General features: G+C 65.6%; 43 protein-coding genes (2 of these 43 cut by a window edge). 13 read left to right on the top strand and 30 right to left on the bottom strand.

Going from position 1 to position 57671, the window contains the following annotated elements:
* The 3 genes in view from EH199_RS09095 to EH199_RS09085 are tightly spaced (at most 9 nt apart) and all read right to left on the bottom strand, a layout consistent with a single transcriptional unit that may run on beyond the window.
* Nucleotides 1-67 carry the beginning of an EthD domain-containing protein gene (locus EH199_RS09095; protein ID WP_124808933.1) on the bottom strand. 305 nt of this gene lie to the left of the window's left edge, so only the first 67 of its 372 coding nucleotides appear in the window; it begins with the start codon at nt 65-67; the stop codon falls past the left edge of the window.
* Between the two features lie 9 nt (nt 68-76).
* Nucleotides 77-1324, bottom strand: coding sequence for a cytochrome P450 (locus tag EH199_RS09090; RefSeq protein ID WP_124808932.1), 1248 nt, complete (start codon nt 1322-1324; stop codon nt 77-79).
* A gap of 5 nt (nt 1325-1329) precedes the next feature.
* Complete coding sequence (locus EH199_RS09085; RefSeq protein ID WP_124808931.1) at nt 1330-3651, bottom strand: TonB-dependent receptor; 2322 nt, start codon at nt 3649-3651, stop codon at nt 1330-1332.
* A 188-nt stretch (nt 3652-3839) separates the two neighbouring features.
* Between EH199_RS09085 and EH199_RS09080 the strand changes: the two genes are divergently transcribed.
* Nucleotides 3840-5993, top strand: a complete 2154-nt coding sequence (locus tag EH199_RS09080; protein WP_124808930.1) for a molybdopterin-dependent oxidoreductase — start codon at nt 3840-3842, stop codon at nt 5991-5993.
* Here EH199_RS09080 and EH199_RS09075 read toward each other — a convergent pair whose 3' ends face one another.
* On the bottom strand, nt 5994-6539 hold the full coding sequence (locus EH199_RS09075; protein WP_190287194.1) for a TetR/AcrR family transcriptional regulator: 546 nt from the start codon (nt 6537-6539) through the stop codon (nt 5994-5996). It abuts the gene before it with no gap.
* 138 nt (nt 6540-6677) lie between these two features.
* On the opposite strand from EH199_RS09075, the gene EH199_RS09070 reads away from it, so the two are divergent.
* Nucleotides 6678-8420: an amidohydrolase family protein gene (locus EH199_RS09070; protein WP_124808928.1), complete on the top strand. Its 1743-nt coding sequence runs from the start codon at nt 6678-6680 to the stop codon at nt 8418-8420.
* A gap of 4 nt (nt 8421-8424) precedes the next feature.
* Complete coding sequence (locus tag EH199_RS09065) at nt 8425-9210, top strand: SDR family NAD(P)-dependent oxidoreductase (protein ID WP_124808927.1); 786 nt, start codon at nt 8425-8427, stop codon at nt 9208-9210.
* On the opposite strand, the gene EH199_RS09060 is transcribed toward EH199_RS09065, so the two are convergent.
* The 6 genes from EH199_RS09060 to EH199_RS09035 form a co-directional block, all read right to left on the bottom strand.
* Nucleotides 9207-9827, bottom strand: coding sequence for a TetR family transcriptional regulator (locus tag EH199_RS09060; RefSeq protein WP_124808926.1), 621 nt, complete (start codon nt 9825-9827; stop codon nt 9207-9209). The genes EH199_RS09065 and EH199_RS09060 overlap by 4 nt on opposite strands.
* Before the next feature lie 10 nt (nt 9828-9837).
* Nucleotides 9838-11010, bottom strand: coding sequence for a CaiB/BaiF CoA-transferase family protein (locus EH199_RS09055; protein ID WP_223806576.1), 1173 nt, complete (start codon nt 11008-11010; stop codon nt 9838-9840).
* Nucleotides 11010-13364: an enoyl-CoA hydratase-related protein gene (locus tag EH199_RS09050; RefSeq protein ID WP_124808925.1), complete on the bottom strand. Its 2355-nt coding sequence runs from the start codon at nt 13362-13364 to the stop codon at nt 11010-11012. Before EH199_RS09050 ends, EH199_RS09055 begins: the two co-directional genes overlap by 1 nt.
* Before the next feature lie 147 nt (nt 13365-13511).
* A complete protein-coding gene (locus EH199_RS09045; protein WP_223806575.1) occupies nt 13512-14168 on the bottom strand; it encodes an energy transducer TonB in 657 nt (218 codons plus the stop codon).
* 41 nt (nt 14169-14209) lie between these two features.
* Complete coding sequence (locus tag EH199_RS09040) at nt 14210-16357, bottom strand: TonB-dependent siderophore receptor (protein ID WP_124808923.1); 2148 nt, start codon at nt 16355-16357, stop codon at nt 14210-14212.
* Nucleotides 16358-16494: 137 nt separating this feature from the next.
* Complete coding sequence (locus EH199_RS09035; protein WP_124808922.1) at nt 16495-16899, bottom strand: hypothetical protein; 405 nt, start codon at nt 16897-16899, stop codon at nt 16495-16497.
* A gap of 247 nt (nt 16900-17146) precedes the next feature.
* Between EH199_RS09035 and EH199_RS09030 the strand changes: the two genes are divergently transcribed.
* Genes EH199_RS09030 through phnX form a run of 3 tightly spaced genes read left to right on the top strand, consistent with a single transcriptional unit; the run spans nt 17147 to nt 20287 of the window.
* Nucleotides 17147-18391 (top strand): DUF5690 family protein, encoded by a 1245-nt coding sequence (locus EH199_RS09030; protein ID WP_124808921.1) that lies wholly within the window; start codon nt 17147-17149, stop codon nt 18389-18391.
* On the top strand, nt 18384-19502 hold the full coding sequence (locus EH199_RS09025) for a TIGR03364 family FAD-dependent oxidoreductase (RefSeq protein WP_223806568.1): 1119 nt from the start codon (nt 18384-18386) through the stop codon (nt 19500-19502). Before EH199_RS09030 ends, EH199_RS09025 begins: the two co-directional genes overlap by 8 nt.
* Nucleotides 19499-20287: a phosphonoacetaldehyde hydrolase gene (gene phnX / locus EH199_RS09020; protein ID WP_223806567.1), complete on the top strand. Its 789-nt coding sequence runs from the start codon at nt 19499-19501 to the stop codon at nt 20285-20287. The genes EH199_RS09025 and phnX overlap by 4 nt, the downstream gene beginning before the upstream one ends.
* A 9-nt stretch (nt 20288-20296) precedes the next feature.
* Here phnX and EH199_RS09015 read toward each other — a convergent pair whose 3' ends face one another.
* From EH199_RS09015 to EH199_RS09005, 3 genes are all read right to left on the bottom strand, one after another.
* Entirely contained in the window at nt 20297-21058 is a 762-nt protein-coding gene (locus EH199_RS09015; RefSeq protein WP_199558037.1) for a UTRA domain-containing protein, read from the bottom strand.
* A gap of 77 nt (nt 21059-21135) precedes the next feature.
* Nucleotides 21136-22161 carry an aromatic ring-hydroxylating dioxygenase subunit alpha gene (locus EH199_RS09010; protein WP_124808919.1) on the bottom strand — a complete coding sequence of 342 codons (1026 nt, stop codon included), beginning with the start codon at nt 22159-22161 and terminating at the stop codon, nt 21136-21138.
* A gap of 121 nt (nt 22162-22282) precedes the next feature.
* Nucleotides 22283-24841: a TonB-dependent receptor gene (locus tag EH199_RS09005; protein WP_124808918.1), complete on the bottom strand. Its 2559-nt coding sequence runs from the start codon at nt 24839-24841 to the stop codon at nt 22283-22285.
* On the opposite strand from EH199_RS09005, the gene EH199_RS09000 reads away from it, so the two are divergent.
* Nucleotides 24807-25970 carry an AraC family transcriptional regulator gene (locus EH199_RS09000; protein WP_190287193.1) on the top strand — a complete coding sequence of 388 codons (1164 nt, stop codon included), beginning with the start codon at nt 24807-24809 and terminating at the stop codon, nt 25968-25970. The genes EH199_RS09005 and EH199_RS09000 overlap by 35 nt on opposite strands.
* Nucleotides 25971-26142: 172 nt before the next feature.
* Here EH199_RS09000 and EH199_RS08995 read toward each other — a convergent pair whose 3' ends face one another.
* The 11 genes from EH199_RS08995 to EH199_RS08945 are packed head-to-tail and all read right to left on the bottom strand — an operon-like array spanning nt 26143 to nt 40866.
* Nucleotides 26143-27303, bottom strand: a complete 1161-nt coding sequence (locus tag EH199_RS08995; protein ID WP_124808916.1) for a CaiB/BaiF CoA-transferase family protein — start codon at nt 27301-27303, stop codon at nt 26143-26145.
* The gene (locus EH199_RS08990; protein ID WP_223806566.1) at nt 27300-28229 is read right to left on the bottom strand and encodes a hypothetical protein; all 930 of its coding nucleotides are present in this window, start codon (nt 28227-28229) and stop codon (nt 27300-27302) included. Before EH199_RS08990 ends, EH199_RS08995 begins: the two co-directional genes overlap by 4 nt.
* Nucleotides 28226-29257: a TRAP transporter substrate-binding protein DctP gene (gene dctP, locus EH199_RS08985; protein ID WP_223806565.1), complete on the bottom strand. Its 1032-nt coding sequence runs from the start codon at nt 29255-29257 to the stop codon at nt 28226-28228. The genes EH199_RS08990 and dctP overlap by 4 nt, the downstream gene beginning before the upstream one ends.
* The gene (locus EH199_RS08980; protein WP_124808915.1) at nt 29254-30540 is read right to left on the bottom strand and encodes a 2-hydroxyacyl-CoA dehydratase subunit D; all 1287 of its coding nucleotides are present in this window, start codon (nt 30538-30540) and stop codon (nt 29254-29256) included. Before EH199_RS08980 ends, dctP begins: the two co-directional genes overlap by 4 nt.
* Nucleotides 30537-32621, bottom strand: coding sequence for a CoA transferase (locus tag EH199_RS08975; RefSeq protein ID WP_124808914.1), 2085 nt, complete (start codon nt 32619-32621; stop codon nt 30537-30539). Before EH199_RS08975 ends, EH199_RS08980 begins: the two co-directional genes overlap by 4 nt.
* A complete protein-coding gene (locus EH199_RS08970) occupies nt 32618-33505 on the bottom strand; it encodes a hypothetical protein (protein WP_223806564.1) in 888 nt (295 codons plus the stop codon). The genes EH199_RS08975 and EH199_RS08970 overlap by 4 nt, the downstream gene beginning before the upstream one ends.
* 2 nt (nt 33506-33507) lie before the next feature.
* Complete coding sequence (locus EH199_RS08965; protein WP_124808912.1) at nt 33508-34815, bottom strand: TRAP transporter large permease; 1308 nt, start codon at nt 34813-34815, stop codon at nt 33508-33510.
* Entirely contained in the window at nt 34815-35264 is a 450-nt protein-coding gene (locus tag EH199_RS08960) for a TRAP transporter small permease (RefSeq protein ID WP_124808911.1), read from the bottom strand. Before EH199_RS08960 ends, EH199_RS08965 begins: the two co-directional genes overlap by 1 nt.
* Nucleotides 35261-36376, bottom strand: coding sequence for a CapA family protein (locus EH199_RS08955; RefSeq protein ID WP_223806563.1), 1116 nt, complete (start codon nt 36374-36376; stop codon nt 35261-35263). The genes EH199_RS08960 and EH199_RS08955 overlap by 4 nt, the downstream gene beginning before the upstream one ends.
* 26 nt (nt 36377-36402) lie before the next feature.
* Nucleotides 36403-39087, bottom strand: coding sequence for a TonB-dependent receptor domain-containing protein (locus EH199_RS08950; protein ID WP_124808909.1), 2685 nt, complete (start codon nt 39085-39087; stop codon nt 36403-36405).
* 54 nt (nt 39088-39141) lie between these two features.
* A complete protein-coding gene (locus tag EH199_RS08945; RefSeq protein WP_124808908.1) occupies nt 39142-40866 on the bottom strand; it encodes a CocE/NonD family hydrolase in 1725 nt (574 codons plus the stop codon).
* Here EH199_RS08945 and EH199_RS08940 point away from each other — a divergent pair.
* The gene (locus EH199_RS08940; protein ID WP_223806562.1) at nt 40808-41644 is read left to right on the top strand and encodes a GntR family transcriptional regulator; all 837 of its coding nucleotides are present in this window, start codon (nt 40808-40810) and stop codon (nt 41642-41644) included. The two genes, EH199_RS08945 and EH199_RS08940, sit on opposite strands and share 59 nt — an antisense overlap.
* 32 nt (nt 41645-41676) lie before the next feature.
* Here the strand turns inward: EH199_RS08940 and EH199_RS08935 are convergent, their stop codons facing one another.
* Together EH199_RS08935 and EH199_RS08930 are read right to left on the bottom strand one after the other, a co-directional pair.
* Entirely contained in the window at nt 41677-42678 is a 1002-nt protein-coding gene (locus EH199_RS08935; protein ID WP_124808907.1) for a LacI family DNA-binding transcriptional regulator, read from the bottom strand.
* A 41-nt stretch (nt 42679-42719) separates the two neighbouring features.
* Nucleotides 42720-43901: a cytochrome P450 gene (locus EH199_RS08930; RefSeq protein ID WP_190287192.1), complete on the bottom strand. Its 1182-nt coding sequence runs from the start codon at nt 43899-43901 to the stop codon at nt 42720-42722.
* 91 nt (nt 43902-43992) lie between these two features.
* Here EH199_RS08930 and EH199_RS08925 point away from each other — a divergent pair, with 91 nt between their 5' ends.
* The 5 genes from EH199_RS08925 to EH199_RS08905 all read left to right on the top strand — a co-directional run bounded on the left by EH199_RS08925 (nt 43993) and on the right by EH199_RS08905 (nt 51160).
* Nucleotides 43993-45315, top strand: a complete 1323-nt coding sequence (locus EH199_RS08925) for an MFS transporter (protein WP_223806561.1) — start codon at nt 43993-43995, stop codon at nt 45313-45315.
* The gene (locus tag EH199_RS08920; RefSeq protein WP_223806560.1) at nt 45312-46547 is read left to right on the top strand and encodes an MFS transporter; all 1236 of its coding nucleotides are present in this window, start codon (nt 45312-45314) and stop codon (nt 46545-46547) included. The genes EH199_RS08925 and EH199_RS08920 overlap by 4 nt, the downstream gene beginning before the upstream one ends.
* A gap of 102 nt (nt 46548-46649) precedes the next feature.
* On the top strand, nt 46650-48845 hold the full coding sequence (locus EH199_RS08915; protein ID WP_124808905.1) for a TonB-dependent receptor: 2196 nt from the start codon (nt 46650-46652) through the stop codon (nt 48843-48845).
* Nucleotides 48846-48863: 18 nt separating this feature from the next.
* Nucleotides 48864-50378, top strand: a complete 1515-nt coding sequence (locus EH199_RS08910) for a hypothetical protein (RefSeq protein WP_124808904.1) — start codon at nt 48864-48866, stop codon at nt 50376-50378.
* Entirely contained in the window at nt 50378-51160 is a 783-nt protein-coding gene (locus EH199_RS08905) for a hypothetical protein (protein ID WP_124808903.1), read from the top strand. Before EH199_RS08910 ends, EH199_RS08905 begins: the two co-directional genes overlap by 1 nt.
* A 59-nt stretch (nt 51161-51219) precedes the next feature.
* On the opposite strand, the gene EH199_RS08900 is transcribed toward EH199_RS08905, so the two are convergent.
* The 4 genes from EH199_RS08900 to EH199_RS08885 all read right to left on the bottom strand — a co-directional run.
* Nucleotides 51220-52605, bottom strand: coding sequence for an MmgE/PrpD family protein (locus tag EH199_RS08900; protein ID WP_223806559.1), 1386 nt, complete (start codon nt 52603-52605; stop codon nt 51220-51222).
* Entirely contained in the window at nt 52602-53621 is a 1020-nt protein-coding gene (locus tag EH199_RS08895) for a hypothetical protein (protein WP_124808902.1), read from the bottom strand. Before EH199_RS08895 ends, EH199_RS08900 begins: the two co-directional genes overlap by 4 nt.
* A complete protein-coding gene (locus EH199_RS08890; RefSeq protein WP_124808901.1) occupies nt 53618-54739 on the bottom strand; it encodes a CapA family protein in 1122 nt (373 codons plus the stop codon). Before EH199_RS08890 ends, EH199_RS08895 begins: the two co-directional genes overlap by 4 nt.
* 234 nt (nt 54740-54973) lie before the next feature.
* A protein-coding gene (locus tag EH199_RS08885) for a TonB-dependent receptor (protein ID WP_124808900.1) crosses the window boundary here: on the bottom strand, nt 54974-57671 show its 3' portion. It continues 110 nt past the right edge of the window; the window shows 2698 of its 2808 coding nt (coding positions 111-2808); the start codon falls outside the window, past its right edge; it ends in the stop codon at nt 54974-54976.

Here is a 57671-nt window from a genome sequence, read left to right as displayed (position 1 = left end):
AGTAGGTCTGGAATTCTTCGAGACTGAGCGACGGCAGCCGATGAAGGCAGAACAGCATCCGGATCATGGAACGACCTTATCGCGCCTTGTAGGCGATTGGCAGACGCTTCAGCCCGCTGACGAAATTGGAAGCGACCCAGGCCGGATCACCAGCGAGTTCGATCGCATCGACGCGCGCCAGCAATTCCTCGAAGAAGATGCGGATTTCCATCTTGGCAAGATGCTGGCCGAGGCAGAGGTGCGGACCATAGCCGAACCCGAGGTGACGATTCGGCGGGCGCGAGAGGTCGAAACGGAACGGGTCGGGAAAGGCTTCGGCATCGCGATTGGCCGAGGGATAGCACATCATCAGATGCTCGCCCGCCCTGATCGTCTTTCCGCGCAGCTCATAATCCTCGACCGCGGTGCGGAAGAAGTGCTTCACCGGTGTTACCCAGCGCACCATCTCATCGACCCCGCCCGCGGCAAGGATCGCGGGATCGGCGCGCAGCCGCTCCATCTCCGGCGGGTTCTGCAGCAGCGCGAGCAGCCCGCCCGCGATCGTCGAACTGGTCGTATCGTGCCCGGCGGTTGCGATGATGATGTAGTAGGACATCAGTTCGAGCGTGCCGATTGGCTGCCCGTCGACCGTCGCGGTCGCAAGCAGCGTAGCGATATCGTCGGACGGATCGCGGCGCCGCGCCTCGGTCAGCTCGGCGAAATAGTCGCTGAAACCCTTGATCGTCGCCGCCAGATCGGGCTTGGGGCCTTTGCGGATGTCAGGATCGTCGGGGCCGAAGATATCGCGCGTCAGGACGAGCATCCGCGCCTCGTCCTCGGCCGGCACGCCCAGGATTCGCATGATGACACGGAGCGGATACCAGACCGCGACATCGTCGACGAATTCGCAGGTTCCGCCACGCTCCAGCATCTGGCCGACGAACTGCCGCGCCAGGGCACGCAGATCCTCTTCGAGCGCCTTCAGCCGCGCCGGCATGAACCACGCCTGCGTCAGCTTGCGGTGCACCATGTGATCGCGGCCGTCCATATGGACGATGTCGCGCAGCATCAGCGCGCTGCCGCCGGTCAGCTTGCGCACCTGTTGCTCGACCGAGACCGGCCGCAACATCATCCGCGGTGCGTTCAGGAATTGCGCGGCGTTCCGCTCCACGTCCTGAATATCCGCGAACCGGGTGACGCTCCAGAACGGTCGATAGTCCGAAGGCTCGGTCCAGTGGACCGGGTCCTCGTCTCGCAGCCGGGCGAAGAGACGGTCATAGGCATCGGGATCGGCATAGGTCGCGGGTGCGACGATCGCGTCGTCGTCGATAGGCGGCGCGATCATCACCATCAGAAATTGAACCCCACGCGCACGCCATAGGTCGCGGGCGGCGCGGCGCGCGCGTTGCGGACGATCCCGCTGATCGGCAGGCCGCTGTCGAAGTATTTCTCGTTGGTGATGTTCGCGGCGTACAGGGAAACCAGCCAGCGGTCATCGGGCGCTGTATAGGTCAGGCTGGCGTCGACGAGTTGCATGCTGCGCGCCGTCGCCCCGCCCGTGCCCGTCAGATTCTCGGCGTCGAAATAGTACCCGGCGTTGTGCGATGCATCGACCGACAGCTTCAGTTCGCCATCACCGATCGGATATTTGACGTCCGCGCCCAGCGAGACGACGAACTTCGGCGCCCCCGCCAGCCGGTTGCCCTTGATGAACAGCACCCCGGCCCCGCCCGCCGACTCCACGTCGCGATCATAGCTGGTGTCGAGGACCAGGCCGTTCGAGCGCAGGGTGAACATCGGCGAGACCCGCCACAGCAGATCATATTGCGCGCCGGTGATCTTGGCCCCGGTTCCGTTGACCAGGATGTTCGATCCGCTCGCGGAGTCCGTATAGGCAATGTGGATATTGCCATAGTTGTAGTGGAACGCGCCGATGTTGAGGCGCGCATCGGGCGACAAGCGGATCTTTGCCCCGCCTTCGAACGAGGTGATCGTCTCGGGCTTCACACCGGGGCTGAGCAGATTGGTGTTCGAGAGGGTCGCGCCCTTGAACCCGGTGGAGACGCCCGCATAGAGCAGAATGCTGCCGGTGTCGTACTGGATGCGGCCGGTATAGGTGAACTTCGATCCTTTCAGCTCCTGTCGGCCCTGGTTGGGGATACCGAAGACGTTTCTGGGATCGGCAAGCGACAGAAAATCGGTGTTGGTATATTTTTCGTCCGTGTAGCGCCCGCCCGCCGTTATGCTCAGCTTGTCGGTTATCGGCACGGTGATCTGGCCGTAGCCGGCAATGGACCTGTTCTGCCAGCGATTGTCGGCGGTCAGCGCCGATAGCGGCGGCAGGTCGCCGGTGAGCAACACATCGCCGGCAGCGTCGAGGTAGAGCATGCCGGCGATCCACTGAACGGGCGAATTCACCGAAGCGACCTGCAGTTCCTGTTGCCAGGTGCGCGACGGAAAATCCCCGGTGAAGCCGACGGAGCCGCCTTGAAAGCCCGCCGGATAGCTCTTCGGGTCCGCGAACAGAATCTCGGTCGCCGATAACGACTTCGCCGTCTGGTATGCCGTCAACGAGCTTATTTCGACCGACCCGAGATCGAGCGTGGCTTTCGCCGAATAGGTTTCGGCATTGAGCTGAACGAAGGAGCCCGCCGGCCCCGGCCGCAATATGCCGCGGGTCGATCCGTTGGCCTCGTTTTCGTAAGTCGCGCCATGTTCACCGCTGAAGCGCAAATTCGCCGCCGCGGCGAACGCGTCGGCGGGCGAAACGCCGAAGCTCTGCAGAAAGCCGGCATAGTAAAGCTGCGATCCGTTGAGGCCCGTACCCAGCACGTTGAGGTCGAGCCCGACCGCCTGATAGCCCTGACCCGACCGATCGTCGGATTCGAAATGTTGCGCGCGGAGCACGAGGTTGAACTGCTCCGATGGCTTGAAGACAAGAACCGCGCCAATCGACTTGGAATCGCGATCGTAAAAGTCGGCGTTGCTCGTCCCGGCGCCCGAAGCGTTGAGATTCTTGATGTACCCGTCGCGCTTGCGGATCGACCCGTTGACGGAGAAGGCGAACATCTCGCCAAGCCCGCCCGAAACGATCCCCGACGCCTCGCGATTGTTGTAATTGCCGTACCCCGCGCGGAAGCGGCCCGAAATGGGGTCGCCCGGCCGTGGCGTCTTGGTCGTCACGACGATCGCGCCGCCGGTCGCATTGCGGCCATAGAGCGCACCCTGCGGCCCTTCGAGCACCTGGACCTGCTCGACATTGTCGAGGTCGAAAGCGGCGCTTGTCAGGGTCGCGATATAGACCCCGTCGACATAGGTTGCGACGCTGGCCGCCTGCCCCGCTCCGGTGACGGTGGAGCCGACGCCGCGGATGAACGGCGTGACGTTGCTCGCCTGATTCTGGACCGTCAGCGACGGCGTCAGCTTGGGCAGGTCCTGCAGGGTGGAAACGTTGCGCGCCTCGAGCACTTCGGGCTCGACCGCGGTCACCACGACCGGAACCTTCTGGAGACTTTCGGACCGGCGTTGCGCGGTTACGACGATATCGGCCAGTCCTCCGCTGCCGGCGGTCACACCGTCTTCCGCGGCCGACGCGCCGGCTTCCTCCGCCCAAGCCGGCGAAAGGTTCATCGTGGCGATGGCGACACTGGCCATCAGAACAGCCTTACGCATCTTCGTCTCCCTCCAGATCGTGAAGCTTTTCGCTTCATCTTTCCGCTTGCCAGTCCGAGCCGCTGTAGCTCATACCCCGACACGACAAAAATAGATATTCGTCGTATTTTATTCTGTCAACATGCATCTTAAATGCTCATTTAAACGGGCGATTTCGCAGGTTTCCGGCGAATTGGAGGGAGAGGGAATTGGCAAGCAACGCCCCGATTCGGACCCAGACGACAAGCTTCTGCCGGCTCTGCGAGGCCTTCTGCGGGACGGTGGTGACGGTCGAGGACGGCCGCCCGGTCAAGCTGACACCCGATCGCGACAATCCGCACACGCAGGGGCATATCTGCGTAAAAGGCGCAGCGATCATCGACATAGCCAACGATCCCGACCGCGTGCTGCGGCCGCTGAAACGTGTCGGCGGCCCCGGCGAATTTGCCGAGATTTCGTGGGATCAGGCGCTCGACGATATTGCGACGCGGCTGAAGGCGATCATCGCCACGCACGGGCCTCAGGCGGTCGCGACCTATTTCGGCAATCCCGGCGCCTTTTCGACCGACACGTTCATGTCGAGCCAATGGTTCCTTGCAAGGATCGGCAGCAGCAAGTTCTACGCGGCAGGGTCACAGGACAGCACTTCGCGCCACCTCGCGAGCTGGATTCTCTATGGCGTCGCCTTTCGCAACGCGATCCCGGACCTGCCGAATTGCGATTTCCTGATCATAACGGGCGCCAACCCTCTGGTATCGCACGGCGGCCTGCTCACCGCGCCGCGGATGCGCCACGATCTGGACGCCATTGCCGAGCGCGGCCGGGTGATCGTGATCGATCCGCGCCGGACCGAAACCGCGAAGCGGTACGAGCATATCGCGATCCAGCCCGATGCCGACGCATGGCTTCACGCAGCGATGCTCAAGGTCATGATCGGCGCAGGCGCGGTCGACGACGCCTTCCTTGCCGCGCGTTGCACCGGCTGGGACGATCTGCGCACGGCCGTCACCCAGGTCGATCTCGACGAGGCCGCGACCGCCACCGGCATCCGGCGCGACACCATCGAACGCCTTGCGCTCGATTTTGCAGCCGCGCCGCGCGCCGCGATGTACGGCCGGGTCGGCCTGTGCCGCGGCCGTTTCTCGACGATCGCCAACCTGCTGCTCGATGCGATCAACATCGCGGGCGGCAAGTTCGGCAAGCCGGGCGGGTCAACCTTCGGCGCCTTTCCGCTTGCCGAGGGCGCCGAACCGCTTTCGGGCTATGGCGAGCACCGCACGCGGATCGGCAACCTGCCGGTCGTTGCGGGGCTGATGCCCGCCGCCGCGCTGCCCGACGACATATTGCAACCGGGCGAGGGCCAGGTTCGCGCCATGATGGTCATCGCCGGCAACCCGGTGCTGTCCGCGCCGGGGGGCGAACGGCTCGAACGGGCACTCGAATCGCTCGATCTCCTGTTCTCGGTCGATCTCTATGTGACCGAGACGAACCGTTTCGCGCACTATATCCTGCCCGCGGCCACCTTCCTCGAAAAGGACGACATCCCGCTGATCGGGCTGTCGCACATGGTGCGGCCCTATCTCCAGTACGCCCGCGCGGCCGTGCCGCCGATGGGCGAGGCGCGCGAGGAACTGGCGATTTTCAGCGATCTCGCCGCGCGCATGGGGCTCGGTTCGATCGCGCCGACCCCGGGCCTGCGCTGGCTGGAGCGGCAGGGCATGGCGATCACCCCGCTGACGCTGGTTGAGCTTGCGCTCCGGCATGGCCCACTCGGCAAACGGCGCGGGAACGAAGCGCTCGGTTTCGCAAAGCTTGCGGATATGCCGCACGGAACGATGCTCGACCTGCCCCTCACCTATGGCGGCTGGGCCGACCATGTCGCTACCGACGATCGCAAGATCCGTCTCTGGCATCCGATCGTCGCCGACGAATTCGCGCGCTTCGCCGCTCAGCAGGCCGCGACAACCGACGGCGGAGAGCTGAAGCTTTTCAGCCAGCGCAAGCTCAAGTCGATGAACAGCTGGATGCACAATCCCGAAAAGCTGGCGCGTTCGCAGGGGCCGGCGCTGCTCGTCCACCCTGCCGACGCCGCCCGATACGGCCTCAGCGATGGTGGCCGGGCCAGTGTGGCGAACGCACATGGCGCCGTCGAAGTCGCGGTTGAAGTGACCGAAGACGTGATCGAGGGCGCGGTCTGCTATCCGCATGGATGGGGGCACAATGGCGGCTGGCGCCATGCCAACACCCTGCCCGGCGCGAACATCAGCCTGTTGCTCGGGCTCGGGCCGGAGGCGGTCGAGCGCGTTTCGGGAACGACGTTTATCGACGGCATTCCGGTGACGGTCACGCCGATCGCGGCCTGATCAGCGCGCCATCACCGCCGGCGCCAGAAAGTCGCGGACCAGCGCGTCCATGCTGGCGCGATCGTCGAGATCCTCGGCGGGGCGCTGAAGCAGCGCGCGATAGACGAAGCTCAGCCACCATTCGATCCGCTGGACCGAAATATCGGTGCGTCCCCGTCCCGTCGCCGCGATCCGTTCGATCACCGGCGCCCAATAGTCGTGCATCATCCGCTCGATGACCTGCGAGTGCTCGGCAAGCTCGTTGACATAGCCCATAGAGCCTTCCTCGAAGAGGCCTTCGAAGATCGGCATGGCGCGTGCCGCATCGACGAGCGCCAGCACCGCAGCCGACAGCAGCGCCTCCCCTTCCAGATCGTCCGGAATGTTGTTCTTCGCGCGCTCGTTCACCAGCGCACCTTCGCGCAGCAGCACCGCCGTCGCGAGTTGCTGCTTGTTCGGGAAGTAATTGTAGATCGTCTGGCGCGTGATCCCCGAACCCTTGGCCACGGCTTCCATCCGCAACCGCTTGTACCCGACCTTCGCGATCACCTGATTCGCGGCGTCCAATATGCGGGCCTGCGTCCGGCGCGCGACGTCAGTTTCAAGTTCCGTATCCATCATCCAACCCGCAGAAACTCTCAAAATTTGACGAAATTTATTTTTTGTCGCATTCATCCCGCATAACGACATACCGGGAGAATTGTCATGTACGGATTCGACCTCGTCATCAAGAACGGGACGATCATCGACGGCACGCGCTTTCCGCGCTTCAGGTCCGACATCGGAATCAAGGACGGGAAAATCGCGCGGATCGGGTACATTGCGAATCCCGGCAGCGCGCGCGTCGTCGACGCCAACGGGCTGATCGTCGCCCCCGGCCATATCGACACCCACACCCATTATGACGCGCAGATCTTCTGGGACCCGGCCTGCTCGAACGCCGGGGAGAACGGCATCACCACCGTCGTTACCGGCAATTGCGGCTTCGGCTTCGCCCCCGTCCACACGAAGGATCGCGAACGCGCGATGCTCATGATGGAAACCACCGAGCAGGTTCCCGCGATCCAGATGCAAACCGCCCTCCCCTGGTCATGGGAAACCTTCCCGGAACTCGTCGAGGCGATGCGGCGGACACCCAAGGCGGTGAACCTCACCATGTTCCTGCCGCTCAACGCGGTGATGTTCTATGTGATGGGCGAGGACGCGAAGCACCGCCGCCCGACCGCGCCCGAAATCGAAGCGATCAAGGAACTGGTTCACGAGGCGATGGATGCCGGCGCGTGCGGCCTGTCGCTAAGCTTCATGGGGCACGAGAACAACCATGTCGACATCGACGGATCAGCGATGCCGACCGACATCATGCATCCGGACGATGCCGTCGCCATGGCGAGCGCGCTGCGGGACCGGCAGGAAGGGATCATCCAGCTCATCGCGCAGATCGGCCCGGTCGGCGACCGAAGCATCAGCGAAAAGCTGGCGCGCGAGACTGGCCGGCCGATCCTGCACAACGTGTTCTCGGTCAGCGAATATACTCCAGACCTCCACCGCCAGAGCATGGCGTGGCTGGACGCGATGAACGAAGAGGAAGGCGTCGAGATGTACGCCACCACCGTCATCTGCCGCGCCTGGAACGAGACCGAACTCTTCAACTCACCCGGCTGCTCGCTCGACGCACTCGACGTCTATCGCGAGCTGACCTTCTGCAAGGATCCCGCCGATAAGCGCGCGAAACTGCTCGATCCCGAATTCCGCCGCCGCTTCAACGAAAGCTATGACCCGGTCATGTTCGAGGCGACCGCGGGCGGGCTGGCCGACTATACCGTGATCGGAATGGGCGATGGCTCGAACGACGCGAAGGGCTATCTCGGCAAGACATTGGGCGAGATAGCCGCCGCCGAAGGCAAGACCGAAGTCGATGCCTTTATCGACACCGCGCTGGAAAGCGATCTCCGGATAGAACTCAAGACGCCCGGCATCGCGATCGACCCCGCGAAAGTCGCCGATCTGTTGTCGAACAGCCGCGTTCTCGCTGGCGCGTCGGACGGCGGGGCGCATACCAAGAACTTCAGCGGAGGCCAGTGGACCACCGACCTGATCCTGTGGCTCGTGCGCGACAATGATTTCCTCTCGCTCGAGGACATGCACTACCGCCTTTCCTATCAGCCCGCACGCGCGATGGGCATCAAGGATCGCGGCGCGCTGCTGGAAGGCATGGCCGCGGACATTCTCGTCTATGATCTTGCCGAGCTCTATTTCGACCAGGACCGGTTCGACGTCGTTCATGACCAACCCGGCGGCGACTGGCGGCGCAAGGCGCGCGCCGGCGGGTATCGCCAGATCTTCGTGAACGGCGTGCAGACGTTCGAGCGCGACCAACTGCTCGGTACAACCCCCGGCGTCTATCTTGGCGACGGCACCGCTCGGCCGCAGATCGCCCGCGCCGCCTGATCGCATGCTGCGGGACAGGGTCATTCTCGTCGTCGGCGGATCGACGGGCATCGGACGCGCGACCGCCATCGCCTGCGGGCAGGCCGGCGCGATCGTCGTCGTCGGCGCCCGCGACCAGGCAAAGGCGGAAGAAGTTGCCGCCGAAGCGACCCGCGCCGGGGCGTCCCGGACGCTGGCGCTGCCGGTCGATGTGCGCAGCTCCGACGAAGTCGATGCCTTCGTTTCCAAGGCCACTCACACCTTCGGCCGCATCGACGGCGCGGTGAACAACGCTGGCACCGAAGGACGCATGGCGCCGATGCATGAGCTCACCGATGCCGACTATGCCGAGATCATGGACGTCAACGCGCGCGGCGTCTTCTTCGCGATGCGCGCCGAGATCGCCGCCATGGGCACGGCCGGCGGCGCGATCGTGAATGTCGGGTCGGTCGGCTCGTTCACCGGACTCGTCGGACAGTCGGTCTATGCCGCATCCAAGCATGCCGTCTGGGCGCTCACCCGTTCAGCGGCGGTCGAAAACGCCGGACGCGGGATCCGCATCAACATGATCGCCCCTGCTGGCACCGAAACCCCGATGCTTCACCGCGTGCTACAGGGCAATACTGAGGCGATGCGCGGCGCGGCAAGGATGCATCCGATCGGCCGGTTCGGCACGCCCGAAGAGAGCGCCGCGGCAATCGTCTGGCTGCTCTCCGACGCCTCTTCCTTCGTCTGCGGCCAGTCGATCGGGGTGGACGGCGGCTATTCGGCCACGCTCGGCTTCAACCCGCAGGCCGCGCTCACCGGTTAACGCGCGAGCAGCCCGCCAACGATCAGTTCGCTTACCGTTGCAGCGTAGCGTGCGACAAGGTCATGATCGAGCGAACCATCGCCCAGGATCGTGTGCCGCGACTGCACCGACGAAAAGAGATGCGCGCAGGCGCCGTCGATTGCGAAGCTCACTAGGTTGGCGTCGACCGCGCGAAACGCGCCGCACGCGATTCCTTCGGCGATGATCGCCCGCCGTGCCTCGATCACCGGCCGCACAAAGGTCGCGCCGACTTTCGCCGAGGCCTCGGGCGATGCTTCGCGCAGCAGTTTCTGGAGCAGGCGATTGAGATAAGGCCGTTCGAAGTAAGCCTCGATCAATCCCTTGATATGGATTTCCATCTTTGCCGCCGGGGAAATATCAGCGGCGAGCAGGCGTTCGAGATGCGCCGAGGCGCGCCGTGCATCGCCCTCGATGATCGCGATCATCAGCCCTTCGCGGTTGCCGAAATAATAGCTGACGAGCGCGACGTTGGTGCCGGCGCGCTCCGAAATGTCGGCGATCGACACTTCGAGCAGCCCGCGCTCGATCATCAGGCCGCGCGCCGCATCGACGATACGCTGCGCCGTTGCCGGCTGGTCGGTCACGTCCTCGGCCATGCTGCCCCTGTCATTCCTTCTTCAGCCCCGCGCGGATCCGGTCGGACTGTTCACCCAGCCGCGGGGCATGACGCTTGGCCGATTCGAGCGGCTTTGCAAAGCGGACGGGATGCTCCATCGCGAAATAGCCCCCTTCGCTCGGATGCTCCTGACGCGAGAAAAAGCCTGTCGCCGCCAGATGGGGATCGTCCATGATATCGGCGATATCGCGCACCGGCTGCGCCGGAATTTGCGCCGCATGGCATTTCGCGACCAGCTCGGCCGTGGAGAAAGCCGGGGTCAACCGGGCCATCTCGCGGTAAAGCAGCGGCAGATTGACCGTCCGCGCCTTGCGGGTCGCGAACCGCTCGTCCTTCAGAAACTCGGAATTTCCGAGCACCGCGAATACGCGCGGCCACGCTTCGTCGGTATAGGGCACGATGCTGACAAAGCCGTCGCGCGTCGGGAAGGGTTGCCGGTCGGGATCGATCTGGCGGAAATAGCCCACGGGCGCGTTCGGGGGATCGAAGGTCAGCCCGGCCATATGTTCGAGCAGCATGAAATGGCTGAACGCTTCGAACATCGCGATCTCCACCTTCTGCCCCTCACCCGTCCGGAGTTTGTGGACCACAGCCGCGAGCACCGCATAGGCGGCATGGAGGCCCGCGACCTTGTCGGCAATCAGCGACGGCAGATAGCGCGCCCGCGGATCGCCATCGACGCGCGGCAGCAAGGTTGCCGTCCCGGTCGCGGCCTGGATCACGTCGTCATAGGCCTGCAGGTCGGCATAGGGGCCGTCCTGTCCGAACCCGACGCAATGCGCATAGATGATGTTGGGATTGATCCCCCGCACCGCGTCATAATCGAGCCCCAGCCGCTCGACCGCCTTGCCGCGCACGTTGAGCACGAACACGTCGGCCTCTTCGAGCAGCGCCTTCATGCAGGCCAGATCGTCGGGCGCCTTGAGATCGAGCGCAACCGACTGCTTGCCGCGGTTGATGGCCATGAAGCCGGGGCTCATGCCCGGCGTCGCCGCGGCCTTGCCCGACCAGCGGAATGCATCCCCCGCGCCCGGCGCCTCGACCTTGATTACCTCGGCGCCAAGTTCGGCAAGGATATGCGTGCAATAGGGGCCGAAGACGACGCTGGTCAGATCGACCACCCTGATCCCTTCCAGCATGGGCTTGCCGTCCATTGCCATCATCACGATCCGCTCCATTCGGGCTTGCGCTTGGCGGCAAAGGCGCTGACGCCCTCGCGGAAATCGCGCGTGCGCATCAGGCGCCCGAAGATGCGGTTGTTGGCCGCCAGCGCCTCTTCGAGCGATTCCAGATTTTCGAGTGCGTTGAGCGCCTCCTTCGAGGCGCGGATTGCCGAAGGCGAATTTTCGAGCAGCCGTTCGGCAAGCGCCCGCGCGGCGTCCGTCGCATCGCCTTCGACGGCATCGTTGATGACGCCAAGCTCCCGCGCCTCGGCAGCGCCGAAATGCCGCCCCGTGAGAATGAGTTCCATCGCTGCCTTGCGCCCGATCTGGCGCGTCAGCCGCTGGACGCCGCCCGCCGCCGCATAGAGGCCGACCTTCACTTCCGGCAGCGCGAAGCGCGCGCTTGCCGTTGCAACGGAAAGGTCGCACGCGAGGACGATCTCAAGCCCTCCGCCCATTGCCACCCCATTGACCGCCGCGATCACCGGCTTGGTCCGGTCGAAGCGCGAGCAGAGTCCGGCGAAACCCGACGGCGGGATCGACATGTCCCCGCCCTTCGCCGTGACTTTCAAGTCATTGCCGCTGCAAAAGGCCCGGTCGCCCGCCCCCGTGACGATCGCCACCCACAGGTCAGGATCGCGCTCGAAATCATCCCAGATTTCGTGCAGCTCGAAATGTGCCGCGCTGAAAAGCGCATTCATGGCCTCCGGCCGGTTGAGCGTGACCTCCAGGACATGCCCACGGCGCTCGACCAGCACATGCGCGAACCGCCGTGCCGGCAGGCCCGCTGCCCGGCCCGATGCCGATGGGGGCTCACCAAGCCTGCTTGCGGGTTCGACGAAGTTCACCCCCTTCTCATGCACGATGTGAACGGACCGGCCGATCGCATCCTGTTCGGCAAGGCTCGCCAGTGTCGCGCGATGCCCCGTGCGAACCCGCGCCAGCACCCGCCCCGTTTCGTTCGAGGCGATGACATAGCCGCGCGAAGGCTGCCCCTTCTTCCAGGTCACCGTATAGCTGTCGATCACCGCATCGGTCGTTTCGGCAAGCAACGTCGGCGCGGGCGCATTGTCGATGGCGCGCTGCCCGCCATCGTCGCGCCGCGGTTGCCAGCCTTCGACCGGCTCGGTCGAATAGACGCCGGCCGCTTCCTTCGAGAGGAAGCCGCCATTGGCGAGAACCAGACCGAATTGCCCGGGCGACGCGCGCAGCTGCTCGGCCATCGTCGCGATGGCGTGCATCGAATAATTGTTCCCCGCTCCGCCGAAGAACGGCAGCCCGCCGGTGACGGTGCAGGGGGTGTGCCGCCAATCCACCCCCAGCACCTCCGCCGCGAGCAGCACCGCGCAGGGGAAGCAGCTGTAGAGATCGAGCTGTTCGATGCCGCGCGCCGTCTTGCCCGCCATCGCGAGCGCGCCCCGCAGCGCCGCCTCGATGGCGCGCGAACGCGACAGATCGGGCCGCTCCAGGACCGGCCGGTCCTTCACCGCGGCATAGCCATGCAGATAGACCCATTTGGCCGGATCGATTCCGGCCTCCTGCGCAGCGCCAACCGAGGTGAGAATAACCGCAGCTCCCTGGTTCACCGCATCCTGCGCGACGTGCCATTTGAGATAGGGCTCGGCGATCGGATAATTGCCGTCCCCCGGCGTTGCGAGGAAATCGCGCGAACGGCTCTGCGGGAATTGCGAATAGGGATTCATTGCCGCGACGTCCGAAAAGCCTTCCCACAGCTCGGACATGAGCGCGACATAGCCGGGCCGATCCAATCCCAGCCGGGCGCGCAGCGCCTGCTCGAACGCCGGATAGGTCTGCGTCGGCATGCCCAGCCCGTTGACGCGCTCGTAGTCGGTCAGGAGCGACGGTCCCAGTCCACGGTCCTCCCACGGACCATCGACGCTGTACGACCAGTCGAGCGTCAGCCGCGCCTTCAGCGCCTGCTTCATCGTCGCAATCGCCTCGGACCCGGCGAGCAGGATCGCTTTGGCATCGCCCGCGAAGATCGCTTCCGCCGCTTCGTTCACCAACGCCTGTGGCTGGTCGCCGCCCACGACCGAATAGATGCAGCGCGCGCCACCTATCCCGAGTCCGGCCGCCAGCGTGACCGGCGGATTGGCGCAGCGGCCGAACGGATGGCGCACGCCCTCGATCGAGTCATGATTGGCGCGTACCACGACCACGCCATCGATCATCTGGCGCAGCGCTTCGCCCGCGCCGCTGTCGGCAAGCGCGCGCTCGGCCGCGGCGAGTTGAAGCCCCAGCGGACTCGGCGCGTCGTCGATGTCCTGACCGTCCCAATGGCGAACGATCTGGCCGACGCCGACCAATATGGGGGTTTGCGGATCGATGGCCATGGAGCGCCTCTCCTCGGTGCATTTTAAATGCTTGTTTAATCAAGCGCCTAAATGCTCATTTAATCCGAGTCAATTAGATCGACGGAGCAGATCGTGATTTTCGACGCCAGCCATCTGGCGAGGCTATGCGGCGCGCGCGGCACCAGCCTAATGGAACGCGACAGGCACCTCGAATGCCAATTGCGCCGCTGCCAGGCCGGCGGGCGGTGCGGGCATCGGACTCGCCTGCCGCACCATCCGCAAGGCGATCCGGTCGAGATTGGGATCGCCGCTGGACCCGGCAATGTCGCTCGCCACCAGGGTGCCGCCGCGATCGATCCGGAAGGCGATTAGGACCGTGCCCCGCAACGCGGAACCGCGTGGTCTGCCCGCCCGGATGTGGAGCGATAGCAGAGTGCGGTAAGCGGCCAGCATATCGGCCGGCTCGGCGATGGGCGGCGGAGGCGGTTCGGGCGGGGCCACAACCGCATTCACGGCGTGCGGCACAGGCAAGGGCGCCAAGGCGCCGCCTTCGGGCGACGCCGGCGGAGCGGAAACCGGCACGACCGGTGCGCGTGCGCCAGGAATGGCAACGATCTGCCGCTCCGGCGACCGTCGGGGTGCGTCTGCCGGCTTGTGCAACGGCCGCACCGGGCGGGAGGGCGGCGGTGCGGAAAGCGTCATCAGCGTCAGCCGCAAGGGTTGCGCCGTCTTGCCTGTTTCGCGGGCTCCGTACGCGACCACCAGCGCCGCCACCACCAGCGCGTGAAGCAGCGTGGTGGCGACCAGCGCCACCACGCGCGGGGCCAGTGGGCCGAAGCCCACCGGTGACAACAGCCAAGGCCTGTCTCCCCCGCCACGCATGGTCAGAAGCTTACGCCAACGCCGACATTGACCGAGCGCCCGCGCCCCGGAACCGGGCGCAACGTACCGGTGGCCTTGTAATCCCCCAGCGAAACCCCGCCCAGCGGCAGGCTGTAAGCCTTGTCGAACAGGTTCTCGCCCTCGACGCTCAGCCGCACCGATCCCAGCGTGTAGGCCACGCGCAGGTTGACCAGCGCATAGGCGGCCGTGCGTGGTTCGTTGCGCGTGGCATCGACGCGGTTCTTGGCGGCGACCCATTCAAGATCGACGCCGGCTTCCAAAGCGCCCTGCCGGTGTTCCAGCCCCACTTTGATGTCGAGCGGCATCTGGTGGTAGAGCGGCCCGCCATCGCTTAGATTCTGGCCATGCACGTAGGCCAGCGAGGCGGTCAGCGTGGTGGCGTCGCGGTCCGCGCCCTTGCGCAGCGTGGCATGGCCGGACACGTCCACGCCGAAGAACTCCGCCCGCTGGTTGGCGAACTGCAACTGCACCCATGGGGAGGCCGTCATCATGCTGCCCGTCAGCTTTTTGACGAACACCGCATCGATGTAGTCGTCGACGTGGGTGTAGTACGGCGCAATCCGCAGCGACCAGCCCTGCGCCGCTCCCTGGAACTCGATCGCCGCGCTTACCGTGTCCGCGCGTTCCGGCCGGAGGTCGAGATCGCCGAAATAACCGTTGCCGTCGCCGTACCAGCCGATCATCCGGCTGGACATCGCGCCCCGGCCCCAGGTGTAGCGCTCGTAGATGTTGGGCGAGCGCGCCTTGTGGGCATAGCCCAGTTCGATCGCCACACCACTGGCGGGTGCGTAGCTCAGCAGCGCGGAAGCGCTCCAGTTGTCGTTCTTGCGCGCATGGGACACCGCATTGAACGCCATGGCCGCCATCGCATCGTCCATGTTCATCATGCTGGTGGAATAGGGCTGAACATTGCCCGTGTTCATGGTGACGTGATCGAGACGAACGCCCACGACGCTGGAAAGACGATCGCTCCAGTGCCGCTCCCACTCGGCGAATGCCCCCAGCCGGTTGCGATGCGCGGCATTGACGTTGAGATAGGTGTTCGGCCCCATCATCATGCTGCCGGCGACCGGCGGCCAGTAATCGTTGAGCCACTGGTGATGATACTCGCCGCCAAGGCGCAGCGTTTCATGGCGGGAGACGGGGAATTCCAGCCTCAGCGCGGTGCTGAAGGTGTGCACTTCGGTGTTCATCGGCATGTTGGCCGGCATCTTGTCCTTGAGGAAGTTCATCTCGTGGTCGGTATCCCGGTAGTCCGCGGTGAACTTCGCCGAGCCCCAGTCGAACTCGCCCTCGTATCCGAAGTTGAGGAACCATGACGTGTTGGAGACCATGTCCATCGCCTGGTTGGCGAAGCCCTCGTAAGGCGAGAAGTGGTAGCCGCCCTTGAGACGGAACAGGCCGATGTCGCTCCGATAGGCCAGCGCGAGCGCCTGATCCGTCTTGGCGAATTCGGTAGAGCGGACAAGGCCCAGATCGCCCCCGCCCTTGTAACGGTCCGACTGGGTGTAGGAGCCGGTGTAGGTGGCGCTCAGCCGCTCGCCCGCAACGGTCAGTTGCGCCGCGCCGCCGAAGCCATCGCCGTTCGAGCGATAAAAGGCCGACATCGTGCCGGTCAGCAGCGTTCCGCCGCCGGTGGCGAAGCGCGGCGCGGCGCTTTCCACGGCGATGATCCCGCCGATGTTGTCCCCACCCATGCTGACCGGCGCGACGCCGGGCACGACCCTGATCGCGTGGATCGACTGGGGATCGGTGTAGGACAGCGGAGAATTCATGTCGTTGGGGCAGGCGAAATCGATCGGACTGCCATCCACCGTGATCCGCAGGCGCTGTTCGTTCAGCCCGCGGATGACCGGCATCGACGAAAAGCCGCCACCGCTGTTGGCGCTGACGCCGGGAATCCAGCGTAGCAGCGCGGCCGTGTCGCTGGTGGAAAGCTGGAGACGGCGAATGTCCGCCTCGGACAAGGTCCGGCCGGTAACTGGTGCTGAGGCGACGGCATCGGCCGGGGTGCCCGCCTCGACATCGACCTGGGGAAGCTGGCTGGCCTCCTGCGCGTGGACGGCAAGGGGCAGGAGCGCCGACGTGGCGCCAAGAAAGGCCCGCAGCGGGCGAACGCAAAACGACATGATATTCCTTTCAGGGGGCGGCCCGATTGCGGCCGGCATCCCGCAAAGCGCGCGGTCACACGCTCCGAAGAGCGGCGCGCAAAATTTTCGCTGACGGCGGCAGACGCCGGCAGCCTATGAGACGAACGCGGAGGAAATCAGGCGCGCGCGGGCGGACCGCGCAAGGGTGGCCGAATGCGATCCGCGCGCCTGCGTGCCGGCTGTCGGACCGGCGCGAAGCCCAGCGCCAGGATGAAGGCCAGCGCCAGTGCCAGAAGCACCGGCCCCGGCGCGGCCATCGACGCCATGGACAGCGACGAAAACGGGCATTCGCCCTTGTGCTGCTGCGAGGACGGACCGGGCCCGTCGCGCTTCAGCGGCACGACCACGTCCTTCGCGGCATGGCTGCCCGTGCCGTCTTCGCACACCAGTATGGTGAGCACGGTTGCGCTTTGCCCAAGCATGTACCCCGCCGGCACCAGTGCCTTCAGGCACAGCGCTGCCGCGACCAGCGCAATGGCGAAGGCGCGGTGCCGCATCAGGAAGGAACGCACGAGGGTCATCGCCGGCGCGCATAACCTTGCGACGCCCCCCTGTCATTAATGCATATCAAAAACCCACTTCCAGCGCTCGCCGACACCCGTGGACCTCCAGCATCGGAACGAAACCGCACGGCCATCGCTGACGGCGAGGTGTCACCTTACTGCCTCACATCTGGTCCATACCAGATGCATGATCCCCGCGAATCCATCCCCCTCCCATCAAACGACCGGTCAGAGTTCATCCGGCCACGGTTCCACGGATTGGCCCATGCTGCTGTTGGGCGGACTGGCCGCGTTCAGCGCCTATTTCGCAATGTACGCCTTCCGCAAGCCGATCGCGGCGGCGACGTTCGGCGATGTCGGGCTGCATCCGCTGGGGCTGGACTACAAGTCGGCGCTGCTGATCGCGCAAGTTCTGGGTTACGCCGTGTCCAAGCTGATCGGTATCAAGGTGATCGCCGAATTCGGCCGCACCGGCCGCGCCCGCGCCATCGCCGCGCTGGTCGGCGCGTCGTGGCTGGCGCTGGTGGGCTTCGCGGTGCTGCCCCCGGTCTGGGGCCTGCCCTGCCTGTTCCTCAACGGGTTGCCGCTGGGCATGATCTGGGGGCTGGTGTTCAGCTATGTCGAAGGGCGCCGCGTGTCCGAACTGCTGGGCGCGATGCTCTGCGCCAGCTTCATCCTGTCCTCGGGCATGGTCAAGTCGGTTGCGACGCTGCTGATGCAGCAAGGCGTGACCGAACGCTGGATGCCAGCGGCGACGGGCGTGCTGTTCGTGCCCGTGCTGCTGGTGGCGCTGTTTATGCTGGAGCGGCTGCCGCCCCCTTCGCCCGAGGACGAGGCCGAGCGCACCGCCCGCGTGCCGATGAGCAAGGCCGACCGCGCGGCGTTCATGCGCGATCACGGCGTGACCATGGCGCTGCTGGTCAGCGGCTATATCCTGCTTACCGCGTTCCGTGACTTCCGGGACAATTTCGCCGCGGAACTGTGGAATGCGCTCGGCTATTCGGGATCGGCGGCGATCTTCTCGCAAAGCGAAATGCCGGTGGCGGTGATCGCGCTCGCCGGGCTGGGCGCGCTGATGCTGGTGCGCGACAACCTGCGCGCGCTGATCGCCATGCACGGCCTGATCCTGCTGGGTGCGGCGGCGCTGGGGCTGGGCACGCTGGCGTTCCAGGTGGGGCTGATCGGGCCGCTGGCCTGGATGATCGTGACCGGGGCCGGCGTCTATCTGGCCTATACCCCGTTCAACGCCATGCTGTTCGACCGGATGATCGCCGCGCTGGGCCGCGCCGGCAACGCCGGTTTCCTGATCTACGTGGCGGACGCCTCGGGCTACGTCGGCAGCGTGGCGCTGCTGGTGTGGCGCAACCTGGCCGCCCCGCACATGGACTGGCTGCGCTTTACCACCGATTGCGCCTATGCCGCGTCGCTGGCGGTCGCGGTTCTGACATGCTGTTCGGCCATGACCTTCGTGCAACGGGCACGCAGGAGGCATGAGGCGAGCTATGCATGATGTGATCGTGGTAGGTGCGGGGATCGTCGGCCTCGCGCACGCGCTGGCGGCCGCGCGGCGCGGACGGCGCGTGCTGGTGGTCGATCGCGATGCGCGGGCCAATGGCGCGTCGATCCGCAATTTCGGCTTCGTCACGGTGACCGGTCAGGAACGCGGCCGGGTGTGGGACCTTGCCCGGCGCAGCGCCGGGATCTGGCGCGAGGTCGCCGGGCCGGTGGGCATCCGCGTGGAGCAGGAAGGCCTGCTCGTGGTGGCGCAGCGGGCCGAGGCGGGCCGCGTGCTCGATGCGTTCATGGAAACCGAAATGGCCGAAGGCTGCCGGCGACTGACGGCAGTGGAAGTGGGCGAGCTGTGCCCGCAGGCGAGCGCCCCGGCCGGCGCCTTGCACAGCACGATCGACTTGCGCGTGGAATCGCGCGAGGCGATCCCCCGGCTCGCAGCGTGGCTGGTAGCCGCGCACGGGGTCACCTTCCGCTATGGCGTCGCGGTCGCGCAGGTCGAAAGTGGCCGGGTGATCTGCGCCGATGGCACCGTGCTGGAAGCCGAGGCGGTGTTCGTGTGCCCGGGTGACGATTGGGCGACGCTCTATCCAGCGATCTATGCCGAGGAAGGCATCCGCCGCTGCAAGCTGCAGATGCTGCGCCTTGCCGCCCCCGAATGGCGCCTGCCCTCGCCGGTGATGAGCGATCTCAGCATGGTGCGCTATCTTGGCTATGCCGCGCTGCCCGAAGCGGGGGCCTTGCGCGCCCGGCTGGAACGCGAGGAAGCGAAGGCGCTGGGCTGGGGCATCCACCTGATCGCGGTGCAGAGCGCCGATGGCAGCCTCGTCGTGGGGGACAGCCATGATTACGCGCCCACGCCCGATCCCTTTTCCGTGGAAGCGATCGATGCGGCCATGCTGCGCCAGTACGCGGCGGTGCTGGGCGCGCCGCCCGCCGTTCTCGAACGCTGGACGGGGACCTATGCCTCCGCCGCCGGCCATTCGATCGTGCGCGCGCCGGCCGAGGGCGTGCGGCTGACCGTGGTTACCAGCGGCACCGGCGCCTCCACCGCCTTCGCGCTGGCCGAGGACGTGGTCGGCGATCTTTTCGACAGTCAGGGGAAAGCATGATGGTTCCGGGCCTTAAAGCGGTGGTGTTCGACTGGGCGGGCACGATGATCGATTTCGGCTGCCGCGCGCCGGTGGTGGCGCTGTGCAAGGTGTTCGAGAATGCCGGCGTCCCGGTGAGCGAGGCGGAAGCGCGCGCCGACATGGGCAAGGCCAAGAGCGACCACATCGCCTCGATCCTCGCCGCGCCGCGCGTCCGCCAGGCCTGGACCGATCGCCACGGCCAGGCGCCCGGCGAAGCGGCGGTCGAGGAACTGTTCGCCGCCGTCGGCCCGATGATGCGCACGGCGGCCGCCGAATGCGCCGAACTGATCCCCGGCGCGGCCGATGTGGCCGGCGCCTTGCGCGCGGCGGGCGTCAAGATCGGTTCCTGCACCGGCTATACGCGTGAAATGATGGCCGACATCCTGCCGCGCACCGCCGAACAGGGCTATGCTCCCGATATGCTGGTCTGCGCGGGCGAAACGGCGGTAGGCCGCCCTTCCCCGCTGATGCTGTGGCGCAATCTCGTCGAACTCGGGGTCTGGCCCGCCAGCGCCTGCGTCAAGGTGGACGATGCGGAAGTGGGCATTGCCGAGGGGCTGGCCGCCGGAACCTGGACCGTGGGCGTGGCTGCCAGCGGCAACGGTGTCGGCCTTTCGGCGGCAGAACTGGCCGCGCTCGATCCCGCGGACCGCGCGGAGCGGATCGCCCGGGCACGCGCCGGGCTGGAAGCGGCGGGCGCGCACGTGGTGATCGATACCGTGGCCGATCTGCCGGCAGCGCTGGCGCAATTCCGCTTCGGCTAGGGGAACCCGCTAGGGCCGAACGGTCAGGTCCACATGGACCCGGATCGCATCGTGCCGCCAGTATTCCTGATCGTATTCCACCACGCGGCCCTGCGCGTCGAAGCTGGTGCGGACCACGAGCAGGCCGGGCGTTCCCGATTTCACGCCCAGCCCGTCCGCCGCGTCGCGCACCAGCGCGCAGGGGCGCATGTCCACGCGGTTGCGGGTGACGGTGACGCCATAGACCGTAGTGAGGATATGCGTCAGCGACCCGTCCAGCGAATGCGCAAGCAGGTCCGGCGCCAGCGCCGGGTCCACGGTGATGCGCTCGACCAGCACCGGGCGCCCGTCGATAGTGCGGCGACGGTCGATCACGTGCAGCGGCGCGCCGGGCGCCACGCGGAAGATGTCGGCCAGCCCTGACGAGGCTGGCACGCTCTGCTTGCTCAACGTCTCGGTGCCGGGCGTCCGGCCCTGTTCGCGGACGTAGGTCATGAACCCCGCCCAGCGTGTCGGGTCATAGGTGACGGCGGGCGGAGAGACGTACCATCCGCTGCGGTCGCGCCGGTAGATCAGACCCTCGGCTTCCAGCAGGAACAGCGCCTCGCGGATCGTGCCGCGCGCGGTGCCTGTACCGGTCTGGAACTGGCGCTCGGACGGCAGCCGCGTGCCGGGCTTCAGCCGCCCCATCTCGATGTTGAGCGCGATCTGGTCGCGCAGCGCGATATACTGCGGCCCGTCCGAAGCATCCGGCGCGCGGGTGATGTCCATGAGGTCCGTCTTGGGGCGCATTGGCTACAGCCATGGCAGCACCGGCCTCGCGCGGTCAACGCGGAATGCGGCGTGGTCAGAAATGGCGCCGTCCCGTCTCACCCGTCCTGCGATTGCATCAGCCTTGTGAACAGCGTGATCGCCTTGTCGGCCGATGTGGGCATGACGCGGCGGCCCGGATCGGTATCGATGATGCGCTGCTGCGCCTCGATCATCGTCTTGTCCTCGTTGAACGCCATGATTGCCACGTCGATCATCGCCTGCGCCATGGCTTCATCGCCATGCTCGGCCGCCGGCCCCCAGGAAAAGTAATAGCTCGTCGTGCTTTCGCTGGTGGGAGTCACCGCCTGGCTGGTGAAATTGGCGAACAGCGAAGGCGCGTGCGCCGGGGGTGCTTCGTACCCGAACGCCTCCGCGCTGCCAGTCGGGAACAGCGCGCTGTACAGCAGGAACACGCCAGGCAGCACGAAATCGTAGGATGTCCAGATATCGACCCGCTCATGCTCCGCCGCCTTCCCCAGCGGCGGCGTTGGCGGCGTGCCGACGATCCAGCGCGACGAACGCACCCCTTCCGCGATCGGTTCGACCCTGGGGCGGTTGCGCGACCATGCCTCGTCCGCGCCAAAGCTGGCCGCATGGACATAGGCGAGGTGGGTGAGATCGAGCAGGTTGTCGTTGATCAGCGAATAGTGCGCCCGATAATGCAGTTCACCGGTCTTCAGCACCCATGCCGGATCGTCCAGCGCTTTCGACGGCGCGATCCGCGAAGGATCGGCACGATCGGGATCGCCCATCCACACCCAGATCCAGTTGTTCCGCTCAACTGCGGGGTACGTCCGCACGCAGGCGGAACCGGGAATGGCATCCTGCCCCGGAATCTCGCGGCAGCGCCCGTCCGCGTCGAACAGCAGGCCGTGATACAGGCAGCGGATCGCGTTCCCTTCGATGCGGCCCAGCGAAAGCGGCGCCAGGCGGTGGACGCAGCGATCCTCCATCGCCACCACGTCCCCCTCCTGCGTGCGCCAGATGACGACGGGTTCGCCCAGCAGCATGCGCTGGGTGGGCTTGCCCGCCTCGAACTGGTGGCTCCACCCCGCGACGTACCAGCAATTGCGGATCAGCATTTTCCATCCCCATTCAACGAAGCGGCCCGCGTGCGGGGCGGTCCGGGAACCTTGCCGGGCAGGCTCCCGGACCCGGCCGCGCAAAGTCTCGCACCGACCCGCGCGGCCGAACCGCAAGACCTCAGAACTTCACGCCCACTTTCGCGTACCATTCCGCCGGGCGGCTCCAGGTGCCGTAGATCTGCCCGCCGGAAATCTGCGCCTGCCCGGTCACGATGTAGCGCGTGTTGGTGATGTTGGTGCCGCCCACGGCCAGGTCCCATACGCCCGACGGCGATTGATAGGTCACACTGGCGTTGACGATATCCAGCCCCGGCCGGCGCAGCAGGTAGGTGCGCTCGGTATCGTTCCACAGCGACGAGGTGCGGGTGTAATCGGCCAGCAGCACGACAGCACCGCCGCTGCCAAGCTCAAGCTTGTAACGCGGCGTCACGTTGAACTTCCACTTGGGCGTCTTGGGAAGAGCCCCGTTCACCACCGTCCCCGCCTTGAACGGGTTCGGCGTGACGATCGCCTGCGGCAGAAGGCTGGTGTAATAGGCACCGGTGTAACCGACCGACGCGTTGATCGTGAGCCCGCCCGCGGGCGCGATCGTGGCTTCGGCCTCGAAACCCTTGATCCGCGCGGTGCCGGCGTTCTGGACGGTCGGGCTCACGCCCTGCTGGAAATTGAGCTGGATGCCATCGTACCGCGTGGTGAAGGCGGCGAGGTTCAGTTGCAGCCGGCGATCCAGCCAGGTCGACTTCACGCCGATCTCAAAGCTCTCCGCCTTTTCCTCGTTGAAATCGGGCGCATAGGGCAGCGGGTTGGAAAGGCGCGTGGTCCAGCCGCCGGTCTTGTAGCCGCGCGACCACGAGCCATAGACCATCACATCATCGGTGGGATGCAACTGGATGCCGACCTTGGGCGCGAAGTTGTTGAACTTCTTCTTTTGCGTTCCGCCCACATAATAGCGCAGCGGTTCGCCCTGCACGGGGAAGCCCAGCGCGCTCTGGCAGGGATCGCCATAGACCGGGCAATTGAACAGCTTGTAGTTGAACCCGTTGGCGTCGGTTTGGCGGCCGATGAAGTCCTTGTCCTCGTGCGTGTAGCGCCCGCCCAGGGTGATGCCGACAAGATCGCTGATGCGCCAGTCGACCTGGCCGAACACCGCATAGTTCTTCGTCTTGAGATCGTTCGGCCCGATGATCTGGAGCAGGCCTTCCGAAAACGTGACGAAGTCCCGCATCTTGCCTTCCTCGCGGAAGTAGTAGCCACCCAGCACGAAGTTCAGCTTCTTGTCGAGCGCGCTGCCGATCACCTGCACTTCCTGGCTGAACTGGTTCTGCGTCAGCGAGAACGAAGGCTCCAGGATCGCCATCGGGGAATTGTCGAGATCGAGGCCCGACGCCCACTTGATGTTGCGATAGCCGGTGATGGATTTGAGCGCGATCGTGTCGGACAGGTCGTAGTCCATCACGCCGGTGAAGCCATAGACCTTCATGTTGGAGAAGCTGTTGCCCGTGGCGTAGCTGGTATCCTTGTCGGTCGAGACCCAGCGGTTGTCATACGGCAACCGGTTGTTGTTCGGATTGCCGTCGACGTTCACGCTGGCGAGCGGGGGCAGGTTCGCGCCCGGGTTGAGCGGCGTTCCCCGCACCCCGCACAAGGCGCCGGCGTTGCGCGCGGCTATCTCGGCGGAGGTGGCGCCGATGCAGAAGTTGTAAAGGCCGGCAAACAGGAAGCCCGAGGTGCCGGTCGCCACGTCCAGCGCGGTGCCGGGGATGTTGTTCGCGGCAAGGCCGGCGAACGGACCGGGCACGCCCGACGTCACCGCCAGCACCGAATTGGCCATCGAGGACTGGTCGATCTTCATGTAGTCGCCGCCCAGCGTCACCTTGAAGCGGTCACTCGCTTCCCACAGCAGCTTGGCGCGGATCGTCCATTCGTGCTGGCCGCCCTCGCGATCGGATGTCCGGTAGCCGCTCTGCGGCAGCGAGCCCGCCCGGTCGGTGACGTAGGGCGTCGCCGAACTGTAGGGGATGCGCTTCTGGTATCCATCACGGTTCTTGACGGAAAACGTGACCGAGCTCTTCAGCGTATCGCTCAACGGCAGATCGGCATAGCCGCGCACGTCGATCCGGTTGTAGCGCCCGGTGGTGACATCGCCCTGGAACGCGGGCTTGTCGCCCGGCGTGCGCGTGACCACGCTGATCGCGCCGCCGATGGTGTTCCGGCCGAACAACGTGCCCTGCGGCCCCTTGAGCACTTCGATCCGCTCGACATCCGGCAGATCGAGGTTGGCGCCGACCGTCCGTGCCAGATAGACCCCGTCGAGATAGATGCCGACACCCGGATCGATATTCATTGCAAAGTCGTTCGCGCCGATGCCCCGGATGAACGCCGACAGCACGGACGAGGAGCCGGAGAACGGCGTGCCCGCGTCCAGCGTGACGTTGGGTGCCGCATTGGAAAGCTGCGCCACATCGCCCACGGCCCGTTCGCGCAGCGCCGCTCCGCCGAATGCGGAAATCGCGATCGGCACGTCCTGCACGCTTTCCGCACGCTTCTGCGCGGTCACCACGATCTCCTGAATGCCGCCGGCATCGTTTCCGCCCGCGGATCGCCCGCCGGCTTCCTGGGCATGGACAAGGCCCGGCACGGCCATGGCGATTATACTGACTGCTGACGTGAAGCGCATGCGTTCCTCCCCTGCCAGACGCATTTCGGGGGCGCCGGCTTATGGAGGGAGTTTAGGTCGAGACGATTGGCAACAAACAGGGCCTGCTGTGCACAAAATACGGGGTGAAACGTGCACTCGTGGCCGGTTTCGACCGATGGCGCCTTCGTGTTATTCCTTTTCCGGGAGAAATCGGGAAAAGCGAGAATACCCGGTGCAAGAATTACTGCACGTCAACACGGCGGATGCGCCCATCGGACAGCGCTGCAGCTTCTGGACAGGGCAGGTCGCCGCGCACCTTTCGAACATGCGCATTGATGTCGGGCGCAAGCTCGATTTCAACGCCAGCATTTCCATCCGCTCGCTCGGCCCTGCGCGGATCGCGCTGGTCGATGCCGATTTCCAGGCCATTTCGCATCGCGCAGACGGCAACGAGAACCGCTTCCACCTCAACCTTGTCCATGAAGGCGGCATGGTGCTGCATCGTTTTGGCGAAAGGATCGAGCTTTCGGCAGGCGATTGGTGCCTGATCGATGAGCGCGAGAGCTACGATTTCACCACATCGGAACGCTGTTCCTGCATCGTGATGCAAATGCCGGTGCCGTGGGCGAAGCGCATCATCCCCGATCCCGGCAAACCCCTGATCGCCAGCAGCACGTGTGAAAATCACTGGAAGACCGCCCTGTCGCACGGCCTGCTCGCGGTCGGCACGCGCGAGATCCGCTACAACGCCGTCGAGGACGGCATGGTTGCGGAACAACTGGCCAATCTCCTGTCGCTGGCACTCGGCCCACGATCGGACATGGTAATCGGCCGGCACAAGACCGCGCTCCTGCGCTCTCTTCGTCAGGTCATGAGCGAGCGCTTCACGGAAAATTCGCTCACCGCCCGCGATGTGGCCGCCGCAAACCGCATTTCCCTGCGCTATCTTCACCAGCTGTTCGCCACGCAAAACACGTCATTCGGCCAGCAGCTTCTGGCGCTCAGGCTGCACCGCGCCGAACAGATGCTTGCGGACAGACGGCTCGCCAAGGTTTCGATATCCGAGATCGCTCACGCCGTGGGTTTCGCCGATTCCGCAACGCTGACCCGCCACTTCCGCCTGCACCTTGGCCTTACCCCGCGCGACTATCGCAAATCCAGGGTTTAGGGTTCGTCCGCTCCTGAATATCGAACGCCACCCCCTAAGGTGGAACCGCCATTGATCGTGCCGGTGGCCCGCCACCGGGCGACCGCTTCCGCATCGATGAAAGGCGCGCGGCCGAAAGCATGCATCCTCCATGACCGGGAAATCCGTCGGCTCACGAAGGTATCCATTCGCCTTATTGGGAGGTGCTTTCCAGCCAGGCGAGTATCTCGTCGCGGTTCTCGTCGAGCCTGGGCGGCGGGGCATCGACAGAGGGTTCGCCCGGCACCATGCGGAACCCGACGCCCGGCAGGCGCACATCGCCATCCAGCGGCAACCCCGGGACGGCGAGCGACGCCAGGGCGCCCGGCCCGGCCAGCGCCGAAGCCTCGTCCACCCGTCGCACCACGCCGCACGGTATGCCGGCAGCGTTCATGCCGGCTTCCCAATCCGCCGCATCCCGCGTCGCGATCACGCCGGCCACTTCCGCCTTCATGGCATCGAAGTTTGCACGCCGCGCGTCGTCCGTCGCAAAGCGCGCATCGCGCAGCCATTCTTCCTTACCCACGAAGCGGGCCAGGGCTTCGAACTGGTTCGGCTGCACCACGCCCAGGGAAATCTGTCGGCCATCGCGCGCGACAAACAGAGACGCCGTGGGCAATCCGCTGTAACCGGTGTTGCCCATGCGCGACATTGGCTGACCGGTGACGAGATAGGGCGTCAGCGCAGATGTCATGAATGCGAGGCTGGCGTCGAACATCGACACATCGATATAGCTGCCACCGCCGCCGCGTTCGCGCTGCATCAGGCCGGACAGGATCGCCAGCGCGGCCGTCTGACCGGTCAGTGTATCCACGATCGGGAACCCCACGCGAACGGGCGGATCGCCTTCCTCGCCGCTCAGCATCATCATCCCGCTGGTCGCCTGGACGATGTTGTCGATCGCCGGCCAATCGCGCTGAGGGCTGTCCTGTCCATAGCCGGATACGGAGCAATAGACGATATCGGGGCGCAGTTCGCGCACCGCATCATAACCGAGTCCCAGCCGCGCGATCACCCCCGGGCGGAAGTTCTCCAGCAGCACATCGCTGCGCGAAACGATGGCGCGGGCAATGGCCAGATCGGCTGCGTCCTTGAGATCGAGCGCGATCGATTTCTTGCCCGCGTTGGCGGCGATGAAGGCGGGCGCCATGCCGTCGAAACGGCGATCCGAGCCGTAGGAACGGAACCCGTCGCCGCGTTTGGGCTCGATCTTTATCACCTCTGCCCCCATCTGCCGCAGCAAGTGGGATGCGTAAGGCCCTGCCATGACGTGGCTGAAATCGGCGATGCGGATGCCCGCAAGCGGCTTGGTCATGGTTTCTCCGGAAATTGCTTGCGAACGACGGTCCAGCCCGTTCCCGCGCAAAGACCGCAGGGATCGCCCGCGAACATCGCGCCGGCGCGCTTGCTGCCCTTCAACTGCCAATCAAGCCAGGCCACCCCGACGCGCGCATATTCGCCCCCGTTGACCATCTGGTACGTGCCGCCATGCCCGGTCGGCAGGTTGCCGTAGAACACGGGAACGTGATCGATGCGATTCACGTCGTCCGTGCCGTTGGGATAGGCGATATCGGTCGGTCCGCCCAGGATATAGGCAACGGGCGTATGCAGCTTGCGCAGATCATCCTTGGTCACGGGAACGCCGCTGATGCCGGTGTTCCCGCGGTTATAGACACCGCTGTTCATCACCATGACGGTCTTCACGCGCGGATCCGCGCCTGCGACAATCGCCTGCAATCCGCCGCAACTGTGCCCCATCACCGCGATGCGGGTCGTATCGATCCGCCCCTTGAACGATCCCGCCCGGTCCGCGCGCACGGCCCAGTCGATCGCCGCGACCAGCTGCCCGGCGGTCGTTTCGTCCGGCGTCGGACGCGGCGGCGGGAACGCGACCGGTGGGCCATCGGGCAGCCGATCCAGTGCGGGACTTTCCACACCCGGCGCTCCGTTGGCGATCACGAAATAGCCATGGCTTGCGATCTCGCGCAGGAAATGGCTGGCGGAAAGCCCATTGTTCTTGCACCCGCCGTTCCCCCACAGCACCAGCGGCAAACGCTGGCGCGGCAGGCGGGCCGGGCGGTAGATCGTATAGCCCGGCGCATCGGCGCGGCTTTCAGCGACCGCCGGCCAGGCACCGGCGCCCGCAGGCGCGCCGATAACCCCCGGCCCGTGTGGAGCGCCCGCCGCTTGCGCGGACGCCATCGTCGCGACCAGCCCCGCCAGGACGATCAATCGTTTCATGATTTGCCCCCACATTCGATCCGGTCGCGGCCACGCACCGCGGCGCGCGCGGTGCGAAACGCTCTCATTCCATCAAGGCCAAAACGCGCGAGCGCCCGGGCATTGGCTTCGGAATCCCGCAGATAAAGCGCATCGAAACGCGCCTGCTCGGACGCAGAAACGCCGCTGATCACGACATGCCGCGCGCGCGCCTCCTCCATGCCCTTGTCCAGCGCGACACGGATTTCCCGCGCCAGCGCCGCTTCCCATACGGGTTGAGCTTCGGTCAGGATGGCGCGTTCCTCATCCGTCAGGCTGTTCCAGCGTGCAGCCCCCATTGCCCTTGCGGGATAGGCACCGCGCGGGACAGCCAGCGTGTTGTAATACCTGGCCACTTCCGCAAAATGCAAAGCCTTGAAGGTATCGCCTGGCGCGATCACGCCATCGATCACGCCCTTGGCCATGGACGAATAGACATCCGCCATCGGCATGTTGACGGGATCGGCTCCAAGCGATTCCAGCACCGTCAGCAATTCCGTCGGCGCCCGCAAACGCAGGCCGCGCAGATCGGCAAGGCTGCGCACCTGCCGGTTTGTCGTAACGATGCCAGCCAGCGATCCGCCCTGAACCGCCAGAACCTTGAGGCCCTGAAGCTCGCGGCCGATTTCAGGCTCCGCAGCGGCGATGCAGCGATAGAGCGCAACCTGCGATTCCACGCTATCCGCGCCGCTGTAGAAGCCGGTCTGGATGCGCAGCAGATGGGTGCCGCCGCGCGCGTAGATCGGCGTTATCAACCCCACGTCCGCCACACCGTGACGGAGTTCCTCCATCGACATATCCGATGAAAGCAGCGCGCCCGACCAGCTGGGACGAATCCGGATACGGCCGTGCGAGCGCTGCTCCACGAACGCCATCCACGCCTGATCCGCCTTGCTGAACGGATGGTTCGGGCTGTACGGCGTTGCATAGGTCAGCTCGGTCACACCCGGCGAAGCTGGCCGCGCGCACGCGCTGATCAGCATTGCCAGGGCCAGCACCAGACGTTTCACGCAAGCCCCCGCGCGACCAGGAAATCGGCAACCAGCGTCACCATGCGGTCGTGATTCCAGTTCTTGGCATCGACCATGTCCGCGTCGATCGAAAGGACGGGGACGCCCGCCGCTTCCAGTGATTGCGCGGTGATCTTCGTGCCCGATTGCGAAAGCCGGTTGTCCGGCGGCAACAGCACGACGCAGGCATCGATCCCGCAGCGCTCCGCCTCGCTGGTCATCCAGCCGTTCATCCACGGTGGAAGGTGCAACACCTCGTTCATCGAGCAGATACGGCTGGCCAGGGCATCCATCGGGCGTCCGTGCAACTCGCGGATATACTGCGGCCCGGCGAACGGCATGTACATGGACCAGACGAACACGGCGCCGAGCCGCTCTTCCAGCGCTTGGTAGAAGCCCGGGTCGTGCCACACCCCGGCACCGATCCACATCAACCGGATCTTCTCATGCGCGGCGGTGCCCGCCCCGCTGGCGATGCGCTCCATCACTTCATCGCGGAAGCGACGAGCATGATCCACCGCCCAGTCCGATCCCCGGTGCCATTGCGGGATCATGGTGTTGGGCATCTGTTCGGCGATGGATACCGGGCACGGACGCGCGCGGCCGATCGCCTGCGCGGCCTCCCAGATATACCCTTCCTGCTCGTTGATCCGCTCCATCAGGTGATGGAGCCTGGCTTCGTCGAACTTGCGGCCGGTGCGATTTTCCAGCAGCGCGATAAGGTCGCGCATCTCGGAAACCATCAGCGCGATGCGGTCGGCATCGTAGATTTCCTGCCAGTCGTTGCGGGAATGCGCGAACCAGCGCGGGTCCTTGTGCTCCCACGCGGGCGCCTCCATCGGGAAGAACTCGCTACCCAGCGCCTCGGCCCACTGGCCGAAGACGTGCTGGATGCAATCGCAGGTCATCCGCGCGACCAGCACGGTCGGCTTGGGCAACCCGCCCCACGGCGCGGACTTGGGATCGTTGGCCAGCGTGCAGGCAAGGCCCAGCGAACAATACTTGCAGCTGTTCTCCGGAAAGCCATGGCGCGCCATCACTTCGAAGTACTGGTTCGAAAGCTGCTTGGCCGAAATGTAGGCCGACCACCACTGGTTGGTGATGATCGGGATGTCCATCACGTGAAAGATCTCGTGCGGCGTATCGGCCTGGACGATTGCGAAAGGTTCGCCTTCATCCACCACCCGGCGCTTCAGATCGATGCCGAACTGCTTCTGGTAGGCGTTGGCGGCGGCGGTGCAGGCCAGGTCCTTGCGGCTGCGCTGTCCGGTGGCTTGACTCATTGGAATACTCCTGCCGCTTCGAGTTCGGCGATGCGGGCTTCGGACAGGCCGCAAAGGTCACGGGCGATGGCGTGTACGTGTTCGCCCATGCGCGGTGCGCGGAAGGGCGCGGGCCGATCCCGGGAGAACAGGATCGGCGTGGCGATATGGCCAAATGGCCCCAGCAGCGGATGATCCAGCGTCACCAGCGCACCCCGCCGCGCCAGCTGCGGATCGGCATCGATCATGTCCTGGCAATCCTGCACCACGCCGCACGCAATGCCGGCCGCCTGCAATTCCGCCGCGATCGCCCGATCTTCCCGAACGGACGTCCATGCCGCAATGTCGGTGCCGGCGATCGCCGCCAGCCGCGCCCGGTCCTGTTCCCCAAAAACGGTGATCGCCACCCACCGGTCATCGCCCAGCGCCGGGAACACATCCTGGAACAGCACGCGCGGATCGGCATTGCCCGCCCGTTGGGGGCGTTCGCCACGCTTGGCTGCCGCGAGATAGTCCCGCATCTGCTGCACGCAGATTTCGTACATGGAGGCATCGATATGGCAACCGAGGCCGGTTTCCCGCCGGTGCTGGAGCGCCGCCGCGACCGAGCCCGCCATCACGAAGGGCACGATCACGTCGCCATAGGGGACGGCCCCCGGGATCACCGGATCGCGATCGGGATAACCCGTCAGGAAGGTGCGCCCGGAAAGCGCGCCGCCGGTGCCGTCCACGCCCCATTCCTGCGCCAGCGGGCCGGTCTGGCCGAAGACGCTGCCCGATACCATGACGATACCGGGGTTGCGCGCCGCCAGCGCATCGTAGTCGAGGCCCAGCTTCTTCATCGTGCCGGGCGAGAAGTTTTCGACGACGACGTCGGCCCAATCGATCAGCGGATCGATCAGTTCGCGCGCCTCCGGCTTTTTCATGTTCAAGGAAACACTGCGCTTGGACGAATTGAGATGCGCGAACCAGGGCTTATCGTCCCAGTTGCCAGCCTGCGATGCCGAAACCTGCACGTCCAGCCGCGCCAGATCGGGCCGCGTGCGGCTTTCGATCTTCACCACCTCGGCGCCGAGATCGCCCAGCGTCTTGGTCGTGATCGAACCCACCAGCGCCCAGGCGAAATCCAGCACGCGCACGCCCGCAAGCGGACCGGGGCGAGCGCCGGCATGGACGGCGGGCGCCGCTGGCGTGGTCCCCGGACGGAACGTCGCAAAGCGGTCGGGCAATCCCGATGGCGTGTCAAAGAAGGAGCGCGCGGCAAGATGGGGATCGGCCAGCACATCCGACGGCTCGTTCGCCACGCACGCGTTGATGCCGCGCCGCAGCCCCTCGATGGCGATTTCCCGCTTCGTGCGCGAACGGAAGAACGCGTCGATGGCGGCTTCCCAGATCGCCCGCGTTTCCGCTGGCAGCGTCGAACGGTTGTACGCCAGCCAGTCCGTGCCGCGCAGCGGGTTTGGCATACCGGCATCGTCGATCCAGTCGGACAGCGCCTGGTTGGCGGGCGCGCCCAGCCGCCCCGTCATCAGCGAATGGAAGCACCAGCCGTCCGCCAGCCGCCAGATCGCGCGGACAGTGGCCTGGCCATAGGCCAGCGCTCCACCAACGCGCGCAAGCTTGCGCCGGTCGAATTGCCAGCACAGCACGCCGTTGAAATTGCGGCTGAACGCGACCTGCTGGATCGAGACATCGACATGCTGCCCCTTGCCGTGCGTGCCGCGCGCATAATGCGCGGCCATCGCGCCGGACGCCGCAACCATGTCGGCGTGGAAGGTGCAGGCGTCGCCCGCCTCTTTCACCGGCGGCAGTCCCGGCTCTCCTGTAACGCGCAAAGCGCCGCCCATTGCCGAGGCAACCAGTTCCCCACCCTTCCAGCCGGAGCGCGGGCCGCCGGACCCAAAAGGCGTGACCGACACGTGAATGGCCGCGTCCGGCACGGCAACGCCAGCCAGCCCTTCCAGCCCGATGTCATCGATCACGAACGAGGCGCCTTCGACCGCGCCGCCAAGCTCGGCCCCCAGAGAGACCAGGAACCGTGCGAGAGGGCGTTCCGCCATGCCGCCGAGCACGGCGACACGATGGCCAGCAAGCGGTATCATGCGGCGCCTCCCTGCAGGAAAGCAGCGATCTCGGCCTCCACGCCATCGTTCGCGCGCCAATCGCGCCGCGTCAGGATCAGCGCGGGAATATCGATCCTTGCCAGGACATCGCGCTGCGCGGGCAGATGCCAGACGCGGGCATCGTCCTCTTCGGCGAACCACAGCACCGCCGCCAATGCGCCGCATTCGTCCGCCTGCGCTTCCAGCGCCTGCGCGCGATCGAAAAACGCCCGCACATCCGCGCGCCTCGCGTGAAGCTGACGAGCAAGTGCGGCGAACGGATCGCCAGTGCCTTCCTCGACCGGCGGCCCCGGGTCCGCCCACGCATCGCCCAGCGTTTCACCGGCCGCGATCCAGCCGGCGCGTTCGACCATGCCATGCAGCCGGCGATCCGGGGGCGGCGTACCCGCGATCAGGCAGACCCGCCCGGGCTGCGCATCCGCCGCGGCAGTTGCATTCGCCCGGCGCACGTTGGTTTCCGCGATGCCCCGCTCAAGCGCGATCTCACCGACGCCAAGACGATCGGCCAGCTTCCGCACGCTGGCAACCATGTGCTGTGCGCTGCTGGCACGTCCGATCTTGGCGACATCGAAGATCAACGGTTCGGGGCCGCCGACCTCGCCGAGCCGGCGCAGCTCGCTGATGTAGTAGTAAAGGCGCTGCGCGCCATCGTCGGCACGGGAAAACACCACGGCATCCAGGTGGTCGAGCCGGCCATCCAGCCAGTCTTGCAGGACGGAATAGGTCCAGCGCGGAAACTTGCTCTCCAGCCAGCGGTCTGCGGCGGGCGTTTCGCGGTCGATGTCCCAGGGAAGCAAACCGGCATGCACGCCTGTGGCGGCAAGCAGGTCTTGCGGCAAATCCGGGCCGAGTGATGCAATCATGGTCATTGTCCGAAAAGGCCCGGCAGCCACAGGGCCATCGCGGGAAACAGGATCAGAAGAAGAAGATGGACCAGGTCGCTGGCGAGAAACGGCATCACCCCCTTGAAGATGCGGTTGATGCTCACGTCCTTGGCGACGCCCTGGATCACGTAGAGATTCATGCCGAGCGGCGGATGAACGAAGCCGATTTCCATCGCGCGGGTGATGAAGATGCCAAACCAGATCGGCGACATGCCCACGCTTTCCACCACGGGCAAAAGGATCGGCGTGGTCAACAGCATCAGCGCCAGGCCATCGAGCACGGAGCCGAGCAAAAGCAGAAGCCCCGCCACGACGATCAGCGTCGGAATCGTTCCCAGGGCAAGGCCGGTTACCCAATGGCCGACGGCATCGGTAAGGCCTGTCACGCTGATGAACGTCGAGAAGACGAGCGCACCGATGATGACCAGAAAGATCAGACCGCTGGTCCGCAGCGTTTCGGAAAAGGCGCGGAACAGCACTTCCCGCGTCAGGCGCCCCCGCCAAGCCGTGATTGCCAGGGCGCCAACCGTGCCGATCGACGAGGCTTCGGACGGGCTGAACCACCCCAGCACGATCCCGCCCAGCACAAGGCACAACAACCCGAGCATGTCCGCGATGCGCAGCATGGCCTGCCCGCGTTCACGCCAGGTCGCCCGCTCGCTGGCAGGGGCGATCGAAGGCCGCCAGCGGACAAGCAACCAGACGACAAGGCAATAGAACAGCATCTGCGAGATACCGGGAATCAGCGTTGCCGTGAACAGCTTCCCCACGGACTGTTCCGCGATGATGCCATAGACAATCAGCGCGCCGGACGGCGGAAGCATCTGACCCAGCGTGCCCCCTGCCGCGACCGTTCCCGTGGCGAGCGCGTCCGAATAGCCGCGCTGGCGCATTTCCGGCAGGGCCACCAGCCCGATCGTGGCGGCGGTGGCAAGGCTCGATCCGTTGATCGCACCAAACCCCGCGCACCCGCCGATCGAGGCATAGGCAAGCCCGCCACGTCTGTGCCCGACCAGCTTGGCCGCGGCATCGAACAGGTCGCGGCTGGCATTGGCCGAAAAGAACAGATGCGCCATCAGCATGAACAGCGGCAGCGTGCCCAGTTCGTAGCGTGTCAACGTTTCCACCACGATCACGCCGGCCTTGATCAGCGCGGGTTCGAAGCCCAGCGCAACGATCAACCCGCCGGCGCCGACAAGCCCCAGCGACACGCCGATCGGCACACCCGAAATCAGCAACGCGAACAGCAGGACAAGGCCGATCAGGCCGGTTTCAGGCGTGGCGAACATCAGCGCTTGCGCTCCACCAGTTGACGCGCAAGCAGGACAAGCACGGCGACAAGGCCCGCGTTGAGGAACATCCTCAGCCAGCGCCACGGCACGCCGAGCAGTTCGCTCACTTCCTGGCTGCCCCACAAATCGCTGGCGAGCCACGCGGACCCCCAAAGAAGAGCGGCATAGAACGCCATCGTCAGCAATATCGAAAGGCGTTCGACGAGATGCGCGCCACCGGGCTTCAGCCGGCCCAGCACAAGGTGAACGCGCGCGTGATTGCGCGCCAGCGTTGCGGCAACGAGCGCCAGCGTCCCGGCTACCAGCACGCCCACCTGCACAAGCTCGATCGCGCCTTTCAGCGGCAGGCCGGTGTGGCGTCCGATCACCGACAACAGATTGAGCCCGGCCGCCGCGATCAGCGCGGTGCCGCCGGTCCAGATCATGATGCGCGCAAGAACATTCATGCCGCTACCTCTTGCACGCGCCCATCGGCATCGATCCGGATACCGGGCATCCCCGCATCGCGCGTTATGCCGTCGACGTAGGCGCGTATTTCTGCGGCCCGGTCCGGCGGCGCCAGAACCGGCCGCCCCGGCGCTTCGACATCGACCGGGATGATCGCCGGCACGATGGCGCCATCCGCGCCCCAATCTATCCGTCCCAGGAACGCGTTCACCGCCTGCGGGTGAAACGGCGCCAGCGTATAGGCCGGATCGGGTTCGAAACCGAACAGCGCCTTGCGCCGCTGCGCCCATTCGCGGCGGGCCGGATGATCCTGCGCCGGGCTAAGCGCGCGGGTGACGACACACCCGTTGCCAAGGCCGTGAAAGATCGGCTTCCCGCGATAGAATTCGATGCCACGCACGATATGCGCATGGTGACCGATCACGACATCCGCCCCGGCGTCGATCGCCGCATGCGACACGGCGCGTTCGTAGGGGGCCAGCCGCGCGGGCGTATGGACGATGCCCTTGTGCAGCGCCACCAGCACCAGATCGGCCACGGTGCGCGCGCGGGCAATGTCCTCGCGCAGGATCGCCACCGCCGCGTCGGTCAACGCGACGAGGTTCGCCGCGGGCGCGACCGGGCTTCCGTCCGCCGTTTCGATCGGCAACCACGCGCAGCCAGCGCGGTCCGGGCCGGCCCAGGCGCTTTCGGGACCGACGCAATTGTAGCTGAGCAACGCGATGCGCCGGCCGTTACGGCCCACCACGGCCGGCTCGCGCGCTTCGGCCAGTGTCAGCCCCGCCCCGGCATGGGCGATGCCGTGCGCATCAAGCCCGGCAATGGTATCGGCTATGCCTTCGGCACCGCAGTCGGCGATATGATTGCCGGCAAGGCTGACCATGGAGAACCCCGCCCCGGCGATCGCCGCGATATTTTCGGGCGGCGCGCCGGGCGCCGGGACGTCCCCCTTCATCTCGGCTCCGCGCGCGGTGTGTGGCACTTCCAGATGACCGATGGCGAGATCGGCGGCGCGAACCGCAGGCGCGATTCCGTCGAGCCAGTAGGGTGCGTCCGGTTCATCAAGAACGAGATCGCCCGCCAGCACAATGGAGATCGCCTCCCGGTTCACGCCGCCTTCCCCCCTCATCGCGATCGTCAGAACGCCTTGCGGACGCTGATCGCGAACAGCCGGCCGATCGGATCGGCGGCCGTGGCGTCATACCCGCCGCTGCCGTTGCCGCTGGGCGCCAGGTTCACATAGGGCGGCTTCTGGTCGAACGCGTTGCGCATTTCAAAGCCCAGAGTCATGCCCTTGTCAAAGAACCCCGTCGCCTTCTGATCGCCGATGCGCCAGCTGATCGAAAAATCGACCGGCGTGAAGCTCCCCACCGACTGCACGGGCACCGCGAGGTTGTTCTTGTACCCCCCGACGTGCGTGATCAGCACGCGCGCGCTGACCGGGCCATGATCCCACAGGATGCTGGCGCGCGCCTTGAACTTGAGCGGATTGAAAATCACGTTCAGGCGATCGACCAGCGGCGCCGTGGGCGTGACGGCGACGCGATATTTGGTGAGATAGGTTCCCGACACGTTGAACGTCAGCGTATCCCTGTCGGAAACGTCCTTGGTCCAGGTGCCGGTAAAATCGATGCCGCGGGTAATCGAAACGCCAAGGTTCTGGCTGCGCCCGTCCACGTACAGGGTGACGTTCGCAGGGTTGCCGCCGGGAAACGATCCGCTGGCCAGCGCCACGCCTTGCGCCAGCAACTGCTGAACCCGGGCGGCGGCGGCTGCATCGCGAAGGATGATGTTCGTGCCGGCATACTGCGCCTCGTTACCCAGAATGGTCAGGTTCGACAGGTTGGCGAGCACCTGGTTGCGATAGTTCACATCCCAGTACGTGATGCCGAAGTGCAGCGTCGGGGTGGGGTCGAAGTCGGCGCCGATGGACCAGGTGGTTGCCGTTTCAGGCTTCAGGTTAAGGTTGGGGCCGGACAGCGCATAGCCCTGCAACGGCGCTCCGCCGGCCGGGTTCTGATAGCTCTGGCCGAACAGGTTGTTGGAGTTGCCGTAGATTTCGGGGATCGTCGGCGCACGGAACGACGTGCCATAGCTGCCGCGCAGTTTCAGGCCCCGCACCGGCTCCCAATTGATCCCGAACTTGGGATTGGTGGTGCCGCCGACATCGCTATACTTGTCGTAACGCACCGCGGCGTTGAGTTCGAGCCGTTCAAACCCGGGCATCGCGTTGGCCGCACCGAAGACCGGCACGAACAGTTCGCCATAGACCGAATCGACCTTGCGTCCAAAATTGCGGAACACGATCGGCGTGGTCGGAGCGCCGCGCGCCGATCCCAGCCCCACGGTGAAATCCTGCCTTTCGTAACCGCCTGCCAACTTCACTTCACCACCGGGCAGCGCGAACAGCGGCCCGTTGATGCGCCCTTCATACGTCTTCAACCGCCCGTTGGTCGGCGCGAGGAAGATCTGGTTGGCAAGGACAGCGCGGACCGCGGCGCTCGTGCGCCCCAGGCCATAGGGATCGAACGCGGTGGCCGGATCGCTGCTGGCCAGCGCGGCCGTCAGCGCGCCATTGTTCAGCCCGAAGTAGGAGCCGGAGAAATCGTGCGTCTTGCCATAGCCGAACAGTGCCTCGACTTCCCAGTTGTGCGGCAACTTTGCCTTGATGCCGGGCGTGATCTGCCAGCTTTCGGCATAGCCGAACGAATCGTTGGTCGGCAGGTCGTTGCGGAAGTTGTAGTCCAGTGTGTAGCTGGTGCCGGTGAAGCCAGCCGGGCGCACAAAGAACGCGTTGGTCTGCGGAACCGTTATGCGGGCGTTGGTGAACCCGGACTTCCGGTAGAAATCGCGCTTGGAATAGAACCCGTCGTAAAAGACGCTCAGCCAGTCGGTAAGGTCGTACCGCCCGGTGCTGTTCACCGAATCATACTTCTGCCGCGGCGCCAAGTCCTGGTTGGTCAGTTCGTCGCACTTGTTAAGCGTCCCCGCGACAAGCGCACCCGCGGTCGCCTGCGTCACGCCCGCCGCCGGTATCGCGTAAGTTGTGCCGTTCGCGTTGATATTGCCCGGCGCGCAGCGCGCGATGCGGTAATCCGCGCCTCCGAACGGAGTCTGGTTGTTGGTGAAGAACGAACGGTTGTCACCGCTCAGGTTGGAGCGTTCGACATGTTCGTAAGCCACCATGATCTGGCCGCGCTCGAACACCTTGCCCAGCGCCGCACCCAGCGAATATTCATGAAAATCGCCGCGACCGCCGATGCCCGCACGCGCGAACACCTCGCCTCCATCCAGCGACCGACGCGGAATGAGGTTCACCACGCCGGCAACCGCATCGGAACCGTAGATCGCCGATGCGCCGTCCGCCACGACCTCGACCCGTTCGACGCCCAGCGAAGGCAGGACGGAAGGATCGATCGATCGGCTGTTGTTGGTCACCCGGTGGCCATCGATCATCACCAGCGTCGCATAGGGGCCGATGCCGCGCAGGTTGACCGAGTTGCCGTAAGTGATGTTGCCACTACCGCCGGACTGGCCGCGCGAATTCTCCGAAACGCCCAGATCGAATACCTGCGGTATTTCCTTGACCATGCGATCGACTGTTACCGCGCTGGACGCCTCGATTTCCTTCCGCCCCAGGGTGGTGACGGTGGAGCCCACCGGCGCCTCGCCGCGCACGCGGCTACCGGTGACGATGATTTCGGCGCTGCTCGGTTCGTCCTGCGCGGCGTCCTGGGCCATCGCGGGCACTGCCGCGATCGCCAGGCCACAGCTGCCGATACAGAACGCTGTCCGTAAACGCGTGATCTTATTGCCCTTCATGTTGACTTACTCCTTCCCCGCGGCCGGCTGCGCGGCCTTTCCTTCCAATGATGCTCAATCGGCGACTGGCAGGTCGATCCACGACGTCCCGCGCCCGCCGCGTTCGACGGCGATGACGGGCGCTGGCGTCTGCATGATCTGCTTGAGATTGCGCTGGCGCGGATCCGCGCCGGCGATCGTCACGCGCAACCGCGCGCCGGCCGGCACGATCCGTGAAACCGGTGTAAGGTCGATCGCCAGATCGGCCTGCTGCCCCACCGGCAGCGGCGCCACGTCGCGCTGCAGGCCGGAATGCCACGGCAGGCCCAGCGTGTTGTAAGGGGCGGCGACCAGCTTTCGGTGCGACAGCGCCAGCCGGCCGAACGAGACGACCTCGACCTTGCCGTCAGCGGCCACTTCATCCAGATAGACGAACACGTTGGCATCCGGCTTGTCGGCCGAAACCTTCAGGCGCACCACGGGATAGCCGACCAGCTTCATCGCACGGGCCAAAGGTGCGCTGGTGTAGCTCAGTCCCTTGTCATCCATGGGCCTGGCCCAGAAAGCGAAGTAGTCCGGGTCGGGCAGGTCATAGCGCACCGTGAAGCGATCGGTGCCGCGATTGGCCGGCGTGGAAGCCAGCATGCCATCGTTGACCGACCGGGCAGAGCCGCTTCTGCCTCCGTCCAGGAACCATGAGACGGGCTTCACGCCCTCGCCCGGCAAGGACCGGGAACGGACATACCCGCCCTTCCCCTCCAGGCCTTCCACCCAGTAGGTCGCGCGCGGCTCGCGCTCGATGCCGTTGTCGACGCCCTTGAGGTAATGGTCGAAGTAGCGGCGGACTTCGCCGGTGAAATCGAACCCCGGCGGCGGCACGCAATGACTGCCCGGACCAGCCAGGAACTTCGCGCCGGGGAGGTTGGCCGCGCTCAGAATCGATTGCGCGGTCGGTTCGTCCTGCCAGTTGCTCCAGAAGTAGGTGGCGATACCGGCCCGGCGGATTGCGCCCATATAGTTGTAGACGCTGGCTTCGTTCCAGAAGGCATTGCCGGTCAGCGGCGAAACACTGTCGCGATAGGGCATGCCATACCACAGGGCCGCCATCGGCGTGTTGGCCGCATGCTGGGCGACGGCGGCCTTCAATTGCATGCCGTTGGCGTCGGCATCGACCGGGACGCTTGCCAGATCCTCGCTCAGCGGTTCGTCCGGCCTCGTGTTGAACTGCGCGGTTATGCCGCCTCGCTTGACGAACGCATACTTGTCGAGATCCGAGGCGCCGATGAAAACCGCCTTGAGCGATGGCGGCGCCGTGGTGGCGGTGTGAAACGTAGCCCCGCCCAGATACGAACAGCCGATCATGCCGACCTTGCCCGTGGAGAACGGCTGGTGCGCCAGCCATTCCACCAGATCGTACCCGTCCCGGGCTTCCGTCCGGTCCTGGAAACCATGGCGGCTGCCGAAAGACGCGCCCTTGCCGCGGATGTCGGCCACGGCGACGACATAGCCCGCCGCGATGAGCGACCGGAGCGCCATCCGATCATTCAACGCCACCTCGTTGACCTTGCCGTCCTGTCCGACGAAGCGGGCACGGTATGGCGTGAACACGAAAATCACCGGCAGCGGCGCACTTTCCACCCCGCCGCTGCCCGCCGGACGATAGATGTTCACGGCAAGGCGCGTGCCATCGCGAACGGGCACATAAAGCGAGCTGCGCTGTACGTCAGGATAGTCGGCAGCGTTGCCGGGCACCGCAATTGCGGCTGCTGCCGCCACCGCTACCCACCGAATCGGCTGCATGGCGCCTCTCCAAATTGTTGACAATTTGATCGGCGATCCCGACGCCGCAGGCAACGGAAAAATCGATCACAATATTGTTGACAATATTGTCCGGGGTTGGAAAACGACGGATATGGTTGAAAATCCGTCTCTCCGGGCCCCCACCGGGTCCGAAATCGCCGACTGGGTGCGCGATCGCATCCGGGCTGGCCGTTTCGTCCCCGGCCAGCGGCTGGTGGAAGTCGACATCATCCGGCAGACCGGCGCCAGCCGATCGAAAGTGCGCGAGGCCTTGCAGCGGCTGGAAGGCGAAGGCCTGGTCCAGATCGAGGAATTTCGCGGAGCTTCGGTCAAGAATGCCAGTCTGGAAGAAGTACGTCAGATCTATCGCGCGCGCGTCGCGCTGGAAGGCATTTGCGCCGGCGATTTCGCGCGACAGGCGACGCCGGAACAGAAAGAGCGGCTGTGTGCCGTTCAGGATGCCCTCGACCGCTGCGTGGAAGATCGGGCGCCCGAACGCTTCGGACGGCTGAACGTGGAATGGCACCGGCTGATCGTCGAAGGTTCCGGCAATTCGGTGATTGCCGACCTTCTCCAGCGATTGAACGTGCCCATCCATCGCCTGCTGTTCGAAAGCTTTTACGACGACGAACGTCTGCGCACCGCGAATGCGGACCACCAGAACATGGTGAAACTGCTGCTTGCCGGGGATGCGGATGCCAGCGAACAGGCCATGCGCAGGCATATCGAGGACGGCTTCGTCACGCTTTCCAAGATCGAAAGCGAATTTTACCGGTAGGCGCGGCGACGCGGCCCCGCCCCCCTCCGCCTTCAGGCGCTTTCGCGGGCGATCAGGCGAAATCCCACGTCGATCCAGCGTTCCCGCAATGGCTCGCCGTTGCCATGCTTGCGGATCGCGGCAATGGCTTCGCGCGCGATCCGCGCGCCATCGACTTCGACCGACGTAATCGTCGGCCGCATTTCCCCCGCGATCGAACTGTTGCCGAAACCCACCACGGCAATATCCTCGGGCACGCGCAATCCGGCCGCCATTGCCTCGACGATGATTCCCTGCGCCAGATAGTCCGAACCGCAAACCACTACATCGGGCATGTCCGGCAAGCGCCGGATTTCGGCGAAGATGCGGCGCGCATGACCAAACCGCGAAGGAACCTCCACACTCGATTCCGTGAGAGCGATGCCCTCGGCGGCCGGCCATTCGGCGAAAAAGCCATCGCGCCGCATCTGCGCGCGCGTGCCGCTGGCCGTCACCAGATGCGGCCGGCGGTAACCGCGCGACATCAGGAAGCGCGCCACATCGCGCCCCGCCGCCTCGTGCGAGAATCCGACCGCAAGGCCGATGGGCTCTTTGGGCAGATCCCACACTTCGATGAACAACGCAGGCGACCGGCGGACCATCGCTTCGACTTCGGGCGTGACCGGGCCGGTAAAGATGATCGCATCCACCCTGCGGCTCAACGCCGCGCGAATGAGATCCTCGGTGCGCCGGGCCGACACGCCCGTAAGCCCGAGCATGACGGTAGTGCTCGCCCCCGACAGTTCTTCCACCATCGATTGGATCGTGTCGTTGAAAATCGAGTCCGTCAGGTAAGGGATCAGCACCGCGACCATTTTCGACTTGCTGGACGCAAGCCCCCCGGCGAGCAGGTTGGGAATATAGCCGGTGGCGGCAATCGCCGCGCGGATGCGGTCGGCGGTCGCGGGCGCAACCACCGACGGATTGTTCACGAAGCGGCTGACAGTCGCCGTCGAAACCCCGGCATGCGCGGCGACATCGTCTAGCGTGGGTGATCGGCCGGGAACGTCGTTCATCCGCCTTGCCTAGCCCGCCCCGCCCCCGGTGCGCAATCGCGTTACGCGAAGCGCAAGGGAACGGAAAGCGCACCGATTTCCGGCCATCGGCTCACGGTTACCGGACCATCGAGCGAAAAGCTGTTTGTCGCACCGAGGATCTCCTCCAGCGCCACGCGCAGTTGCATCCGGCCCAGGTGCACGCCGGGGCAATTGTGCGGCCCCCGCCCGAAGGCGAGGTGCTGGGCGATGTTGGGCCTGTCGAGGATGAACGTATCGCCTTGGGGGAACACCTCCTCGTCCCGGTTGGCGGAAGCATAGACGAGCGCGATGGCCTCGTTTGCCGGAATCGTCCGTCCGCCCATTTCCACGTCGCACACGGCGGTGCGCGCAAAGCCGCGATAGGGCGTGTAAAGGCGCAGGAATTCCTCGATCGCGGCCGGAATCAGCGAAGGGTCCGCCCGCAATTGCTGCTGCAGCGCCGTGTCCCGCGAAAGATGGACGCAGATATTGCCGATCATCACCATCGGCGCGACCATGCCGACCACCAGAACCTGACGCACCGTGCCGACCAGCAGTTCCTCGGGGAAAGGCTCACCCTCGTGCCGCGCGGCCAGCAACGCGCTCGTCGGGTCGATTTCGGGGTCCTGCGGCTGCTCGCGCCGGATGGCGATCAGCCCGCGCGCCATTTCATACAGGCGCAAGCTGGTTTCCTTCATCCGCTCCGGCGTGTTGGAATGAACCGCCAGGATGAAGGCCCGGCCCGCGTCATGCAGGGTATCGAGCCAGGCATCGGGCATGCGCATCCATTCGCCAAAGATATGGACCGGCAGATAGCTGGAAAATTCGACGCAGATGTCGCCGCCACCCTTCGCGACCATGGGGGTCAACAGCCGCTGTGCCAGCGCCCGCGCCTTGTCCGCGTAGGCTTCCGATTTTTCCAGCGAAAGCAGCGGATTAAGAGCCTTGCGATAGGGCGTGTGCTCGGGCGGGTCGAGGTGAAGCGGCGGCCGGCGGCCCGTGTACGCCACCTTGGGCACCACGTTCTGCACCGACGTGATGAACGTGGAAGAATCCGAGGCCGCACGCTTGACATCGTCATAACGCGTCAACGCCCAGAAACCACCCAGGCCATCGGTGTGCGCCACCGGACATTCCCGTCGCAAACGCGCATATTCGCGATGCGCGCTGTCGAAGTCCTCGGGCTTTTCTGGATCGAAATCCTGCGGAACGGTGGTTTTCATGGCGCGATGCATAAGTATCGACGAATGCATATGCAAGCGCTATCATCTTCCCTCACGGACACCGATGCCGCCGATAAAATGGGGAGAATGCGTGAAACAGCACCACGAAGCGCAGGGCGTGCCCGCCGTTGAACAATCGGTGGGTCGCAAGGTGCTGCTGCATCTGGTCGTCCCGGCGGCGTTCTATGTGCTGATGGGCGCGATAGACCGCACGAACGTGGGGTTTGCCGCCCTCGATATGAACCGCGCCCTCGGCCTGTCGGGCACCCAGTACGGCTTCGGCGCCGGCGTCCTGTTCGTGGGCTACATGCTGGCGAAATATCCCAGCGTGCTGCTGTACGAAGCCATCGGGATGCGCCGCTGGCTCACGGCGATAACCGCCGCGTGGGGGCTGGCGTCCTGCGCGATGGCGATGATCTCCACCGAATGGCAACTGTATGGCCTGCGCGTGCTGATCGGTTTCGCCGAAGGCGGCCTTTCGTCGGGCACGATGCTCTATCTGAGCCAGTGGGCACCCGAGCGGTACCGTGCATCGATCCTCGCCATCCCCATCACATCCATCTCGGTGGCCCAAGTCATCGGCGCGCCGGTTTCCGGGTTGCTTCTCGATCTGGATCACCCACTGGGGATGGAAAGCTGGCGCCTGATGTTCCTGGCCGAAGCGCTCCCGGCCCTCGCGCTTGCGGCATTCGCATGGCTGCATTTCCCGGATTCGCCGGACGATGCCCGCTGGCTTACGCCCGAGGAACGCGCGTGGATCCGCGGCAACATCAAAGGCGCGTCGAAGCCTGGCGCCATGCCGGACGCGCACGCCACCGGGGCGCGCTGGGCGGTGCTGCGCGATCCGGTCGGCTGGCTGTGCTGCGCCATCTGGTTCTGCATCCTGGCTTCCAACTACGGGATCATGTTCTGGCTGCCGCAGATCGTGAAAGGCCTTTCAGGCCTGAGCGCCGGCGCCACGGGGCTGGTCGTCGCGCTGCCGTGGGCGGCCAGCGGCATCGGCCTGGTCCTCAATGCGCGCCATTCGGACAAAACGGGAGAACGCTATCTCCACGTCGCCGTGCCCTCACTTTTCGGCGGACTCGGCCTGCTGGTTGCCGATTGGGCCGGCGCCAGCCTGCCCGGACTGATCGCGCTGATCATCGGGGGCGCATGCACCGGCTGCACGGTCGCGGCATTCTGGGCAATACCGACGCGGATGCTGAAGCCCGCAAGCCTGCCGATGGGCATCGTCGTCATCAACATGGCCGGCAGCCTCGCCGGAGCCACCGTGCCCCCCATGATGGGATACCTGAAGGAAACAACCGGCTCGTTCACGCCGCCGACGCTCCTGCTGGTCGGCATCGCGGCATTGTGCGCCAGCCTGACGCTCATCGCCCGGACGGTCGCCGCGCGCGCACAGGCCGCTGCGTGAACGGTCAGGCCGGGCGCCGCCACGGCCTGCGCACGATCGCCATCCTGGCGAGCGTGGCCGCACTCGGATCGATGGCGATCCACATGCTGGTGCCGGCCCTGCCAGTGCTGGCCGGCGAGCTGGGCCTGAATCCCGCACGCGCCCAGCAAGTGGTGAGCGTCTATCTCGGCGGCCTTGCCTGCGGCCAATTGATCGCGGGGCCGGTTGCCGATCGCTGGGGCCGCCGCCCCGTTCTCCTGCTGGGCCTGGCCTGCTACATGCTGGGCGCGGCCGGCGGCGCGCTTGCCGCGAACTTCCCGCTGCTGCTTGGCGCGCGGCTGCTGCAGGCGATGGGTGGAGCGGCCGGAGTCGTGGCATCGCGCGTCATGGTGGGCGATCTGTTCGATCGCGTGGAAGCCGCAAGCAGGCAGGCCACGCTGATGACGATCGTCCTGCTATCCCCGGCAATCTCGCCCGTTATCGGGGGGCTCATTGTGACTCGCAGCGGGTGGCGCATGATCCTGGGAATGCTGGCGCTGGTGGGCGGCGCCTCGTTCGCGTCATCGTGGCTTCTGCTTCCGGAAACGCGGGACAGGACCGGTGCGCCTGCCAGCGGCTCCTCCACCGCCCATCCGCGGGCCAGTTCGGCGAGGCTTCTCAAAGGGTATGCCCGACTCCTGTCGAACCCGGGTTTTCTGCTGGCGACGGGAAGTCTCGCCTGCGCCAGCAGCAGCCTCTACATGTTTCTGGGAAGCGCTCCTTTCCTGCTGATCCGCCAGTTCGGACTGACACCGGCGCAAACGGGCACGGCGCTGCTTGCCATCGCGGGCGCCGGCATCGCCGGAACGCGCCTGGTCGGCCTGACCGAGCGCCGCGGCGATGCGCTGCTGGCAGGCACAGCGATCGCTTTGGGTGGAACATTGCTTGCCACATGGCTGGCCTACCGCGGGATCATCGGCCCGGTACCACTCGTCGCCCCGATGATGTTGCTGGGCGTGGCCTCGGGCATGATCGGACCGGCCGCGATCCATGCCGCGATCTTTGCGGAGGAAGGGCTCGCGGCAACCGCGGCCAGCCTCGCCGGGGCGACGCAGATGCTTGCCAGCGGCTGCGCCATGGCAATCCTCGGCCTGTTCGCCCCGGTCACCCCGTTACGGCTGGCGTTGGCGCTGCTGCTGACAACCGCCTTTGCGTTCTGCTGCGCGCTTTCACGCCTCCCGTCGGCACACGAACAACGCAATCGCGCGCACTGACGGACGCTATCGGGTCAACGGCGTGACAAAGCATCTATGCAAGGGCTTACATATGCGTTATCGGCCAACGCCACAAACAATTCTCATGAGGGTGAGGAAACCATGACCACCATCGCACGTGCGGCGCGCCCTGCGTTGTCCATCCTTCTTTGCAGCGTTTCGCTCCCCGCGCTGGCCCAGACGGCCGACAGCCCGCAGGACGACGGCGCACTGCAGACCATCGTCGTGACCGCCGAACGCCGCACGCAGAGCCTGCAGGATGTGCCCATCTCGGCAACGGTCCTGTCGGGCGAGGATCTGCAGAGGAAGGGCGTGTCGAACCTCAACGACATGCAGCAGGTGGCGCCATCGGTGGCGATCAACACCTTCAACCGATCGACGTTCATCAATATCCGCGGCGTCGGCATCGCGCAGTCCGCCCCAACATCCAACCCGGGCGTCGCCTATTACATCGACGGCCAGTTGATCCCGCACGAACAGTTCATCGGCCAGAGCTTCTTCGACATCGGTTCGATCGAGGTGCTGCGCGGGCCGCAGGGCACGCTGACCGGCCAGAATTCAACCGGTGGCGCGGTCTACGTCCGCACGCCCGAGCCCGAGTTCGGCAGCAATTTCGCGGTGGGCGATTTCACCGCGGGCAATTATGATCGCTATCGCGCCGTCGTGGCCGCCAATATCGGCGGAGAGGACGTTGCCCTGCGCGTCGCCTACGTCCACGAACAGCGTGACAGCTACACGCGGAACATCGCCGCCAACGCGCTGAGCCAGCCCGGCAACCTCAACATGGACGCGATCCGCGCCAACCTGCGCCTGCGCGGCATGGATGGAAAGCTGAACGTCAACGTGCGCGGCGAATATTTCGACGTGCGGACCGACAACAACGCGGTGAAGAACCGGAACGATGCCGTCTCCTCCAACCCGTTCGTGATCGAGGAGGACGCCCCCTCGTTCCAGAACCAGGCCGGCTACCGGATTTCGGCCGAGGCGCGCTACGACGTGGCCGACACCGTGCAGGCGCGCGGGCTCGTTTCGTGGCAGGACGGCTTCACGCACGACCAGACCGACGGCGACCGCACCGCAACCGCGCTGCCGGTTCCGGCCAACCTGCCGACAACCGGCGCCAACACCGCGCGCTTCCCGGGCCGGGTCAGCAACGGCGATACGCGCTTCAAGACGCTGATCGGCGAAGTGAACCTGCTTTCGACCGGCAAGGGTCCGTTCCAGTGGGTGCTGGGCGCGTTCGTGATGGACGAGACCGTTCCGGTGACGCTGCTGCGCGATAACCGCAACACCACGCAGCTGCTGCAATCGAACAGCAGCATCATCACCACCGCCAAGAACACCTCGCAATCGATCTTCGGGCAGATCAACTATTACGTGACGCCGCAGATCGAACTGCTCGCAGGCGCGCGCTACAGCTGGGACAAGCAGGTCTACACCCGCTTTGCCGTTCCGGGCGCCGGCTTTACCCTGCCCTTCGTCAGCCAACAGGCCTCGAGCCAGCTGACCGGCAAGGTTGGCGTCAACTATCACTTCAACGGCAACGGGCTGATCTACCTGACCGCGTCGAAGGGCTACAAGGCGGGCGGCGTCAACCTCACGCCCAACACGCCCAACTTCAAGCCCGAGCGCAATTTCGTCTACGAGCTCGGTTTCAAGACGGAAGTCCTCGACCGCCACCTGCGCGTGAACGGCGACGTTTTCTATTCGGACTACAAGGACATCCAGCTGTCGAGCCTTGTCGGCGGCCTGCCCACCACGCAGAACGCGCTGGCGGGGCGCTCCAAGGGCGGTGAACTCGAACTGACCGCCCAGTTCGGCGGCTTCGCCGCCAACGCCGGCGTCGGCTATCTCGATGCCAAGTTCAACAATTCGGCCTGCATCTCCGATACCAACGCGGCCGGCACCGATCCCGGCTGCCCCACCAACCTGCGCTTCGTGCCCAAGGGACGGGTGCTGCCCTTCTCTCCGAAATGGACGGTCAATGCCGGCGCGCAATACACGCTCGCGCTGGCGGGCGTGGACGTGACGCCGCGCATCCAGTGGTCGCATCTGTCGCGGCAGAATGCCACGCCCTTCCCCAGCGTGAACACCCTGGTTCCCGGACGCGACATCTTCGACGCGCGCCTGACGTTCGACCTGGGCAAGAAGTACAAGCTGGAAGCCTTCGTCAACAACCTGACCAACAAGACCTACATCGCCACGCAGATCCAGAACAGCTCGAGCGCGGACGGCGGCATCATCTATGGCGCCCCGCGCACCTACGGCCTGCGCATCAAGGTCGAGATCGGCAACTGACGGCAACGGAAGGACGTGATGCGCACCGTGTTCAAGTCCATCCGGTTCCACCACGTCCTGCCCGCGATCGCCGTCCTCACGCTTGCCCTTTCGGCGGGCGCGCGGGGCGGCGATGCGCCGGACCGCTGGTGGGCACCGGGCGAAGGCCGGGTGTTTCCGGCCGAGCTGGACTACGACAACGCCAACGGCACGTTGCGCGCGCTGCTTGTCGGCGGTCCGATGCCGACGAAGGACCACCCGTTCTTCGAGCCCCTCGGCCCTAACGGCCGCGCCTGCGTGACCTGCCACCAGCCGGCTGATGCCATGAGCCTGTCTGCCGAAAGCGCGCGGCGGCAATGGGATCGCACCGGCGGCAAGGACCCCTTGTTCGCGGCCTACGACGGCTCGAACTGCCCCACGTTGCCGCAGGCGGAACGCGCATCGCATTCGCTGCTGCTGGAACGGGGGCTGATCCGCATCGAACGCCCGTGGCCGGTGCGGCAGTTCAATGGCCAGCCGGTGACGCCGGACTTCTCGATCGACGTGGTGCGCGATCCGAACGGCTGCAACAGCGGTCCGCACTATGGCCCGGCGGCGGGCAGGATCTCAGTCTATCGCCGGCCGCGCCCGGTCGCCAACATGAAATACCTGCTGGCGGTCGGCTTCCCCTATGATCCCAAGCAGGGCTACGCGCTGCCGCTCGATCCGGATACGGGCAAGCCCGAATCCGGCAATCTCATGGCGGACAACCGCGCCGGCAACCTGCGCATCCAGATGGAAGACGCCGCGGCCAGCCACCTGCAGATGCTGCGCAGGCTGACGCCCGAGCAGCGCAGGCGGATCGAGGATTTCGAACTGCGCATCTTCACCGCGCAGCAAGCGAGCAAGGCCGGCGGTGCTGTCGATACGACCGGCGCCAGGGCAGGCCCGGCGCGTTTGCGGGATTCGCAGCCCGGCGCGCTTGGCAGCATCGGGGAGCCGGTGTGGAGCGAATTCACGGGCTGGGAAAAGATCAGCGCGGAAGATGCGCGCACCCTGACGCCACAGCAACTGGCCTTCCGCCAGTCCGTTGCCCGCGGGGCGCGCGTGTTTCGCGAAAAGATGTTTCTCATCACCGACACGGCCGGCATCAATTCCCGCATCGGCTTCGGCAATCCGGTGCGCAATTCGTGCGTGTTCTGTCACAACATGAGCCAGATGGGGAACGATGTGGCGCCGGGGCAGGTCGACCTCGGCACGACGACGCTGCCCTTCGCCGATCCCTGGGCCGATCTGCCGCTGTTCAAGGTCACCTGCCTGAAAGCGCCGCACCCGCATTATGGCCGGGTCATCTTCACCTATGATCCCGGCTTCGCGCTGACCAGTGGCCGCTGCGCCGATGTCGGCAAGATCACGCTGCAATCCATGCGCGGGCTGTCCGCCCGCGCGCCGTACTTCTCCAACGGCTTGGCAAAGGACTTGCGAGGGATCGTGGACTATTACGAGCGTCGCTACTCCATCGGCTATACCGAGCAGGAGAAACAGGATCTCGTCAATCTGATGAGCGTGCTGTGATGAAACGGATCGCGATTGCAGCCGGATGGATCATCGTGCTGGCGGCGCCGCTGTCGGCACAGGCGCAACAGGCGGGCGAACTTGTCCGCTTCATCGCCTGCCCCGTCTATCGCGATACCGATTCCGGCCGCAAATCGGGTTGCTGGCTGGCGGACGACCGCGAAAGCGGGATCCGCTACGACGTGAGCCAAAGCCCCTACAAACCCGACTGGAACCGGGAAGTGCTGGTGGAAGGCCGCGTTTCCGCCGATCCGCCCACACCGTGCGGGGCAACGGTGCTGGACCCGGTGCGGACTTCGCGGCTGGAGACGCCCTGCCCGCGCCACATGCTGCCGGCGGAAGGATACGCGGGCCGGCGCTACAAGCTGCCCCGCCGCAACATCGATCCGCTGTCCGTGCCCCGGAAAGTGCCGCCCGGTCCCTACGCCGAGCGCACGTTCCCGGTCTATTTCGAGTTCGGCAACGACTTCCTCGTCTATCAGTACGACGACTGGCTGATCGATAACGCGGTCACCTGGATTCGCGCGGCTCACCCCAGGAAGCTTGTCATCACCGGATTTGCCGCAACCGACCCGACGCCCGTGTCCGGCCGCACTATCGCGGAGCCGGCCGGCCTTGCCGCCGCGCGTGCCGCCAGCATCGCCGAAACGCTGCGGCGGCTTCTGCCGGGCATGATCGTGGAGACCCGCGCGCAAACGGGCGCCCTGCCCACGGACGAGCCGGAAGCGGACGGGCTACCCGGACAATCGCAACGCCGCGCGGAGATCCGTGCGGTGTTCTGAACACGGCCGATAGCGCGGCAGCCCAGCAGGACCGCCGCCTGCAAGCGGTTTGCGCACGATTACACGAACAGGCTGCCCACGTCTTCGCAACGATCCAGCGTGAGAATCGCGGCCACCAGATGTTCCGCCTGTTCCCGGCCACGCGGCAACGCGGCATGGGCAAGGCAATCGACAAACTTCGCGTGCTGCGCCGCAGGCGGCAGCGGGCGCGCCGGGCAGCCCAGCGCATCGGGCACCATCGCCTCCAGGAACGTCCCATCGTGGAGCCGGATGCCCATCGCCCCGCCGGTGCCCCGCTGCCAGGCCGGCGCCTTCGCAATACGCGGCCGCACCAGCGCCGATAGGGCCAGCACCTGCTGGTCGGCCAGCGTGTCGGCGCCAAAATCGTCGAGGCCGACGCCACCTTTTGTCAGCGCCAGCGCCGTCGTAAACGGTATGGAAAACTTCGCGTCGATCGCGACCGCCGGCGCCTGCTTGCGCTCCAGCGGATCGACCAGCATGTGCTGCACCTCATCGACCTCCACATCGATGCCGGCGACTGCGGCCGGGGCAAAACCGTGCCGGCCGCGCAGATCGAGCGCCATTTCGATAAACGGATGCGTTCCCCGGCAACTCGGCCAGGGCTTGAACGTCAGTTCCGTGCCCCAGAAATGCGTGCCCAGCCGATCGGCAAGATCGTCGGCCGAAAAGGCGCCACCGGCGTAAAGCGCGTAAAACCCGGCCCTGCCCTCCAGCGGGGCTTCGAACCCCGCAACCCCCTCTCTTGCCAGTAGCACCGCCGTAAGCGCGGCCTGGGCGGGAAAGGCCTCGCGCACCGCCCGCAGCACCGTCGTCCGGCTGTGTTTGATCTCGCCCGGCATGGTTGCCTGACACAGGACCATGGACAGCGCGTCCTTCACCTGCGCGGCATTCAGCCCCAGCAGGTTGGCCGCCCCGGCGGCGGCACCGTAGGCCGCGACGATGGGGGGCGGATACCATCCTCCCTCCTCCATGGGCTGCCTGAGCGAAAGCGCCATACGGCAGGCGATGTCGCCACCGACCGCCAGCGCCGTCAGGAAGCGCCGGCCATCCACCGGGCCTTCGGACTGCGCCAGCGCCAGCAGCACCGGGACGAGCGAGGCGTTGGGATGGGCCGGCGCGCGATCAAACGCGTCCTCGTAATCAACCGCATGGGCAAGGGCGCCATTCGCCAAGGCGGCGCCGACCGGCATGGCGCGTATGCCGGTACCAAGAATGCTGCACGGCCCCTCTCCACCGCGCGCGGCCAGCGTCACGAACGGCTGCGCTTCGTGCGCAAGGCCACTGGCGGCGTAGATCACCCCGGTTGCGTCCAGACATGCGCGGGCTGCGGCGGCGCGCGCATCGTCGGGCAAGCCCTCCCAGCGCATCGCGGCGATGTGCCGGGTCAGCATGTCACTGATGCCGGTTTCGGGCGACGCCATCATCGCGCCGCCAGCCGGGGGGCGAGGGACAGCAACACGATCGCCGCGATCAGAATGCCGGCGCCCACGAGTTCGGCCGGGCGCGGCATCTTCAATCCCCAGAACAAGGCGAGCAGAACCGATCCGCCAACCCCGGCGACCAGGCTCGCCGCGCGTTCCAGCGGCACGCAATAGGCATTTTCGCGCGGGTCCAGCAGGATCAGGATCGCCAGCACCGAAATCAACGTCAGCGTGCAGCCGATCCAGAACAGCGGCCACAGCACGGGGTCCGTCCACACACTGACGAAGCCCCAGGCAAGCTCGCCCGATTGGCCGCCGATGCCGGACGCGGACATCAGCGCGAGCGCTGCCACCGACAAGGGCAGCGCGATCATCTTTTCCTCGACGAAGTAGCGTCGGACTGAGGCGGCATCTCCGGTCTTGGAAATCTTGGTCATCACCGCGAGCCGGAGGAAATAGCCGATGGTGTAGAGCACGACCGTCACGATCGCGATGGGCGGCAGCTTGAGGCCGCCCCGATCGGTCAAGGTGATGAGCAAGGCCAGCAGCACCATGGCCAGCGCCGCCCAGCTCCACCAGCGTACGCGGCGTCCGAATACCATGTCCACCAGCGGCGCGATAACCAGGACATCGCCGCGCATGATGAGCTGGATGAACGGGATGCTCACATCCCGGATCGTGAACGACAGCGGCACCGTGAACAGCACGAGCGCGGTCCCCAGCCCCGAAAGCAGCGTATAGCGCGTCGGCACGGGCAAACGCATGCCGGCCACCCGCACGGCGTGGGCATCGCGGTGCCATCCCGAAAGCCAGATGAACGCCCACGTCAGGACCATGCTGATGATCAGCGAGGCCGGCAGCGTTTCCAGCCCGGTCAGCGGCCGTCCCAGGCCGGGATGCGTTACCGAGGTGACCAGACGCGTGACGATGACGTTCGGCAGATAGGCCAGCAGATAGAGGAAGACCGTGGCTTCCATCGGAAAAGCGGCCAGCGACAACCGACGGTGGCGCGCGCTCATGGCGCCGCTTCCACGATGACCATGTCGCTTTCTACGCGATAGCGCGCGTTGAGCCCCGCCTCGCCCGTCACCGCAGCCATGTAATCGATCACCGCCGCGAAATCCGCGGTCCCCGGCGCAGGCACGCGCGGTACCGCGTCGCGGCCAATCACCAGGGGCAGGAAGCCGGCCTGCCGCACCCGGCCATTGGCGATATCCAGCCGCGCGATCATCGACAGGCGCGCGGCTTTGGGGAAATTGTAAAGGCTGTCGAAATCGGGCTCCCATTCCTCCGCCAGAACGCGGATTTCATTGAAGCTCTTCGATGCCGCATGCGCCGGGTCCATTCGCAGGTCGGTCGCGAAGTTGCACAGCGAATAGAATACCGGTCTGCCGTCGATCACCTCGCAGCCCTTCAGGATATGGGCATGGCCACCGAAAATGGCATCAGCCCCCGCGGCGATCGCCGCACGGGCAACGTCGCGCTGATAGTCCGCGATCACCGCGCGCACGAAATGAATGCCCCAATGATGCGAAACAAGCACGACATCCGCTTCGCGCTTCGCCGCGCGGATATCCGCCTCCATCGCGGCAAGATCGGCACGATGGGGATAGGTGTGGGTGCGCGGCGGCGTGCCTGGCTGATCGTGTTCGATCTGCTCATAAACCGTGAAGGCGCGCATCGGCGCACAGCCCGGCCGGCGCTCGTCCGCCCAATAGCTGTGCGGCAGAATACTGGAATAGGCGAGGAAGGCGACGCGCGTTCCGTCAGGAAGCTGCCGTAGCACCGGGCGGCGCGCCTCGACGATATTGGCCCCCGCGCCAACTACGCCGATGCCGGCCGCCTGCAGGTGCCCGCGCGTTTCGAAGAAGGCGTCGGCGCCCCAGTCCATCACATGATTGCCGGCCATGGAGATCACGTCGAACCCGGCCCGGCCAAGCGCTGCGGCGCCTTCGGGACGGGCCAGTACGGCGTGGCGCGCCTGCGGAAGCCTTACGCCCCGCTCGGCGAAGCTGGTTTCAAGCTGGCCAAACACGATGTCGGCGCTTTGCAGGAGATCGGCCGTGCCCGCAAAACAGGCGTCATAGTCATCGCGATCCATCGCAAGGTCGCCCGTGGCGAGAACGGTGTGGATCACGATCTTCTCCCGCAAGGCCATGCGAAACGGAACCGGCGATGGCCTCTTTTCATCGGGCTACCGCGCCAACGGAACGAGCGCAAGCGCTTACATCATCGACGCCCGGATGCTTGGCGCGCGGTTGCAGATCACCGCGGGCGATCACACCCAACAAAACGCCGCCCGGCCAGTGAGGGGGCCGGGCGGCGTGGATGGTGCGGAGGGATACCCCCGCGCCAGGTCCGGAAGGGTAGATCAGTACACGTAGCTGGCGCGGAACAGGAACGTGCGGCCCGGCTCCATGTAATCCTTCTGGTAGCTCGGATTGTCGCCCTTGGTGGTGTAGTATTTCCACCCGCCCAGGATGTTGCCCACGTCGAAGTCCAGCGCGAAGTGCTTGTTGAAGTTGTAGCGCGAATGGAAATCGAGGCTGCGGTTGGGCTGGACCCACTTGTCGACCGCGTTGTCGCGCAGCGATTCGATGTACTTGCCGCGATAGTTGTACGAGAGCTTCGCCTCGACGCCGTACTTCTGGTAGGTCAGCGCCGCGTTATAGATCAGGTGCGGCGTGTTGACGAAGCGGATCGGCTTGCCGGCGCGATAGGCAAGGCCCGTTTCCGCGCTGGACTTCTGCACGGTGATGTTGCCCTCGATGCCGAAGCCGTCGAACGGCGGCGTGATGCCCTGCAGCCCCTTGATGATATTCAGCTCGACGCCGTAGATCGTCGCCCTCTGCCCGTTCTGCGGCTGGTCGATCACGACGGTGCCGACCGAAGTGTTGGCGTTGACCTCGTTCCCGCCGGTGAAAATGAAGTTCGAGATGCGCTTGTAGTACACGCCCGCCGAAACGATGCTGGTGGCATCGGGATAGGTTTCCAGCGAGAGATCGAGGTTGAGCGCCCGCGCCGCCTTGAGGTCCGGGTTGCCGCGCGAGATGCCGACCACTTCGCCCTTGGAATTGCGCGAAACCGACTGGCTGGCGGCGATGAACCCGTATTCGGGCGGGGAATAGCCGGTCCAGATCGCGGCGCGGACGACATTCTTGTCGTCGGGGCGCCAGATCGCGGTCACGCTGGGCAGCAGCACGTTGTAGCCCCGGTCGGTCGCGATGAAGCCGCTGCCGGCACTGTCGTCGGACCAGCCGACGTTGTGCGTCTCGCGGCGTTCGAAGCGCGTGCCGGCGATCACCTGCAGCGCGTCAAAGTGGAAATGAGCAAGGGCATAGGCGGCATAGACGCGCTCGGTGCCGCGCTTGCGCTGCGTCAGATCGGGCAATCCGCTGTCGGTGAAGCCGTTGGCCTTCATCGCGGCATTGATCGCGGCGACCACCTTGTCGCGGTTGAACACGTCGCCGTAATAGTACTGGCCGCCCAGCACGCTCATTACTTCCTTCTGGACGAGCCCCGACTGCTTGAGGTTGAGGCCATCGAGCGGCGTGCCCGAAAGATCGCCGCCGTAGCCGGGATAGTAATCGTACTGGCGCTTCGACTGGAGGAACTTGGCCCCGACCTTCACGTAATCGAGCACGCTGCCTTCGAAATTATAGCGCGCATCGAACCGGAAGGCGATGCGGCTGTCCTTCTGGCGGTCGCGCGATACGTTGAGCCCGTCGAACGGCAGCAGCGACGAGTCATGTTCGACATTGGCGGCGGGGCCGGTCAGGTCGACATGCGGGAAGCGCGGGTCGGCCGAGACCCAGTCCAACCCCTGCGCGTTGAGCGGATAAGTGCACTTGTCGCAGTTGTAGCTGATCGAATAGCTTTCCGGCGTGGCGCGCGAACCGCCCGAATAGCTGGCGTCGTAATCGAGTTGGAGCCGACCGGCATCGGTGTGGCCGCCCAGGTTGATCGTGTAGAGCGTCTGGTTCTGGTCGATCGTCGAGAAGTTGCGCGCGAACTGGAACGCCTGCGGGTTCCACACGCCGGAACGGCCGTTGAGCGACCAATACTGGCTGGAATTGCGGTCGGCATCGGTAATCACGCCATCACCGTCGGCATCGACGATCTGGCTGGTGGTATAGCTGTAGATGCGGCCCTTGGCGCCGGTGCCGATCACCGCCTTGTCGGGCTGGACCAGCGTGGTGTCATTAATGTTCACCTGCGTCAGCCGCGCGGTCTTGCGGCTGCGGTAATCGGTCACGTCGTTGGTGCCGCGCTGTTCCTGGTGCGAATACTGGCCGCGCAGGTAAAGCTGGGTATGATCGCCGTGATAGTCGAACGAGACGTTCCCGCCATAGCGCTTCTGCTGCAGGCGGCGGTAATCGAGATCGATCCCCGGCAGATGCATGTTGCTCTGGTCGATCGCTTCCTGGCTGTCCTTGCGCCAGCGATAGGGTTCCCATTCGCCGTCGTTTTCGGTTTCCTGCCCGTTGCCGTGGTTCATCCCGTAGTTGGCGGAGATGAACACGCCGAAGCGGCCATCAGCGAAGCGCTTGCCGAAATCGAGCTGGCCCTGATAGGTGCCCGCCGCTTCGCCCGCGTCCTTCGCCTGCTGGTTGAAGCCGGCCGCGCCATAGGCGCGCAGCGTCAGGTCGTTCTGGAAATCGAACGCGGTGGGCGTGCGGAAATCTATCGAGCCGCCGATGCCGTCACCATCCTGGTCGGGGGTCAGCGTCTTGGTCACACGGATCGAGGCAAGGCCGTTCGGCGGCAGCACGGTGAGCGAAACGTCGCGGCTGCCCGGATCGGTCTGCGCCACGCGCACGCCGTTGATATAGACCGCGTTGTACGTGCCCGAAAGGCCGCGAATGGCGACGTATTCGCCCTCGCCCGTGTCCTGGTTCACGATCACCGACAGGCCGGGAATGCGGGCCAGCGCATCGGCCACGTTGGCGTCGGGCAGCTTGCCCAGGTTGTCCGCCGAAATGATGTCGATGACGTTATCGGCCTTCTTCTTCTCCTCGATCGCGGCCACCGTGCTCAGGCGCTGGCCGGTGACCGTGATGGAATCGGGC

The organism is Novosphingobium sp. LASN5T (assembly GCF_003856955.1).
Lineage (GTDB): Bacteria > Pseudomonadota > Alphaproteobacteria > Sphingomonadales > Sphingomonadaceae > Novosphingobium.
This window is presented reverse-complemented; position numbering and strand designations above follow the sequence as displayed.

Bases quoted from the DNA above. Each gene is read 5' to 3' on its own strand.
- EH199_RS09000 (WP_190287193.1), top strand. From the start codon at position 24,807: ATGGCGATTATACTGACTGCTGACGTGAAGCGCATGCGTTCCTCCCCT.
- EH199_RS09005 (WP_124808918.1), bottom strand. From the start codon at position 24,841: ATGCGCTTCACGTCAGCAGTCAGTATAATCGCCATGGCCGTGCCGGGC.
- EH199_RS08905 (WP_124808903.1), top strand. From the start codon at position 50,378: ATGAAACGGATCGCGATTGCAGCCGGATGGATCATCGTGCTGGCGGCG.
- EH199_RS09060 (WP_124808926.1), bottom strand. From the start codon at position 9,827: ATGGCCGAGGACGTGACCGACCAGCCGGCAACGGCGCAGCGTATCGTC.
- EH199_RS08950 (WP_124808909.1), bottom strand. From the start codon at position 39,087: ATGAAGGGCAATAAGATCACGCGTTTACGGACAGCGTTCTGTATCGGC.
- EH199_RS08900 (WP_223806559.1), bottom strand. From the start codon at position 52,605: ATGATGGCGTCGCCCGAAACCGGCATCAGTGACATGCTGACCCGGCAC.
- EH199_RS08980 (WP_124808915.1), bottom strand. From the start codon at position 30,540: ATGAGTCAAGCCACCGGACAGCGCAGCCGCAAGGACCTGGCCTGCACC.
- EH199_RS08975 (WP_124808914.1), bottom strand. From the start codon at position 32,621: ATGATACCGCTTGCTGGCCATCGTGTCGCCGTGCTCGGCGGCATGGCG.
- EH199_RS09010 (WP_124808919.1), bottom strand. From the start codon at position 22,161: ATGCTGATCCGCAATTGCTGGTACGTCGCGGGGTGGAGCCACCAGTTC.
- EH199_RS08960 (WP_124808911.1), bottom strand. From the start codon at position 35,264: ATGAATGTTCTTGCGCGCATCATGATCTGGACCGGCGGCACCGCGCTG.
- EH199_RS09015 (WP_199558037.1), bottom strand. From the start codon at position 21,058: ATGCGCCCCAAGACGGACCTCATGGACATCACCCGCGCGCCGGATGCT.
- EH199_RS08915 (WP_124808905.1), top strand. From the start codon at position 46,650: ATGACCACCATCGCACGTGCGGCGCGCCCTGCGTTGTCCATCCTTCTT.
- phnX (WP_223806567.1), top strand. From the start codon at position 19,499: ATGATGGTTCCGGGCCTTAAAGCGGTGGTGTTCGACTGGGCGGGCACG.
- EH199_RS08895 (WP_124808902.1), bottom strand. From the start codon at position 53,621: ATGAGCGCGCGCCACCGTCGGTTGTCGCTGGCCGCTTTTCCGATGGAA.
- EH199_RS09070 (WP_124808928.1), top strand. From the start codon at position 6,678: ATGTACGGATTCGACCTCGTCATCAAGAACGGGACGATCATCGACGGC.
- EH199_RS09035 (WP_124808922.1), bottom strand. From the start codon at position 16,899: ATGACCCTCGTGCGTTCCTTCCTGATGCGGCACCGCGCCTTCGCCATT.
- EH199_RS09090 (WP_124808932.1), bottom strand. From the start codon at position 1,324: ATGATCGCGCCGCCTATCGACGACGACGCGATCGTCGCACCCGCGACC.
- EH199_RS09025 (WP_223806568.1), top strand. From the start codon at position 18,384: ATGCATGATGTGATCGTGGTAGGTGCGGGGATCGTCGGCCTCGCGCAC.
- EH199_RS09030 (WP_124808921.1), top strand. From the start codon at position 17,147: ATGCTGCTGTTGGGCGGACTGGCCGCGTTCAGCGCCTATTTCGCAATG.
- EH199_RS09050 (WP_124808925.1), bottom strand. From the start codon at position 13,364: ATGGCCATCGATCCGCAAACCCCCATATTGGTCGGCGTCGGCCAGATC.
- EH199_RS08965 (WP_124808912.1), bottom strand. From the start codon at position 34,815: ATGTTCGCCACGCCTGAAACCGGCCTGATCGGCCTTGTCCTGCTGTTC.
- EH199_RS09040 (WP_124808923.1), bottom strand. From the start codon at position 16,357: ATGTCGTTTTGCGTTCGCCCGCTGCGGGCCTTTCTTGGCGCCACGTCG.
- EH199_RS09065 (WP_124808927.1), top strand. From the start codon at position 8,425: ATGCTGCGGGACAGGGTCATTCTCGTCGTCGGCGGATCGACGGGCATC.
- EH199_RS08910 (WP_124808904.1), top strand. From the start codon at position 48,864: ATGCGCACCGTGTTCAAGTCCATCCGGTTCCACCACGTCCTGCCCGCG.
- EH199_RS08930 (WP_190287192.1), bottom strand. From the start codon at position 43,901: ATGAAAACCACCGTTCCGCAGGATTTCGATCCAGAAAAGCCCGAGGAC.
- EH199_RS08945 (WP_124808908.1), bottom strand. From the start codon at position 40,866: ATGCAGCCGATTCGGTGGGTAGCGGTGGCGGCAGCAGCCGCAATTGCG.
- EH199_RS09055 (WP_223806576.1), bottom strand. From the start codon at position 11,010: ATGATGGCAATGGACGGCAAGCCCATGCTGGAAGGGATCAGGGTGGTC.
- EH199_RS08990 (WP_223806566.1), bottom strand. From the start codon at position 28,229: ATGAAACGATTGATCGTCCTGGCGGGGCTGGTCGCGACGATGGCGTCC.
- EH199_RS08935 (WP_124808907.1), bottom strand. From the start codon at position 42,678: ATGAACGACGTTCCCGGCCGATCACCCACGCTAGACGATGTCGCCGCG.
- EH199_RS08995 (WP_124808916.1), bottom strand. From the start codon at position 27,303: ATGACCAAGCCGCTTGCGGGCATCCGCATCGCCGATTTCAGCCACGTC.
- EH199_RS09085 (WP_124808931.1), bottom strand. From the start codon at position 3,651: ATGCGTAAGGCTGTTCTGATGGCCAGTGTCGCCATCGCCACGATGAAC.
- EH199_RS08970 (WP_223806564.1), bottom strand. From the start codon at position 33,505: ATGATTGCATCACTCGGCCCGGATTTGCCGCAAGACCTGCTTGCCGCC.